The organism is Streptomyces monashensis, assembly GCF_001866665.1.
Classification (GTDB): Bacteria; Actinomycetota; Actinomycetes; order Streptomycetales; family Streptomycetaceae; genus Streptomyces; species Streptomyces monashensis.
This window is the reverse complement of sequence record NZ_MLYO01000027.1, coordinates 1-56,559: the sequence shown is the minus strand read 5'-3', so window position 1 is coordinate 56,559 and position 56,559 is coordinate 1. Positions and strand designations below refer to the sequence as shown.

50 protein-coding genes and 2 pseudogenes are annotated in these 56,559 nt (G+C 72.2%); 29 read left to right on the top strand and 23 right to left on the bottom strand.

Going from position 1 to position 56,559, the window contains the following annotated elements; translation table 11 throughout:
- Positions 1-202: 202 nt before the first annotated feature.
- From BIV23_RS17070 to BIV23_RS17060, 3 genes are read right to left on the bottom strand one after another with little or no spacing between them, the layout of a single operon-like run.
- Positions 203-1,036, bottom strand: a complete 834-nt coding sequence (locus tag BIV23_RS17070) for a carbohydrate ABC transporter permease (RefSeq protein WP_071381723.1) — start codon at positions 1,034-1,036, stop codon at positions 203-205.
- Complete coding sequence (locus BIV23_RS17065) at positions 1,029-1,931, bottom strand: carbohydrate ABC transporter permease (RefSeq protein ID WP_071381722.1); 903 nt, start codon at positions 1,929-1,931, stop codon at positions 1,029-1,031. Before BIV23_RS17065 ends, BIV23_RS17070 begins: the two co-directional genes overlap by 8 nt.
- Complete coding sequence (locus BIV23_RS17060; RefSeq protein ID WP_071381721.1) at positions 1,928-3,181, bottom strand: ABC transporter substrate-binding protein; 1,254 nt, start codon at positions 3,179-3,181, stop codon at positions 1,928-1,930. The genes BIV23_RS17065 and BIV23_RS17060 overlap by 4 nt, the downstream gene beginning before the upstream one ends.
- Positions 3,182-3,414: 233 nt before the next feature.
- Between BIV23_RS17060 and BIV23_RS17055 the strand changes: the two genes are divergently transcribed.
- Positions 3,415-3,969: a DUF4232 domain-containing protein gene (locus tag BIV23_RS17055; RefSeq protein ID WP_071381720.1), complete on the top strand. Its 555-nt coding sequence runs from the start codon at positions 3,415-3,417 to the stop codon at positions 3,967-3,969.
- A gap of 145 nt (positions 3,970-4,114) precedes the next feature.
- On the opposite strand, the gene ppdK is transcribed toward BIV23_RS17055, so the two are convergent.
- The gene (gene ppdK / locus BIV23_RS17050) at positions 4,115-6,835 is read right to left on the bottom strand and encodes a pyruvate, phosphate dikinase (protein ID WP_071381719.1); all 2,721 of its coding nucleotides are present in this window, start codon (positions 6,833-6,835) and stop codon (positions 4,115-4,117) included.
- Positions 6,836-7,288: 453 nt separating this feature from the next.
- The gene (locus BIV23_RS17045; protein WP_177239921.1) at positions 7,289-8,551 is read right to left on the bottom strand and encodes an ROK family protein; all 1,263 of its coding nucleotides are present in this window, start codon (positions 8,549-8,551) and stop codon (positions 7,289-7,291) included.
- 132 nt (positions 8,552-8,683) lie between these two features.
- Between BIV23_RS17045 and BIV23_RS17040 the strand changes: the two genes are divergently transcribed.
- The 3 genes from BIV23_RS17040 (at position 8,684) to BIV23_RS17030 (ending at position 14,077) form a co-directional block, all read left to right on the top strand.
- On the top strand, positions 8,684-10,174 hold the full coding sequence (locus BIV23_RS17040) for an MGH1-like glycoside hydrolase domain-containing protein (RefSeq protein WP_071381717.1): 1,491 nt from the start codon (positions 8,684-8,686) through the stop codon (positions 10,172-10,174).
- The gene (locus BIV23_RS17035) at positions 10,171-12,108 is read left to right on the top strand and encodes an amylo-alpha-1,6-glucosidase (RefSeq protein WP_071381716.1); all 1,938 of its coding nucleotides are present in this window, start codon (positions 10,171-10,173) and stop codon (positions 12,106-12,108) included. The genes BIV23_RS17040 and BIV23_RS17035 overlap by 4 nt, the downstream gene beginning before the upstream one ends.
- Positions 12,109-12,223: 115 nt before the next feature.
- Positions 12,224-14,077, top strand: a complete 1,854-nt coding sequence (locus BIV23_RS17030; RefSeq protein ID WP_245790552.1) for a sulfatase-like hydrolase/transferase — start codon at positions 12,224-12,226, stop codon at positions 14,075-14,077.
- 20 nt (positions 14,078-14,097) lie between these two features.
- Here the strand turns inward: BIV23_RS17030 and dusB are convergent, their stop codons facing one another.
- Both dusB and BIV23_RS17020 read right to left on the bottom strand, forming a co-directional pair.
- A complete protein-coding gene (gene dusB, locus BIV23_RS17025; RefSeq protein WP_071381715.1) occupies positions 14,098-15,231 on the bottom strand; it encodes a tRNA dihydrouridine synthase DusB in 1,134 nt (377 codons plus the stop codon).
- Positions 15,232-15,302: 71 nt separating this feature from the next.
- Complete coding sequence (locus tag BIV23_RS17020) at positions 15,303-16,190, bottom strand: helix-turn-helix transcriptional regulator (RefSeq protein WP_071381714.1); 888 nt, start codon at positions 16,188-16,190, stop codon at positions 15,303-15,305.
- 102 nt (positions 16,191-16,292) lie between these two features.
- On the opposite strand from BIV23_RS17020, the gene BIV23_RS17015 reads away from it, so the two are divergent.
- Together BIV23_RS17015 and BIV23_RS17010 are read left to right on the top strand one after the other, a co-directional pair.
- Complete coding sequence (locus BIV23_RS17015; RefSeq protein ID WP_071381713.1) at positions 16,293-17,717, top strand: MFS transporter; 1,425 nt, start codon at positions 16,293-16,295, stop codon at positions 17,715-17,717.
- A 47-nt stretch (positions 17,718-17,764) separates the two neighbouring features.
- Positions 17,765-19,207 (top strand): MFS transporter, encoded by a 1,443-nt coding sequence (locus BIV23_RS17010; protein WP_071381712.1) that lies wholly within the window; start codon positions 17,765-17,767, stop codon positions 19,205-19,207.
- A 153-nt stretch (positions 19,208-19,360) separates the two neighbouring features.
- Here BIV23_RS17010 and BIV23_RS17005 read toward each other — a convergent pair whose 3' ends face one another.
- On the bottom strand, positions 19,361-20,263 hold the full coding sequence (locus BIV23_RS17005) for a helix-turn-helix transcriptional regulator (RefSeq protein WP_071381711.1): 903 nt from the start codon (positions 20,261-20,263) through the stop codon (positions 19,361-19,363).
- Positions 20,264-20,364: 101 nt separating this feature from the next.
- Here BIV23_RS17005 and BIV23_RS17000 point away from each other — a divergent pair, with 101 nt between their 5' ends.
- The 3 genes from BIV23_RS17000 (at position 20,365) to BIV23_RS16990 (ending at position 22,755) form a co-directional block, all read left to right on the top strand.
- Positions 20,365-21,795: an MFS transporter gene (locus BIV23_RS17000; protein WP_071381710.1), complete on the top strand. Its 1,431-nt coding sequence runs from the start codon at positions 20,365-20,367 to the stop codon at positions 21,793-21,795.
- 97 nt (positions 21,796-21,892) lie between these two features.
- The gene (locus BIV23_RS16995; protein WP_071381709.1) at positions 21,893-22,111 is read left to right on the top strand and encodes a hypothetical protein; all 219 of its coding nucleotides are present in this window, start codon (positions 21,893-21,895) and stop codon (positions 22,109-22,111) included.
- Positions 22,112-22,305: 194 nt separating this feature from the next.
- Entirely contained in the window at positions 22,306-22,755 is a 450-nt protein-coding gene (locus tag BIV23_RS16990) for a hypothetical protein (RefSeq protein ID WP_071381708.1), read from the top strand.
- Here the strand turns inward: BIV23_RS16990 and BIV23_RS16985 are convergent.
- Both BIV23_RS16985 and BIV23_RS16980 read right to left on the bottom strand, forming a co-directional pair.
- Positions 22,736-23,332 (bottom strand): TetR family transcriptional regulator, encoded by a 597-nt coding sequence (locus BIV23_RS16985; RefSeq protein WP_071381707.1) that lies wholly within the window; start codon positions 23,330-23,332, stop codon positions 22,736-22,738. The genes BIV23_RS16990 and BIV23_RS16985 overlap by 20 nt on opposite strands.
- A 40-nt stretch (positions 23,333-23,372) precedes the next feature.
- Positions 23,373-24,383, bottom strand: a complete 1,011-nt coding sequence (locus BIV23_RS16980) for an aldo/keto reductase (RefSeq protein WP_071381789.1) — start codon at positions 24,381-24,383, stop codon at positions 23,373-23,375.
- Between the two features lie 101 nt (positions 24,384-24,484).
- Between BIV23_RS16980 and BIV23_RS51890 the strand changes: the two are divergent.
- Positions 24,485-24,677, top strand: a pseudogene (locus BIV23_RS51890) (chitinase); the annotation flags it as partial.
- 68 nt (positions 24,678-24,745) lie between these two features.
- Here the strand turns inward: BIV23_RS51890 and BIV23_RS16975 are convergent.
- Entirely contained in the window at positions 24,746-26,128 is a 1,383-nt protein-coding gene (locus BIV23_RS16975; protein ID WP_071381706.1) for a glycine--tRNA ligase, read from the bottom strand.
- Positions 26,129-26,291: 163 nt separating this feature from the next.
- Here BIV23_RS16975 and BIV23_RS16970 point away from each other — a divergent pair, with 163 nt between their 5' ends.
- The 4 genes from BIV23_RS16970 to BIV23_RS16955 are packed head-to-tail and all read left to right on the top strand — an operon-like array spanning position 26,292 to position 29,412.
- Positions 26,292-27,251, top strand: a complete 960-nt coding sequence (locus BIV23_RS16970; RefSeq protein ID WP_071381705.1) for a metal ABC transporter substrate-binding protein — start codon at positions 26,292-26,294, stop codon at positions 27,249-27,251.
- A 17-nt stretch (positions 27,252-27,268) separates the two neighbouring features.
- The gene (locus BIV23_RS16965; RefSeq protein WP_071381704.1) at positions 27,269-28,033 is read left to right on the top strand and encodes a metal ABC transporter ATP-binding protein; all 765 of its coding nucleotides are present in this window, start codon (positions 27,269-27,271) and stop codon (positions 28,031-28,033) included.
- On the top strand, positions 28,033-28,935 hold the full coding sequence (locus BIV23_RS16960; protein ID WP_071381703.1) for a metal ABC transporter permease: 903 nt from the start codon (positions 28,033-28,035) through the stop codon (positions 28,933-28,935). The genes BIV23_RS16965 and BIV23_RS16960 overlap by 1 nt, the downstream gene beginning before the upstream one ends.
- A gap of 60 nt (positions 28,936-28,995) precedes the next feature.
- Positions 28,996-29,412 (top strand): Fur family transcriptional regulator, encoded by a 417-nt coding sequence (locus BIV23_RS16955; protein ID WP_071381702.1) that lies wholly within the window; start codon positions 28,996-28,998, stop codon positions 29,410-29,412.
- 6 nt (positions 29,413-29,418) lie between these two features.
- Here the strand turns inward: BIV23_RS16955 and BIV23_RS53930 are convergent.
- From BIV23_RS53930 to recO, 3 genes and pseudogenes are all read right to left on the bottom strand, one after another.
- Positions 29,419-29,770, bottom strand: a pseudogene (locus tag BIV23_RS53930) (histidine-type phosphatase); the annotation flags it as partial.
- A gap of 273 nt (positions 29,771-30,043) precedes the next feature.
- Positions 30,044-30,895 carry an isoprenyl transferase gene (locus tag BIV23_RS16945; protein WP_071381700.1) on the bottom strand — a complete coding sequence of 284 codons (852 nt, stop codon included), beginning with the start codon at positions 30,893-30,895 and terminating at the stop codon, positions 30,044-30,046.
- Between the two features lie 24 nt (positions 30,896-30,919).
- Positions 30,920-31,669, bottom strand: a complete 750-nt coding sequence (recO, locus tag BIV23_RS16940) for a DNA repair protein RecO (protein WP_071381699.1) — start codon at positions 31,667-31,669, stop codon at positions 30,920-30,922.
- Positions 31,670-31,838: 169 nt separating this feature from the next.
- On the opposite strand from recO, the gene BIV23_RS16935 reads away from it, so the two are divergent.
- The 6 genes from BIV23_RS16935 (at position 31,839) to BIV23_RS16910 (ending at position 39,024) form a co-directional block, all read left to right on the top strand.
- The gene (locus BIV23_RS16935; RefSeq protein ID WP_079173204.1) at positions 31,839-32,243 is read left to right on the top strand and encodes a PIN domain-containing protein; all 405 of its coding nucleotides are present in this window, start codon (positions 31,839-31,841) and stop codon (positions 32,241-32,243) included.
- 275 nt (positions 32,244-32,518) lie between these two features.
- Positions 32,519-34,153, top strand: a complete 1,635-nt coding sequence (locus BIV23_RS16930) for an ABC transporter substrate-binding protein (RefSeq protein WP_071381698.1) — start codon at positions 32,519-32,521, stop codon at positions 34,151-34,153.
- Positions 34,154-34,157: 4 nt separating this feature from the next.
- On the top strand, positions 34,158-35,114 hold the full coding sequence (locus tag BIV23_RS16925; RefSeq protein WP_071381697.1) for an ABC transporter permease: 957 nt from the start codon (positions 34,158-34,160) through the stop codon (positions 35,112-35,114).
- Entirely contained in the window at positions 35,114-37,081 is a 1,968-nt protein-coding gene (locus BIV23_RS16920; protein WP_071381696.1) for a dipeptide/oligopeptide/nickel ABC transporter permease/ATP-binding protein, read from the top strand. Before BIV23_RS16925 ends, BIV23_RS16920 begins: the two co-directional genes overlap by 1 nt.
- On the top strand, positions 37,078-38,097 hold the full coding sequence (locus tag BIV23_RS16915) for an oligopeptide/dipeptide ABC transporter ATP-binding protein (RefSeq protein ID WP_245790551.1): 1,020 nt from the start codon (positions 37,078-37,080) through the stop codon (positions 38,095-38,097). The genes BIV23_RS16920 and BIV23_RS16915 overlap by 4 nt, the downstream gene beginning before the upstream one ends.
- Entirely contained in the window at positions 38,098-39,024 is a 927-nt protein-coding gene (locus BIV23_RS16910; protein ID WP_071381695.1) for a dihydrodipicolinate synthase family protein, read from the top strand.
- A 17-nt stretch (positions 39,025-39,041) separates the two neighbouring features.
- Here BIV23_RS16910 and BIV23_RS16905 read toward each other — a convergent pair whose 3' ends face one another.
- The 3 genes from BIV23_RS16905 to BIV23_RS16895 form a co-directional block, all read right to left on the bottom strand.
- A complete protein-coding gene (locus BIV23_RS16905) occupies positions 39,042-39,461 on the bottom strand; it encodes an ATP-binding protein (protein WP_079173203.1) in 420 nt (139 codons plus the stop codon).
- A 99-nt stretch (positions 39,462-39,560) separates the two neighbouring features.
- Complete coding sequence (locus BIV23_RS16900; RefSeq protein ID WP_071381693.1) at positions 39,561-40,346, bottom strand: anti-sigma factor family protein; 786 nt, start codon at positions 40,344-40,346, stop codon at positions 39,561-39,563.
- Between the two features lie 25 nt (positions 40,347-40,371).
- The gene (locus BIV23_RS16895) at positions 40,372-40,896 is read right to left on the bottom strand and encodes a sigma-70 family RNA polymerase sigma factor (RefSeq protein WP_107471187.1); all 525 of its coding nucleotides are present in this window, start codon (positions 40,894-40,896) and stop codon (positions 40,372-40,374) included.
- Positions 40,897-41,097: 201 nt separating this feature from the next.
- On the opposite strand from BIV23_RS16895, the gene BIV23_RS16890 reads away from it, so the two are divergent.
- Positions 41,098-41,571 carry a cupredoxin domain-containing protein gene (locus BIV23_RS16890; protein WP_245790550.1) on the top strand — a complete coding sequence of 158 codons (474 nt, stop codon included), beginning with the start codon at positions 41,098-41,100 and terminating at the stop codon, positions 41,569-41,571.
- Entirely contained in the window at positions 41,568-42,503 is a 936-nt protein-coding gene (locus BIV23_RS16885; protein WP_071381691.1) for a metallophosphoesterase family protein, read from the top strand. Before BIV23_RS16890 ends, BIV23_RS16885 begins: the two co-directional genes overlap by 4 nt.
- Here BIV23_RS16885 and BIV23_RS16880 read toward each other — a convergent pair.
- The 3 genes from BIV23_RS16880 to BIV23_RS16870 are packed head-to-tail and all read right to left on the bottom strand — an operon-like array spanning position 42,481 to position 45,514.
- The gene (locus tag BIV23_RS16880) at positions 42,481-43,674 is read right to left on the bottom strand and encodes a sialidase family protein (protein ID WP_071381690.1); all 1,194 of its coding nucleotides are present in this window, start codon (positions 43,672-43,674) and stop codon (positions 42,481-42,483) included. The two genes, BIV23_RS16885 and BIV23_RS16880, sit on opposite strands and share 23 nt — an antisense overlap.
- A complete protein-coding gene (locus BIV23_RS16875; RefSeq protein WP_071381689.1) occupies positions 43,671-44,408 on the bottom strand; it encodes an ABC transporter ATP-binding protein in 738 nt (245 codons plus the stop codon). Before BIV23_RS16875 ends, BIV23_RS16880 begins: the two co-directional genes overlap by 4 nt.
- Complete coding sequence (locus BIV23_RS16870; RefSeq protein ID WP_071381688.1) at positions 44,405-45,514, bottom strand: ABC transporter permease; 1,110 nt, start codon at positions 45,512-45,514, stop codon at positions 44,405-44,407. The genes BIV23_RS16875 and BIV23_RS16870 overlap by 4 nt, the downstream gene beginning before the upstream one ends.
- Positions 45,515-45,706: 192 nt before the next feature.
- Between BIV23_RS16870 and BIV23_RS16865 the strand changes: the two genes are divergently transcribed.
- Positions 45,707-46,948, top strand: coding sequence for a sensor histidine kinase (locus BIV23_RS16865; protein ID WP_071381687.1), 1,242 nt, complete (start codon positions 45,707-45,709; stop codon positions 46,946-46,948).
- Positions 46,945-47,628, top strand: a complete 684-nt coding sequence (locus BIV23_RS16860) for a response regulator (RefSeq protein WP_071381686.1) — start codon at positions 46,945-46,947, stop codon at positions 47,626-47,628. The genes BIV23_RS16865 and BIV23_RS16860 overlap by 4 nt, the downstream gene beginning before the upstream one ends.
- A 21-nt stretch (positions 47,629-47,649) precedes the next feature.
- Here the strand turns inward: BIV23_RS16860 and BIV23_RS16855 are convergent, their stop codons facing one another.
- Complete coding sequence (locus BIV23_RS16855) at positions 47,650-48,339, bottom strand: tellurite resistance TerB family protein (RefSeq protein ID WP_071381685.1); 690 nt, start codon at positions 48,337-48,339, stop codon at positions 47,650-47,652.
- A 183-nt stretch (positions 48,340-48,522) separates the two neighbouring features.
- Positions 48,523-50,244: a 2-isopropylmalate synthase gene (gene leuA / locus BIV23_RS16850; protein ID WP_071381684.1), complete on the bottom strand. Its 1,722-nt coding sequence runs from the start codon at positions 50,242-50,244 to the stop codon at positions 48,523-48,525.
- Between the two features lie 319 nt (positions 50,245-50,563).
- Here leuA and BIV23_RS16845 point away from each other — a divergent pair, with 319 nt between their 5' ends.
- The 4 genes from BIV23_RS16845 to BIV23_RS16830 are packed head-to-tail and all read left to right on the top strand — an operon-like array spanning position 50,564 to position 54,632.
- On the top strand, positions 50,564-51,631 hold the full coding sequence (locus BIV23_RS16845) for a M4 family metallopeptidase (protein WP_071381683.1): 1,068 nt from the start codon (positions 50,564-50,566) through the stop codon (positions 51,629-51,631).
- 35 nt (positions 51,632-51,666) lie between these two features.
- Positions 51,667-51,933, top strand: coding sequence for a protealysin inhibitor emfourin (locus tag BIV23_RS16840; RefSeq protein WP_071381682.1), 267 nt, complete (start codon positions 51,667-51,669; stop codon positions 51,931-51,933).
- Positions 51,934-51,991: 58 nt separating this feature from the next.
- Positions 51,992-53,320 (top strand): GH1 family beta-glucosidase, encoded by a 1,329-nt coding sequence (locus BIV23_RS16835; RefSeq protein WP_071381681.1) that lies wholly within the window; start codon positions 51,992-51,994, stop codon positions 53,318-53,320.
- A gap of 10 nt (positions 53,321-53,330) precedes the next feature.
- Entirely contained in the window at positions 53,331-54,632 is a 1,302-nt protein-coding gene (locus tag BIV23_RS16830) for an MFS transporter (RefSeq protein ID WP_071381680.1), read from the top strand.
- A 19-nt stretch (positions 54,633-54,651) separates the two neighbouring features.
- Here BIV23_RS16830 and BIV23_RS16825 read toward each other — a convergent pair whose 3' ends face one another.
- Positions 54,652-55,542, bottom strand: a complete 891-nt coding sequence (locus BIV23_RS16825; RefSeq protein WP_071381785.1) for an NAD-dependent epimerase/dehydratase family protein — start codon at positions 55,540-55,542, stop codon at positions 54,652-54,654.
- Positions 55,543-55,671: 129 nt separating this feature from the next.
- Between BIV23_RS16825 and BIV23_RS16820 the strand changes: the two genes are divergently transcribed.
- Positions 55,672-56,526 carry a helix-turn-helix transcriptional regulator gene (locus BIV23_RS16820; RefSeq protein ID WP_071381679.1) on the top strand — a complete coding sequence of 285 codons (855 nt, stop codon included), beginning with the start codon at positions 55,672-55,674 and terminating at the stop codon, positions 56,524-56,526.
- Positions 56,527-56,559: the final 33 nt, after the last annotated feature.

The window sequence follows — 56,559 nt, the reverse complement described above, 5'->3', positions numbered from 1 at the left end:
TCTCCCCCACTCTCGGCTTCTCCCCCACTCTCGGCTTCGCTCGAGCGGGAGGGGCCCCCAGCGCGGGAGGGGCCCCCAGCGCGGGAGGGGCCCCCAGCGCGTCGACTCCCTCCTCCGCCTTGCAGCTGCACGCACCGGAGCCCGCTCGGGTACGGCCGGTCCGCACTGTTCATCACGGCCGGCCTGATCCAAACGACACCCCCTAGTCGATCCCCGAGCGCTCCACCCCCGCCACGATCCACCGCTGGAAGCACAGGAAGACGAGCAGCAGCGGCAGGACGGACACGACGGCGGCGACGAACAGTTCGTGCAGCCGCACGACCTGGGCCGTGGTGAAGGACGACAGCGCGACCTGCACCGTCCAGGCGCGCTGGTCCTGCCCGATGACCAGCGGCCACAGGAAGGAGTTCCACGCGCCGAGGAACACGATCGTCCCGACGGCCGCGAACACCGGCCGCGCGTTGGGCACCACCACCAGCCAGTACGTCCGCCAGTACCCGAGCCCGTCGACCTGCGCCGCGTCCTCCAGCTCCCGTGGGAAGCCGAGGAAGTACTGCCGGAAGACGAAGCAGGCGAACGCCGAGAACAGCGTCGGGACGATCAGTCCGCGGAGCGTGGAGATCCAGCCCAGCGACGACACCAGCACGAAGCTCGGTACGAAGGTGACGGCGGCCGGGACCAGGAGGGTGCCGAGGATGCCGTAGAAGACCTTGTTCGCGTGCCGGTACGGGATACGGGCCAGGCCGTACCCGGCGAGGGAGGCGAGCAGGAGCGTCCCGGCGGTCGTGACCACGGCGATCAGCGCGGAGTTGAGCAGGGACCGGGCGAAGGGCACGGACGGGTCGGTGAACAGCTCCCGGACGTTCCCCCACCTCAACTCCCCCGGGAAGAAGGTCCACCGGGGCGAGGTGATGTCCTGCTCGCTCGCCAGCCCGTTCCGCACGAGCAGATAGAAGGGGATGAGGAAGAGCAGGGCGAGTGCGATCAGCAGCGCCACCCGCAGGGCCCGCCCGGCCCGCACCACGGCGTCATCCATCGGTGTCCGTCCTTCCCAGCCGCAGCCACCGCGCCTGCCCGACCGTGACGACCGCGATGATCAGCGCGAGGATCACGGCTCCCGCGCTGCCGAGCCCGAGGTTCTGCCCCTGCCCGAGCGCGGTGTAGTAGAGGTAGACCAGCGGCGGCCGGGCGTACGGCGGATAGCCACGGGCGTCGGAGAGCAGGTTGTAGAACTCGTCGAAGGCCTGGAAGGCGTTGACGACGAGCAGCAGCAGCACGGCGACCGAGGTGGCCCGCAGCTGCGGCAGGGTGATGTGCCGCAGCACCGTCCAGCCGGGCCGGGCCCCGTCCACGGCGGCCGCCTCGTAGAGCACCGGATCGATCCGCTGCAGCCCGGCCAGGAAGAGGATCATGTAGAAGCCCGCCTGCAGCCACAGCCGTACGGTGACGATGACCAGCCAGTACCAGGGCGGGTCGGTGGTGGACAGCCAGGCCACCGGATCGCCGCCGAGCCACCCGAGCACGGTGTTGGCCAGCCCGAACCGCACCCCGTTGAAGATCGACATCTTCCAGACCAGGGCCGCGACGACGTAGCTGCACGCGGCCGGGAGGAAGAAGACGGACCGGAAGAACGCGCGCGCCCGCCGGACCCGGTTGACCATGAGCGCGAGCGACAGGGACAGCAGGTAGGTGACGGGCACGATGAAGGCGGTGAAGACGAGGAACGTCCTGAGACTGCCGGTGAACGCGTCGTCCCTCAGCATCGCCGTGTAGTTGTCCAGGCCGACGAAGTGCGTGGGCGTGACGGTGTTGTGCGCGTCGAAGAAGCTGAGGCCCACGCTCCACAGCAGCGGGACGTAGGTGAAGAGCGCGAGCCCGGCGGCGAACGGCCCGACGAACACCCAGAACCAGAGGGTCCTGCGCCGCCTCACGACTTCTTCTTCACACGCTGGAGCTCGTCGCTCACCTTTCCCACGACGGCCCGCAGTTCGCCCTGCGGGTCCGCGCCGCTCTTGATGATCCGGCTGAGCGCGTCCTGGTAGGCGGTCTGCGCGGCCGGTGTCCACAGCAGGGGCTGGGCGTACCCGTGCTCGGTGGCGAGGCGGACGGCGTCGGCGGCGGGGCCGTTGTGGAGCCTCGCGGCCTTCTTGGCGAGGGAGATCCGGGCGGGGATGTGGAAGCCGTAGGAGAGGGCGAAGTCCTCCTGGTAGTCGGTCCGTTCGACCCACAGCCACTTCACGTACTCCCTGGCGGCCTCCCGGCGCTTGCTGCGGGCGCTGACGGCGGCGCCGTACGCCCCGACGGGCACGCTGGGCCTGCCCTGCCCACCGTCCGCGGGGAACGGCAACACCCCGAAATCGTCGCCCAGTTGCTGCTTGACCTGGGGCAGCGCCCACAGCCCGCACCACTGCATCGCGGTGAGGCCCTGGAGGAGGGCGGACGGGTCCGACCAGTCCGCGGGCGCGCCGAGGAGGAGGGACTTGTCGGCGTAGAGCCGGCGCAGCTTGCCGAGGGTGCGGGCGGCGGCCGGGTCGTCGAAACCGACCTTGCCGTCCGCGGTGACGAGTTGGAGTCCGGCGGCGTAGAGGGGAGTTCCGCCGAGCACCCCCGCTCCCCCGTCGTTCCCGAGGAAGAGCCCCTTGACCTTGCTGGTGGTGAGCGTGCGGGCGGCGTCCACGAGGGCGTCGAGGGTGGCGGGCGGCGTGACCCCGGCCGCTTTCAGCAGGCTCTTGCGGTAGTAGAGGAGCTGCATGTCGACGACCTGAGGGATGCCGTAGATCCGCCCCTCGTACGTCTTGGGCGTGAGCACGGCGGGATTGAAGTCGTCCTTGACGCCGTCGAGCAGGTCGGTGAGGTCGACGACCTGTCCGCCCTGGATCTGGTCGAGCGTGGGCCCGTTGACCTCGAAGACATCGGGCCCGGAGTCGGTCAGCAGCGCGGCGGCGGTCTGCTGGTCGTAGTTCCCGGGCCGCCACTCCACCGTGACGTGCGCCTTCCGGTACGCGGCGGCGTACCGCTGCACGGCCTGCTGGGTGCCCGGCTCGCCGTACTGGTGGTACCACTGCGACAGCGCCGCCCCCGAACCCCCGCCCCCGCGCCCGGTGTTGGAACCACACGCGGCGAGTACCCCCGCCCCGACCCCGGCCCCCGCGACCAGCAGCGCCCTACGACTCATGGCCATCGTCCGTACCCCCTGACGTATCGGTGTCGGTCATCGATGCACGGCCCAACGATCAACCTTGCGCGATGATTACGAAAGAGGTGTTGCAGCCGTGTGTCACGGTGCGGGGGCACGGCGTCACGGCCTTCGGCCGATTCCCACCGAAATCGCCCGGCCCGACGCACAACTTTTCCGGGCCGCGGCGCATCCAACAAAGTGACCTTCATCCACCCATTCGCCCGATGGAGACGGATATGTCAGTTCAGGGTCCGAACCCTCTGAAGTTCTTCCGGACGTCCCCGCGGCGCGGCGCGGCGGCCGTCCTCACGGCCGCTGTCGTGGGCCTGACGGCGGCGGGAGCGGCCTGGAGCGCGCCGGCAGCGGCACCGTCGGCCGCCAAGGGCCTCCGTACCTGCGCGGCGAGCGACCTGCACCTCTCCATGGGCCGCAAGGAGGGGGCGGCCGGGTCGCTGTACTGGCCGGTGCGGTTCACCAACACGGCTACGGGAAGCTGCGCGCTGCGCGGCTACCCGGGCGTCAGCGTCCTCGACACCGCCCACCACCAGCTCGGCGCCGCGGCCGCCCGCAGCGGCACCCCTTACCGCACGGTCACCCTCGCCCCGGGCCACTCGGCCTCGGCGGTGCTGCGCACCACGAACGGCCCGGTGGGCGGCCCCTGCCTGCGCACCGGCGCCTACCTGCGGATCTACGCCCCGGCGTCCCGCACCCCGGTCCTGATACCGGCGTCGTGGACGACGTGCTCGGGGCTCTTCGAGGTGGGGCCGGTGAACACGGAGGGGGTGATCTGAGGGGCCGAGAAGGCGGGACGGAACGCCGGAGAGGCGACACCCCCGCACAGGGTGTCGCCTCTCCTTCTCGTGCGCCGGGGCCGCCGCCGATCGGTGAGGGTCGGGGACCGGCGGCGGCTCCGGGGATCAGGTGGTCGGCCGGGGCCTACCGATGGTCGCTGCCCGCCGACTGCGTCGCCGCGCGGCCCGCCTCCAGGCGGGCGACCGGGATGCGGAAGGGGGAGCAGGAGACGTAGTCCAGGCCGACCTCGTGGAAGAAGTGGACCGACTCCGGGTCACCGCCGTGCTCGCCGCAGACGCCGAGCTTGAGGTCGGGGCGGGTGCGCCGGCCCGCTTCGGCCGCCAGCTTCACCAGGGACCCCACGCCGTCCTTGTCGATCGTCTCGAAGGGGGAGACGCCGAAGATGCCCTTCTCCAGGTAGGCCGTGAAGAAGGAGGCCTCCACGTCGTCGCGGGAGAAGCCCCACACCGTCTGCGTCAGGTCGTTCGTGCCGAAGGAGAAGAACTCGGCCGCCTCCGCGATCTGGCCGGCGGTGAGCGCGGCGCGCGGCAGCTCGATCATGGTGCCGATCGCGAGCTTCAGCTCGGTGCCCGTCGCCGCCTCGACCTCGGCGATGACCTGGTCGGCCTCCTCGCGGACGATCTCCAGCTCCTGGACCGTGCCGACCAGCGGGATCATGATCTCGGCGCGCGGGTCGCCCTTGGCGCTCTTGCGCTCGGCCGCCGCTTCCGCGATCGCGCGGACCTGCATCGTGAACAGGCCGGGGATGACCAGGCCGAGGCGTACGCCGCGCAGACCCAGCATCGGGTTCTGCTCGTGCAGGCGGTGGACGGCCTGCAGCAGGCGCAGCTCGTTCTCGTGCGGCTCCTGGCGGGACTCGGCCAGGGCCACCCGGACCGACAGCTCGGTGATGTCGGGGAGGAACTCGTGCAGCGGGGGGTCCAGGAGGCGGACCGTCACCGGCAGGCCGTCCATCGCCGAGAAGAGCTCGACGAAGTCCTGCTTCTGGAGGGGGAGAAGGGCCTTCAGGCTCTCCTCGCGCTCGGCCTCCGTGTCGGCCAGGATCAGGCGCTCGACCAGCTCACGGCGGTCGCCGAGGAACATGTGCTCCGTGCGGCACAGGCCGATGCCCTGGGCGCCGAAGCGGCGGGCGCGCAGCGCGTCCTCGGCGTTGTCCGCGTTGGCGCGCACCCGCAGCCGGCGCTTGCGGTCGGCGAAGGCCATGATGCGGTGCACGGCCTCGACCAGCTCGTCGGCGTCGTGGGCGCCCGCGTGCATACGGCCCTCGAAGTACTCCACGACCGGGGACGGGACGACCGGGACCTCACCGAGGTACACCTTGCCGCTCGAACCGTCGATGGAGATGACGTCGCCCTCCTCCACGACCTGCCCGCCCGGCACCGTCATCCGGCGTCGCTTGGTGTCGACCTCCAGCTCCTCGGCGCCGCAGACACAGGTCTTGCCCATGCCACGGGCGACCACGGCCGCGTGGGAGGTCTTGCCGCCGCGGGAGGTCAGGATGCCCTCGGCCGCGATCATGCCGTCGAGGTCGTCGGGGTTGGTCTCCCGGCGGACCAGGATGACCTTCTCGCCCGAGCGCGACCACTTCACGGCGGTGTACGAGTCGAAGACCGCCTTGCCGACCGCCGCACCGGGCGAGGCGGCGATGCCGCGCGCGACCTGGGCGACCTTCGCGTGCTCGTCGAAGCGCGGGAACATCAGCTGCGCCAGCTGGGCACCGGTGACGCGCTGGAGCGCCTCGGTCTCGTCGATCAGGCCCTGGTCCACCAGCTGGGTCGCGATACGGAAGGCGGCGCCCGCCGTACGCTTGCCGACCCGGGTCTGGAGCATCCACAGCTGACCGCGCTCGATCGTGAACTCGATGTCGCAGAGGTCCTTGTAGTGGTTCTCCAGGGTCTCCATGATCTGCATGAGCTGGTCGTACGACTTCTTGTCGATCGACTCCAGCTCCGCGAGCGCGACCGTGTTGCGGATACCCGCGACGACGTCCTCGCCCTGGGCGTTCTGGAGGTAGTCGCCGTAGACGCCCTGGTGGCCGGAGGCGGGGTCACGGGTGAAGGCGACGCCGGTGCCGGAGTCGGGGCCGAGGTTGCCGAAGACCATCGAGCAGACGTTGACGGCCGTGCCGAGGTCGCCGGGGATGCGCTCCTGGCGGCGGTAGAGCTTGGCGCGGTCGGTGTTCCACGAGTTGAAGACCGCCTCGATGGCGAGGTCCATCTGCTCGCGCGGGTCCTGCGGGAAGTCCCGGCCGGCCTCCTTCTTGACGATCTTCTTGAAGGTGGTGACCAGCTTCTTCAGGTCGGCGGCCTCCAGGTCGGTGTCGACCGTGACCTTCTTGGCCTCCTTGGCCGCCTCGAGGGCCTCCTCGAAGAGCTCACCGTCGACACCGAGGACGGTCTTGCCGAACATCTGGATCAGGCGGCGGTAGGAGTCCCACGCGAAGCGGTCGTCGCCGGCCTGCTTGGCCAGGCCCTGCACCGACTTGTCGGACAGGCCGATGTTCAGGACGGTGTCCATCATGCCGGGCATGGAGAACTTGGCGCCCGAGCGGACGGAGACCAGCAGCGGGTTGTCCGGCTGGCCGAGCTTCTTGCCCATGTTCCGCTCGAGGGCGTCGAGGTGCGCACTCACCTCGTCACGCAGTGCCGCGGGCTCCTCGCCGCTCTCCAGGTAGACCTTGCAGGCCTCCGTGGTGATGGTGAAGCCCGGAGGGACCGGCAGACCGAGGTTGGTCATCTCGGCGAGGTTGGCGCCCTTGCCGCCGAGGAGGTCCTTGAGGTCCTTGTTGCCCTCGGTGAAGTCGTAAACGAACTTCGCTACGTGGGGTTCTTTGTTTTCCGACACGGGTCTCGACTCCTTGAGGCCACGGTGGCTGCCCTGACGGCGAGGAACATACCCAGATCGAAGGTTCCTGGGTACGTCTACTTGTGCGTCATGCGCCTGTAACCACCCGTCCGCCACCGGATCGAAAGTCAAAGCTTGGCAAGCCAGCGCGGCCTGATGTGTTCACTTCTTGAACGCAATCACCCCTCAATGCCGGGTTTCCCGCTCAGATGAGCGAGGATCCCGCACGTCTGATTTCGATCGATGAACGATCAAGGGGTGGCACCCAGTGCCACCCCTTGGAGAAGTGCAGTCGCCCATGATTCGCTCATCTGAGCGCAACCCTTATCAAGGGTGGCGAGAATCACGCTGCCACAGCGGCCGGGATTTCACCATGCGGACCCTCTCCCGAGACGCGAAACGCGCCCGGAAACCCCTCGAAACCCCTCGTCACGCCCCCGGTCGGCAGCGGCGTCACACCCCCAGCGCCAGCAGCCGCTCCTCGACCCGCTCCGGCGCGTAGAGGTGTTCCACGACCAGCGCCCCCGCTCCGATGAGCGCGGCCCGGTCGCCGAGCGCCGAGGTGACGACGTCCAGATGGGCGGTGGAGCGGGGCAGGGCGCGCTGGTAGAGCAGCTCGCGCACGCCGGTGAGGAAGGGGGTGCCCGCGAGGTCGCCCGCGATCATCAGCACGCCGGGGTTCAGCAGGGTCACCACCGTCGCCAGCACGTCGCCGACCCGGCGCCCGGCCTCCCGGGCCTGCGCCGCCGCCTCCGGGTGCCCGGCGGCCAGCAGGTCCCGCACGTCCGAGCCGGACGCGGCCGGCACGCCCGACTCCGCCAGCCGCCGCGCCACGGCGCCCCCGCTCGCCACGGCGGCGAGACAGCCGCGGGAGCCGCACCGGCACAGCGCGTCCGCGCCCACCCGGATGTGCCCGATGTCCCCGGCGCCGCCGTCGACGCCCCGGTAGATCGAGCCGTCGACCACGACCCCGGCGCCGATCCCGGTGGACACCTTGACCAGGACGAACGCCCCGCAGTCGGGGTGTCCGGCGCGCTGTTCGCCGTACGCCATGAGGTTGGCGTCGTTGTCGACCAGAACCGGGACGGCGGCCGGAGCGCCGGCACGGCCCGTGCGACCGGTATGGCCGGTGCGGCCGGTGTGCTCCGCGAAGGCGCGCGAGAGGCGGCCGCGTATGTCGTAGCCGTCCCAGCCCGGCATCATCGGCGGCTGCACCACCCGGCCGGTCTCGCTGTCCACCGGACCGGGCACCGCCAGCCCGATGCCGGCGACCTCCGCCGCCGCGTGGCCCGTCTTCTCCAGCAACGCGCCGAACCAGCGGCCGAGTTCACCGAGCACGGCCTCCGGCCCGTCCTCCACCGCCAGCGTGCCCGCGTGCTCGGCGAGCGGCTCGCCGGTCAGGGACAGCACGGCCGCGCGGGCGTGCCGGGTGTCGAGGTCGGCGGCGAGGACGACGGCGTGGGAGCCGTCGAACTCCAGCGTGATGGAAGGGCGCCCGCCGAGCGGCGAGCCGACCGGGCCGCCCGCTCCCTCGCGCAGCCAGCCCGCCCGGAACAGCCGGTCCAGGCGCTGGCCGACCGTGGCCCGGGACAGCCCGGTGACCTGCTGGAGCGCACCCCGCGTCACCGCCCGGCCGCTGCGCACCAGTTCGAGCAGGTCGCCGGCGCCGGCCTGGCCGCCGTTCGTCCTGACGGCTCTTCCCGGACGTCCGGTCATGCGCACCCCCTTGTGTTCCTCAACCCTGCATTACATAGTGGGTTTTGCGTGTTAAGTAGACGTAACCCTACGGTAGCCACAACCGAACCCGGCCGGCCCGGCCGGGCGTTCTTCGTCTTCGGGGAGCCCCGAGTGGATCGCACTGCCCAGCTCACCACCCGTGCCACGGAGCATGCGATCGCATACGATCCCCCGGCCCGCGGCGACGGTCTGCACGTCAGGGCGGCCCGGGTCCTGGCGGCGAACTGGACCGGCAACGCGACGGTCCCCTCCCGGAGCCTGTATCCGCACCAGTGGTCCTGGGACTCGGCGTTCATCGCCATCGGCCTCAGGCACGTCTCGCCGCTGCGGGCCCAGACCGAGCTGGAGACGCTGCTGGCCGCCCAGTGGGGCGACGGGCGCGTACCGCACATCGTCTTCAACCCCTCCGTCCCGCTCGACGCCTATTTCCCGAGCCCCGACTTCTGGCGCTCCGCCACCGCCGGGCGCACCGCGGGCGCCCCGCGCACCGTACAGACCTCCGGGATCGTGCAGCCACCGGTGCACGCGCTCGCGGCCTGGCTGGTGCACCGCGCCGACCCGGTGCTCTCGCGCTCCCGCGGCTTCCTGGCCCGGGTGTACCCGCGCCTGGCCGCCTGGCACCGCTATCTGACGCACCGGCGGGACCGGGGCGGCGGAGGGCTGGTGTCGGTGGTCCACCCCTGGGAGCAGGGCATGGACAACAGCCCCTGCTGGGACGCCCCGCTGGCCCGGATCACGCCGGCCCCGGACCGCTCCTTCCGCCGGGCCGACCTCGACCACGGGGCGGCCGAGGACCGGCCGACGGATCTGGACTACGGGCGGTACGTGCGGCTGGCGGCGGACTACCGGGACGGCCGATATGCCGACGGGGAGGGCGAGTTCGCGGTCGAGGACCCGGCGTTCAACGCCCTGCTCATCGCCTCCGAGTACGCGCTCGCCCGGATCGCCGAGGAGCTGGGCGCGGCCGGCACCGCCCGCCGCGCGCGGGCGCAGCGGCTGACGGCGGCGCTGGTGGAGCGGCTGTGGGATCCGGCGGCCGGCATGTTCCTGTGCCGGGACCTCGGGGGCGGGCAGGGGCTCGTCCGCGAGCGGAGCGTCTCCGGGCTGATCCCGCTCATGCTCCCCGGCCTGCCGCCCGAGATCGCCGCCACCCTCGTCCGCACCCTGCGCGGCCCGCACTTCGGATTCGGGCCCGGGCCCGGCGACCGCACCCGGCTCGTCCCGAGCTACGACCTGCTCGGCGAGGCCTTCGACCCGCACCGGTACTGGCGCGGGCCCGCCTGGTTCAACACCGCCTGGCTGCTGGAGCGGGGCCTGCGCGCGCACGGGGAGCCGCAGTCGGCCGACGCCCTGCGCGGGGCCGTGCTGCACCTCGCCGACGCCACCGGCTTCGCGGAGTACGTCGATCCGTACACCGGCGAGGCCTGCGGCGCGACCGGCTTCGGGTGGACCGCCGCGCTCGCCCTCGACCTCTGCCACGACCTGCGCCGTCAGCCCCACCCACAGCCGTACCAAGAGCTTGTCAAGGGCGCCCGCGAGGGCGTGTCCAGCGCGGCCACCGGCACGTTCGACACGAGTGACGAAGGAGGAGACCGGCGATGACGGACCGGCATCATCTGCTCGTGCACGGGGCGACGTTCGCCGCCGTGGGCGACCGGGGCGACATCAGCGGAGTGCGGGGCAGCGGCCCCCCGGACGGACTGTTCGTACAGGACGCCCGGCACCTCAGCCGCTGGCAGCTCACCGTCGACGGCGCCGTGCCCGAGGTGCTCACCCCGGTCGCCGAGGGGGACGCGGCCCGCTGTGTCCTGGTCCCGCGCGGCGGCCGCCAGGAGCCCCCGGCGCACACCGTCTTCCGGCACCAGGCCGTCGGCGACAGCTCGTTCGTGGAGTCGCTGCGGGTCACCAGCAACCGCCCGGTGCCGACCACGGTCCGGCTCGCCCTCACCGTCGACGCCGACTTCGCCGACCAGTTCGAACTCCGCTCCGACCACCGCACCTACGTCAAGCCCGGCGCCGTACGCTCCCGCGACGTGACCGGCGACGGCATCGAGTTCACCTACCGGCGCGCCGAATGGAGGTCCCGTACGGCGATCACGGCCGACCCGGCCCCGGACGCCGTGGAGGAGACCGGCACCGGCGCCCGCCGCCTGGTGTGGACCCTGGAGCTGCCGGCGCACGGCACGAGCGAGCTGCTGCTGCGCGTGATCGCCCGCCCGCACGGCGAGAAGCGGGCCGTCCGGGTGCCGCGCGACCCCGCCGCCGTGCACGGGCAACGGCAGGCGCGCGAAGCGGAGTTCATGGAGGGCGTGGCCTTCCCGACCGGCTGGCCGGAGCTGGCGGAGGCGTGCGCGCGCGGCCTCGCCGACCTGGCCGCGCTCCAGGTGCCGGCGGGCGGACCGGACGGCGAGGAACTACGCGTCCCGGCCGCCGGCGCCCCCTGGTACCTCACGCTGATCGGCCGGGACGCCCTGCTCACCTCCCTGTTCGCGCTGCCGTACCGGCCGCGGCCGGCCGCCGCCACGCTGCTCGCCCTGGCCACGACCCAGGCGACCGGCTCCGCCGCCCCGTCGCGCGTCGCCCAGCCCGGCAAGATCGTGCACGAGGTGCGGCACGGCGAGCTGGCGCACTTCGGGCAGGTGCCGTTCGGGCGGTACTACGGCTCCGTCGACGCGACCCCGCTGTTCCTGGTCCTGCTCGGCGCGTACGTCGAGCAGACCGGGGACACGGAGCTGGCCCGCGGCCTGGAGCCGCATGCCCGCGCCGCCGTCGGCTGGATGCTGGACCACGGCGGGCTGACCTCGCGTGGCTATCTCGTCTACCGCGCCGACGAGGGCGGCCTCGCCAACCAGAACTGGAAGGACTCCCCCGGCGCGATCTGCTGCGCCGACGGCACCCGGCCCACCGGTGCGGTGATGGCGGCGGGCGCGCAGGGGTACGCGTACGACGCGCTGCGCCGCACGGCGTGGGTGGCGCGGACGGTGTGGGCCGACGAGACGTACGCGGCGCTGCTGGAACAGGCGGCGGCCGATCTGCGGGACCGTTTCCAGCGGGACTTCTGGATGCCGGAGCACTCCTTCCCCGCGCTCGCGCTCGACGGGCGGGGCCGCCGCATCGACGCGCTGGCCTCCGACGCCGGGCATCTGCTGTGGTCGGGGCTGCTGGACAAGGAGTACGGCGAGGCGGTCGGCCGACGGCTGCTGGAGCCGGACTTCTTCTCCGGGTGGGGTGTGCGCACGGTGGCCGCCGGGCAGGCCGCCTACCACCCGCTGTCGTACCACCGGGGCTCCGTGTGGCCGCACGACAACGCGCTGATCACGCTGGGGCTGGCGCGGTACGGGCTGCACGACGAGGCGCGGACCGTGGCGCACGCGCTGGTCGACGCGGCGAGCACCGCCGGACACCGGCTGCCGGAGGTCCTGGCCGGGTACGGGCGGGACACGCATCCGGAGCCGGTCCCGTATCCGCATGCGTGCGTGCGGGAGTCACGGTCGGCCGCGGCACCGCTCGCGCTGCTCACGGCGGTGGGCGTCTAGCCGGGCGCTGGATTTGCCCGGTGTTTGCACAGCGGCCTGAACAGGGGTCGGCGGGGGGCCGTACGAGACGGCGGTACAGGTCTCGCACGGAAGGACCTTCGGGTTGTCTCAGGACATGAGCACGCGCCAGGAAACCGGTACGGACGGGGAGACCGAGGCGCCGGACAGCATCCCCGAGGGAATCAAGGAGACCGAGGGGACCAAGGAGACCGAGGGGACCAAGGGCACTGGGGCGCTCAAGCCGACCCTCGTGTTCCTCCTCAGGTCCCTGTCCCGGCCCCGGGTCGCCGTGCGGGCCCGGACCCGGCGGTTGCGGGCGGCGCATCCGGGCGCCGCGCGGGCGCTGTCCGTCACGGTCACCGTGCTGGCCGCCCTGCTCGTCGTCGCCGCGCTGGTGCTGCCGGGTTCGATGGACGGGCTGACGGACCCCTCGCAGTACGTGCGGATCCCGGCGGAGGCCGTGATCGGGGCGGCCGTGCTGATCGCGCTGCCCCGGCGGCCGCGGATGGCGCTGGCCGCCGTGTCCGGGGTCGCGCTGGCCGCGATGACGGTGCTGAACCTGCTGGACATCGGGTTCAACCAGTACCTCGGCCGCGGCTTCAACGTCGTGCTCGACTGGTCGCTGTTCGCCGACGCGGAGTCGTATCTGGAGGACTCGATCGGCCCGACGACGACGCTCGTCGCCGTGGCCGGGCTGATCGTCGTCGTGCTGCTGCTCTTCGTGGTGCTGGCGCTGTCCGTGGTGCGACTGGGCAATCTGCTGGCCCGGAACTCCGGGCTCGCGACCCGGGGCACGCTGGCCGCCGGTGTCGTCTGGATCACCTGCTCCTCGCTCGGCCTGCAGCTGTCCGGTGTGCCGCTCGCCGCCGACAGCACCGCCAACGCGCTGAAGGACCAGGCCCACCGGCTCTCGGCCACGCTCAGGGACGAGGCGGATTTCCGGAAGGTGGCGAAGGTCGACGCCTTCGGGAACACCCCGGGCAGCCAGCTGGTCCCGGATCTGCGCGGCAAGGACATGATCTTCACGTTCATCGAGAGCTACGGCCGCAGCGCCGTCGAGGACCCGATCATGGCGCCCGGCGTCGACGCGACCCTCGACGCCCGCACCAAGGCGCTGGCCAAGGCGGGCTTCCACGCCAAGAGCGGCTGGCTGACCTCGGCGACGTACGGCGGCAGCAGCTGGCTCGGCCACTCCACGACCATGTCGGGCCTGTGGATCAGCAACCAGCAGCGCTACCGCACGGTCATGGCGAGCGATCACCTGAGCCTGACCGACGCGTTCAAGAAGACGGGCGACTTCGACACGGTCGGTGTCATGCCGGGCGTGGTGAAGGGCTGGCCGGAGCAGAACTGGTACGGCCTGGACAAGGTCTACAACGCCTTCCAACTCGGGTACAAGGGACCGAAGTTCAGCTGGTCGACGATGCCGGACCAGTACACGCTCCAGCAGTTCCAGGACCGGGTACACAGCAAGAAGCCGGCCGACGGCAAGTCGCGGATGTCGTTCCTCATCCTGACGTCCAGCCACACACCCTGGGCGCCGATCCCGAAGATGGTCCCGTGGGACCGGCTGGGCGACGGCTCGGTCTTCGACTCCATCGAGAAGGCGGGCAACCCGTCCTCCTACACCCTCACCGACGACACGCACTCCAAGCAGGAGTACGGCAAGTCCGTCCAGTACACGGTGACGGCCCTGACCCAGTGGCTGGAGCGGTACGGCACCGAGAACACCGTGCTGGTCTTCCTCGGCGACCACCAGCCGAACGCCCATGTCAGCGGCAACCACGCCAGCCGTGACGTGCCGGTCTCGATCGTCGCCAAGGACCCCAAGCTCCTTGACAGGATCGGGAGTTGGAACTGGACCGACGGCCTGCGCCCCGCGCACGACGCCCCGGTGTGGAAGATGAGCGCCTTCCGAGACCGCTTCCTGACGGCGTTCGGCTCGACGCCGCACCCGAAGAAGAACTGACGGAGCCGGCCGAGGGGCCGTCAGCCGCCGGAGGTGTCGAGCTCCGCGTCCTCGCTGATCCCCGCGCAGTCGTACGGGTCCTTCAGCCAGCCGTCCGGCAGCACCACGCGGTTGTTGCCGGACGTACGGCCGCGGGGCCCGTCCGCGCCGGCCGGCCAGGGCTGGTCGAGGTCCAACTCGTCCAGCCCGGCCCGCAGTTCGGCGAGCGACGAGGTGATCGCCAGTCGCCCCCGCATCTCGGAGCCGACCGCGAAGCCCTTCAGGTACCAGGCGACGTGCTTGCGGAAGTCGACCACGCCCTTGGACTCGTCGCCGAGCCACTCGCCCAGCAGCGTCGCGTGCCGGACCATGACGTCGGCCACCTCCCGGAGCACCGGCCGCGCCAGATCGTCGAGGCGCCCCTCGAAGGCGGCCACCAGGTCCGCGAACAGCCACGGCCGCCCCAGGCACCCCCGCCCGACCACGACACCGTCGCAGCCGGTCTCCCGCACCATGCGCAGCGCGTCCTCGGCCGACCAGATGTCGCCGTTGCCGAGCACGGGGATCTCCGGCACGTGCTCCTTGAGCCGGGCGACGGCCTCCCAGTCCGCGGTGCCGCCGTAGTGCTGGGCGGCGGTGCGGCCGTGCAGCGCGATGGCGGTCACCCCCTCCTCGACGGCGATGCGGCCGGCGTCGAGGAAGGTGAGGTGGTCGTCGTCGATGCCCTTGCGCATCTTCATCGTGACGGGCAGGTCACCGGCCCCGCTCACGGCTTCCCGCAGGATCGCCCGCAGCAGGTTCCGCTTGTACGGCAGCGCCGAGCCGCCGCCCTTCCTGGTGACCTTGGGGACCGGGCAGCCGAAGTTCAGGTCGATGTGGTCGGCCAGGCCCTCCTCCGCGATCATGCGGACGGCCTTGCCGACGGTGGCCGGGTCGACGCCGTACAGCTGGATCGAGCGCGGCTGCTCGCTCGCGTCGAACCTGATCAGCTGCATGGTCTTCTCGTTGCGCTCGACCAGCGCCCGGGTCGTGATCATCTCGCTGACGAACAGCCCCTTGCCCCCGCTGAACTCGCGGCACAGGGTCCGGAAGGGCGCGTTCGTGATCCCCGCCATGGGTGCGAGCACGACGGGCGGCGACACGGTGTGCGGGCCGACGGCGAGCGGGTGGGACATCAGACGGCTCCGGGACAGGTCTACGACGCGGACAGCGGCGGGGGGAACACAGGGCAAGGTCCCATTGTCCCTCACGCGGTCCCCTGCTCTCCCGCGAGCTCCGCCAGCCGCTCCAGCCGCTCCTCGCTCTCCTCGTCGGCGGGGACGTACGCGACCACCCGCTGGGCCGGCGCCTGCGGGGCCAGCCACATGGTGCGGTGCTCCAGCCGGATCAGGCCGACCACCGGGTGCCGGTACCGCTTGACGTGCGGCGACATCGGCGCGACCTCGTGCCGCTCCCACAGCTCGCGGAACTCCTCCGACACCGCCAGCAGCCGGTCCAGCCGCTGCTTCCACACCGGCTCGGCCATGTGCTCGGCCATGCCGGCCCGGTACTTCGCGATCAGGTCGCGCAGCATCTCGTCCCGGTCCAGGAAGTCCCGCTGCCAGCGCGCGCTGGTGGTCAGCAGCCACAGGCAGTTCCGGTCGGCCGGGGGCAGCTCGGCGGGGTCGCCGAAGACCTGGGCGAAGGGGCGGTTGGCGTGGAGGATGTCGTAGCGGGCGTTCTGGAGCGAGGCCGGGTAGGGCGCGAGCCGTTCGACGATCTTGACCGCGGACCGGGCGGCGACCGTGCACTCGGCTTCGGTGCGCGGGTCGGCGGCCCGGGCGAGGGCGAAGAGGTGGGCGCGCTCGGCGGGGTCCATGAGCAGCGCGCGGGCGACGGCGTCCAGCACCTGGGCGGAGACATGGGCGGCGCGGGCCTGCTCGATCCACGTGTACCAGGTCACCCCGACCGCGGAGAGCTGGGCGACCTCCTCGCGGCGCAGGCCGGGGGTGCGGCGGCGCGGGCCGCGCGGCAGGCCGACCTGTTCCGGGGTGACGCGCTCGCGGCGGCTGCGCAGGAAGGCGGCCAGCTCCCGGCGCCGCACCTGCTGCTCCCCGCTGTCGTGGACGTCGTGTTCCGGCGCTGCGATGGTCATGGGACCAAGGGTGCCGTGGCCGCGCACCCCGGTGCCAGGTGGTGCCGGTACCCGGATGAGCACCGCCTGGTACCCGGCTGGGCGCGGGCGCAGAGTCGGGTCGTGACCACGACGACCTCTCCCACGACGACCGCGGGGCCCCGGGCGCTGACGCCCCTGGGCCTGTTCACCCTGCTCCTCGGCACCGCGCTGCCGATGATCGACTTCTTCATCGTCAACGTCGCCCTGCCGACGATCGAACGCGATCTGCACGCGCCGCCGGCCACGCTGGAGATGGTGGTGGCCGGGTACGCGGTGGCGTACGCGGTGCTGCTCGTGCTCGGCGGCCGGCTCGGGGACGCCTTCGGCCGGCGGCGGATGTTCCTGTGGGGCGTGGCCGGCTTCGGGCTGACCTCGCTGGCCTGCGGGCTCGCGCCGGGCGCGTGGTGGCTGGTGGCGGCGCGGGTGGCACAGGGGGCGGCGTCGGCGGCGCTGCTGCCCCAGGTGCTGGCGACGCTGCACGCGACGACGTCCGGCGAGCGGCGGGCCCGCGCGGTCGCACTGTACGGCTCGGTCGGCGGGGTGTCCGTCGTGCTCGGGCAGGTGCTGGGCGGGGTGCTGGTGGCGGCCGACCCGGCGGGCACCGGCTGGCGCGCGGTGTTCCTGGTGAACGTGCCGGTGGCGCTGGCCGCCCTGGTCTGCGCGCTGCGGTCGGTGCCCGACAGCCGGGCGGAGCGCCCGGCGCACACGGATCTCGCCGGTACCGCGCTGCTGGCGGCGGCGCTGATCGCGCTGCTGCTGCCGCTGACCGAGGGCCGGGCGACGGGCTGGCCGCTGTGGTCGGTCCTGCTGCTGGTCGCGGCGCCGGTGTTCGCGGCGCTCTTCCACCGCGTGGAGCGGCGCGCCGAGCGGGCCGGCGCCGGCCCCCTGCTGCCGCCGTCGCTCCTCACCTCCCCCGGGGTGCGGCGGGGGCTGCTGCTCGGTGTGCCGGTGTTCGTCGGCTTCGCGGGCTGGATGTTCGTGAGCGCGGTGACGCTCCAGCAGGGCCTGGGGTACGGGGCGTTGACGGCGGGGCTGACGCTGGTGCCGATGGGGGTGACGCAGTTCGCCGCGTCGATGCTGGCGCCGCGTGCGGTACGGCGGCTCGGCGGGCGGGCGGTGACGCTCGCGGCCGTGGTCCACATCATCGGTCTGGCGACGGTGGTGGCGACCGCCCTGCTGGGCCCCTGGCCGCACCTGAGCCCGCTCGCCCTCTCCCCCGGTCTGGCCCTGTGCGGCATCGGGCAGGGCCTCCAGCTCCCGCTCTACTACCGGATCCTGCTGGCCGCGATACCGGCGCGGCTGGCGGGCGCGGGCAGCGGACTGGCGGCCACGCTGCAGCAGTCGTGCCTGGCCGTGGGGGTCGCGACGCTGGGTTCGCTGTTCCTGTCCCTCGTGCCGGGGCTGGGGATGCGGGAGGCGCTGGCGGTGGTGCTGGCGGTGCAGGCGGCGGGGCTGCTGGGGCTGGGGTGGCTCGGCCTGCGGCTGCCCTCGGCAAAGATCATGTAGCAGTCATTAGTTAGACGCACTATTGAAATGAGCGTACAGTGAGGTTCATGCCCGAGCTGAGCCCTCGCCGCCGTCTGCTCGTGCTCGCGATCTGCTGCATGAGCCTGCTCATCGTGAGTCTCGACAACACCGTCCTGAACGTGGCGCTGCCCTCCATGCAGCGCGATCTGCACGCCTCGACCTCCGGTCTCCAGTGGACGATCGACGCCTACACCCTGGTGCTCGCCTCGCTGCTGATGCTCGCGGGCTCGACGGCCGACCGGATCGGCCGCAAGAAGGTCTTCATGACCGGCCTGCTGGTGTTCACCGTCGGCTCCGTGCTCTGCTCGCTCGCGCCGAACCTCTCCCTGCTGATCGTGTTCCGCATGGTGCAGGCGGTCGGCGGCTCCATGCTGAACCCGGTCGCCATGTCGATCATCACCAACACCTTCACCGACGCCCGTGAGCGCGCCCGCGCGATCGGCGTGTGGGGTGCGGTGGTCGGCATATCCATGGCGGCCGGTCCGCTGGTCGGCGGGCTGCTGGTGCAGTCGGTGAGCTGGCGCGCGATCTTCTGGATCAACCTCCCGGTCGGCCTCGTCGCCCTCCTGCTCACGCTCCGCTTCGTCCCCGAGTCCCGCGCCCCGAAGGCCCGCCGCCCCGACCCGGTCGGCCAGCTCCTGGTCATCGCCCTGTTCGGCTCGCTGACGTACGCGATCATCGAGGCGCCGGACTCCACCGCGTCCGTCGTCGCCCCCTTCGCGGCCGTCGCCGTCGTGGCCCTGCTGGCCCTGCTGTGGTACGAGCCCCGCCGCGACGAACCCCTCATCGACCTGCGCTTCTTCCGCTCGGCACCGTTCAGCGGGGCCACCGTGATCGCGATCAGCGCGTTCGCGGCGCTCGGCGGCTTCCTGTTCCTCTCGACGCTGTACCTCCAGAACGTCCGCGGCCTGGACGCCCTGCACGCGGGCCTGTGGATGCTCCCGATGGCGGCGCCCACCTTCCTGTGCGCGCCCCTGTCCGGCCGCCTCGTCGGCAGCCGCGGCCCCCGCCTCCCGCTCCTGATCGCCGGTACGGCGATGACGGCGAGCGGCGTCCTGTTCGCGGCCTTCGACGCGGAGACCTCGAACACCAACCGCCTGTTCTGCTACGCCCTGTTCGGCATCGGCTTCGGCTTCGTGAACGCGCCGATCACCAACACGGCCGTGTCGGGCATGCCGCGCGCCCAGGCCGGGGTCGCCGCCGCCGTCGCCTCCACCAGCAGGCAGCTGGGCCAGACCCTCGGCGTCGCGGTGATCGGCGCCGTCCTGGCCTCCGGCATCGGCTCGTCCTCGCACCCCCAGGCCTTCGTCCCGGCGGCCCGTCCCGGCTGGTGGATCCTCACGGGGTGCGGACTGGCCGTCCTGGTCCTCGGCCTGCTCACCAGCGGCCGGTGGGCCCGCGCGACGGCGACCCGCACGGCTCAGAGCCTCCAGGCACCGGAGATCCGCCAGCCGGTGGGCAGCGCCTGAGCGCTCCGCTGGAGGTGCCGCGATGTGCCGTCGGTCATCCGCGGGTCCGTCGTGGCCGGTCACGCCCACGCGGCGGAGCCGCATGTCGACGGAGCTCCGCGCCCTTCGGGGCGCTGCCGGACCGCCCGGACTTCGCCGGACCCGCTCAGAGGCCTACGGGAGCGGCCCGCCGACGGCCGGCAACGGCTCGCAGGACATCTCGTACAGCCTCTCCAGCCGCCCCCGGGTCTCCTCGTCCTTCGCCGTGTACATCACCATGCGGGCGCCCGCCTCGGGACCCAGCCACAGGTCCGTGTGCACCAGCCTGAGGTGGCCGACGTAGGGGTTGCGGTACTCCTTGGTCTTCGCGCGGGCGCCGACCACCTCGTAACGCTCCCAGTGCTCGCGGAACGCGGGGGACGCCGTCTCCAGGCGCTTGAGGAGCATCTTCCAGGCCGGCTCGCCCAGGTGACCGGCGAGGGAGGCGCGCAGCCGGGCGGCCATCACCCGCTGGGTCTCCTCCAGGTGGACGACCGCCTCCTGCCACTCCTTGTTGGTGTAGACGAGGATCATGCAGTTGCGGTCCTCGGGCGCGATCGCGTCCAGGTCGCCGAGGAGGCGGCCGTAGGGGCGGTTGTAGGCGAGGATGTCGTACCGGCTGTTCTGGATGCAGGCCGGGAGCGGCTCCAGCCGGCGCAGCATCTCGCGCAGGGCCGGGGTGACGCTCGGGCAGCTCGCGGCGGGCGTCGGATCGGTGGCACCGGCCAGCCGGAACAGATGGGCGCGCTCACTGGCGTCCAGCATCAGCGTGCGGGCCAGGGCGTCCAGGACCTGCACGGAGACCTGGATGTTGCGGGCCTGTTCGAGCCACGTGTACCAGGTGACGCCGACCGCGGAGAGGTGCGCGACCTCCTCCCGGCGCAGTCCGGGCGTACGCCGCCGGGCCCCGCGGGGCAGGCCCACCTGCTCGGGGGTGATGCGCTCGCGGCGGTTGCGCAGGAACGCGGCCAGCTCGTGCCGCCGGATCTCCGCGCCCCGGGGGGACCGCGCCGCGCCTTCCTCGGCCATGGTCGTCATGGCTCCAGGGTGCCGCCCGGCCGATCCTGTTGCCAGGTATTTCTTCTACCAGGATGAACACACTCTGGTACCCGTCTGGGCGAGGGCACAGGGTCGAGGGCATGAGCGAAACCGTCGTCTCCACCCGGGCCGTCCACACGACGGCCGCGCCGCCCGCACTCGGCGGACCCGGGCTGTTCACCGTACTGCTGGCCGCGGCACTGCCGCTGATCGACTTCTTCATCGTCAACGTCGCCCTGCCGACCATCCGCACCGATCTCGCCGCGAGCGAGGCGGTGTTGGAGCTGGTCGTCGCCGGGTACGGCGTCGCGTACGCCGTGCTGCTCGTGCTCGGCGGGCGCCTCGGGGACCTGTTCGGCCGGCGGCGGCTGTTCCTCGCCGGGATGGCCGCGTTCGGGCTGACCTCGCTGGCCTGCGGGCTCGCACCGGACGCGTGGAGCCTGGTCGCGGCGCGGGTCGCGCAGGGCGCCGCGGCCGCCGCGATGCTGCCGCAGGTGCTCGCCACCATCCAGGCCACCACGCGCGGCGCACACCGGGCGCGGGCCATGAGCCTGTACGGCGCGACGGCCGGACTGGCCATGGTGGCCGGGCAGATACTCGGCGGGGTGCTCGTCGCCGCCGACATCGCCGGGACCGGCTGGCGGGCCGTGTTCCTCGTCAACGTGCCCGTGGTCGTGGCGGGTCTGCTCCTCGCCGTACGGTTCGTGCCCGAGACCCGCTCGGCGCACCCCGAGCCCGTCGACGGCCCCGGCACCGTCCTGCTCGCGCTGTCCCTGCTGACGCTGCTCGCGCCGCTGACCGAGGGCCGGGCGGCGGGCTGGCCGCTGTGGACGTGGCTGTCGCTGGCCGTGTTCCCGTTCGCCGCCGGTGCGTTCTGGGCCGTGGAGCGGCGGGCCGACCGGGCGGGGCGGACCCCGCTGGTGCCGCCGAGCCTGCTGGCGCTGGCCTCGCTGCGGCGCGGTCTGCTGCTGATCGTGCCGTTCTCGATCGGCTTCAGCGGCTTCATGTTCGTGATCGCGCTGGCGCTGCAGCAGGGCGCCGGGCTCTCCCCGGTGCCGGCCGGGCTCGCGCTCGCGCCGATGGCCGTGGCGTTTCTGCTCACCTCCCTCGCCGGCCCCCGGCTGATCGCCCGCTACGGCACCCGCGTGGTCACCGCCGGTGCGGTCGTCCAGGGCGTGGGCATCCTGCTGCTGATGCTGGCCGCCTGGCGGGACTGGCCGCACGTCGGCCTCGTCGCGATGCTGCCGGGCGCGGCCGTCGCCGGGGCCGGGCAGGCGCTCCAACTCCCCAATGTCATGCGGCTGGTGCTGTCCGAGGTGCCGCCGGCCCGGGCCGGGGTCGGCAGCGGCGTGATGGTCACCACCCAGCAGTCCGCGCTCGCCCTCGGCGTCGCCACGCTGGGCACGCTGTTCCTCACCCTCGTACCGCGCGTGGGCATGCGGGAGGCGCTGGTCGTCGCGTTGCTGGTGCAGTTGGCCGGGATCGTGCTGACAGGCCTGCTCAGCCTGCGGCTGCCGCGCGAGATCGGCTGAGTCCCGGCCACGACTCGCCCAACCGACCGTGAACAACTCCCTGTTGATGTTGATTCTGCTGCACACTCCCTGCGGGCACGCGGAGACGGAGGCAGGGATGGCACGGGACAACACCACGAGCAAGGTCAGCCGCTGGGACCGGCACGGCCGGGAGCACGTCGTGCGTGTGGAGCGCACGGGCGTGCAGCGGCTGATCAGATGCGACACCTGCGGCTGGCGCAGAAGCGCGCAGTTCCTGCCGTGGCTGAAGGCGGAGGAGCACCTGGCCGAGGCCCACCAGGCGACGGTCGACCCGGCGAACAGTCACCAAGGGTAAAAAACAGGTAACGGAGAGGATTGGGAAAACGTTGTCCAACCTGCGGCTTTACGGAAATCAATAGACGTTTCAACGGCTGCCGCGGCCTGCTCGACGTGCCGCCCCGCCGCACTCGGGCGAGCCTGGACTGGCGAGCGGGCCCCGCGAGGCCCGCTCGCGACAGGGGGGAACTCCCTCGAAACCAGGAGACCCACATGAGCTTCACCCGGAGCCGCTGCGCCCGAGCGCTCGCCGCCGGCACTCTCTCCGTCGCCCTGCTGTCGGCCGGTACGGCCGCGGCCTTCGCCGCGAACGAGAAGCCGACCCCCACGCCCACCATGCACATGACCGGCAAGCCGAAGCCCACGGTCAGCCCCATGGCCAAGGCCTCGATCACCCTCACGGCCAACAAGTCGTCGGTGACGGCCGGCCAGTCGGTGAGGCTCGCCGGACGCACCACGGGCCTCAAGGTCGGCAGCCCGCTGGCGCTCCAGCACGAGGTGAACGGCAAGTGGACCAAGCTGACCCCGACCACGGTGGTCAAGAGGAACAACTCCTACGCCATGACCGCCAAACTGCCCAAGGGCACACACACGCTGCGGGTCGTGAGCGCGAACAAGGCCGGCAAGGCCGTCTCCCCGACCGTCACTGTGAAGGTGAGCTGAGTCCCCTCACCAACAGGTCCACCACCGCCGTGAACTCCTCGTCGATTCCGGGGCTGGTCCAGTCCCGGGCGTAACAGGGGTCGTGGAAGCGGCCGGTGGCCTGGAAGACGGCGCGGGCCACAGGGGCCGGGTCGGGTACCGCGAAGGTGCCCGCCTCGGCCCCTGCCTCGATGATCCGGGTCAACTGCCCGGTCAGTTCCTCGATGTGCTCGGCGACCGCCGCGACGTTCTCGTCGGTCAGCACCGTGTACGTCGCGAACAGCTCGGGGTCGTCGCCCGCCTTGTGCCGCTTGGCGTCGAACAGCGCCGCGAGCCAGGCCCGCAGCCGCTCCTCGGGGCTGCCGGCCATGGAGACGATGCCGGCCAGCCGCTGGGACGTGCGGTCCAGCCAGCGCTTGGTGACCGCCTCGCGCAGTGCCGCCTTGGTGCGGAAGTGGCGGTAGACACTGCCGTGGCTGACACCGAGCGCGCGGGCCACGTCGACCACGGTGGCCTTGGCCGGGCCGTGCCGGCGCAGCACCTCCTCGGTCGCTTCGAGGATGCGCTCGGCGGTCAGGGTCCCGGTGGGCGGTGTCATGTCATAGACCGTACGTCATGGGCCTGGTCCGGCCGCCGGGTCAGCGCTCGCTGTCGAGCGTCGTCATCTGCGCGGACGGGTAGCGGTCGCCGGCCGCCGCGTCCGCCGGCACGGCCTCCTCGATCGCCGCCAGGTCGGCCGCGTCCAGGGTGACGTCCAGCGCGCCGAGCGACTCGGTGAGCCGCTCGCGAGTGCGGGCGCCGACCAGCGGGACGATGTCGTCCCCGCGGGAGAGGACCCAGGCGATGGCGGTCTGCGCGACCGTCGCGCCCTTCTGCTCGGCGATCTTGCGCAGTGCCTCGACCAGGTTCAGGTTGTGCTGGAGGTTCTCGCCCTGGAAGCGGGGCGAGTGGGCGCGGAAGTCGGTCGGGGCGAGCTGCCGGTCGCGGCTGAAGTGGCCGGAGATCAGGCCGCGGGACAGCACGCCGTACGCCGTGATCGCGATGCCCAGCTCGCGGACGGTCGGCAGGATCTCCCGCTCGATGCCCCGGCTGATCAGCGAGTACTCGATCTGGAGGTCGGCGATCGGGGCGGTGGCGGCGGCCCGGCGAATGGTCTCGGCGCCGACCTCGCTGAGGCCGATGTGCCGGACGTAGCCCTTCTCGATCAGTTCCGCGATCGCGCCGACGGTCTCCTCGATCGGCACGTCCGGGTCGAGGCGGGCGATCCGGTAGACGTCGATGTGGTCGACGCCGAGGCGCTGGAGGGAGTAGGCCGCGAAGTTCTTCACGGCGGCCGGGCGGCCGTCGTACCCGCTCCAGTTGCCCTCCGGGTCGCGCAGGGCGCCGAACTTCACGCTGGTCAGGGCCTTCGCGCGCAGGGCGGCCGGGGCGGTGCGCAGGGCCTCGCCGATCAGCATCTCGTTGTGCCCCATGGCGTAGAAGTCGCCGGTGTCGAGCAGCGTGACGCCCGCGTCCAGGGCGGCGTGGACGGTCGCGACGGACTCCGCGCGGTCGGCTTCGCCGTAGAGCGCGGACATGCCCATGCAGCCGAGGCCGAGGGCGGAGACGGTCGGGCCGGTGGTTCCGAGGTTTCGGGTTCGCATCGTCATGCCGTCCACTCTGCCATGACGGATGACAGATTTCAATATCTGTCATTCCATCTTCGTCAGTCACCGGGGAGAATGGTCCAGACCTCCCATGCGGAGGCGGACCCCACGACAGGCAGGTCCCGGGCCCGCCCGCGCAGCCCGGCGCGGGCGGCGGCTACCTGGCACCGTCACTCGTCTCCCAGGCCTGACAGCACTACGGCGGCTCGCTCAAGGGCCATGGACCGGTCGATCAACTGGGACGGCTCGAAGAACTGGACGTTCGGGGACAACGTGAAGGCGTCGCAGGGGCGTTGACGCACCCGGGACATGCGAAAGCCGGGCGGGCCGAAGTGATCGGCCCGCCCGGCTTCGCGGTGGTGTGACTAGGCGCCGATGAGACGCTGCGCCAGGTAGCCCTCGATCTGGTCCAGCGACACGCGCTCCTGCTTCATCGAGTCACGCTCACGCACGGTGACGGCGTTGTCCTCGAGGGTGTCGAAGTCGACGGTCACGCAGTACGGCGTGCCGATCTCGTCCTGGCGGCGGTAGCGGCGGCCGATGGCGCCGGCGTCGTCGAACTCGATGTTCCAGTTCTGCCGCAGCGCCTGGGCGAGGCCCTTGGCCTTCGGGGACAGCTCGGGGTTGCGGGAGAGCGGGAGGACGGCCACCTTCACCGGGGCGAGGCGGTGGTCCAGGCGCAGCACCGTGCGCTTCTCCATCTTGCCCTTGGCGTTCGGCGCCTCGTCCTCGACGTAGGCGTCGAGCAGGAAGGCCAGCATGGTGCGGCCGACACCGGCCGCGGGCTCGATGACGTACGGGGTCCAGCGCTCCTGGGCCTCCTGGTCGTAGTAGACCAGGTCCTGGCCGGAGGCCTTGGAGTGGGCGCCGAGGTCGTAGTCGGTGCGGTTGGCGACGCCCTCCAGCTCGCCCCACTCGCTGCCGCCGAACTGGAAGCGGTACTCGATGTCGGCGGTGCGCTTGGAGTAGTGGGAGAGCTTCTCCTTCGGGTGCTCGTACCAGCGCATGTTCTCGGTACGCAGGCCGAGGCCCGTGTACCAGTTCCAGCGCTGCTCCATCCAGTACTCCTGCCACTTCTCGTCCTCGCCCGGCTTGACGAAGAACTCCATCTCCATCTGCTCGAACTCGCGGGTGCGGAAGATGAAGTTGCCGGGCGTGATCTCGTTGCGGAAGGACTTGCCCATCTGGGCGATGCCGAACGGGGGCTTCTTGCGCGAGGCGGTCTGCACTTGGGCGAAGTTGGTGAAGATGCCCTGGGCGGTCTCGGGGCGCAGGTACGCGACCGAGCCGGAGTCCTGGGTGGGACCGAGGTGGGTGGAGAGCAGACCCGAGAACTGCTTGGGCTCGGTGAACTGGCCCTTGTTGCCGCAGTTCGGGCAGTTGATGTCCGCGAGGCCGTTCGCCGGGGCGTGGCCCTTCTTCTCCTCGTACGCCTCTTCCAGGTGGTCGGCGCGGAACCGCTTGTGGCAGGAGGTGCACTCGGTCAGCGGGTCCGTGAAGGTGGCGACGTGGCCGGACGCGACCCAGACCTCGGGGGCCAGGATGACGGACGAGTCGATACCGACCACGTCCTCGCGCGACGTCACCATGTAGCGCCACCACTGGCGCTTGATGTTCTCCTTGAGCTCGACACCCAGCGGTCCGTAGTCCCAGGCGGCGCGCTGTCCGCCGTAGATCTCACTGCACGGGAAAACGAAGCCACGGCGCTTGCTCAGGCTGACGATGGTGTCGATCTTGTCGGCGGCCACGGTGCTCTCTTCATGACGATTACGACGACGGGCGGTGGAGCGAGATGCATCCAGCTTGCTTGCGAATGATTCAGGGTACCGGCGGGGGCTCCCCCTCAATCAAATCGGTACCGCTGACCAGGCTTGTTGACAACGGTTTCCATGTTTGTTGAAAATGACTGTCATGAACGCACGACGACGCCTCATACCCACCGCCGCGCTCACCGCGGTCACCGCCCTCGGTATCGGCACTCTCTCCGCCTGCTCCGGTGACAAGGCGGAGGCGGCGGGCACCGGAAAGTTCGACGTCGTCGCGTCCTTCTATCCCATGGCCTTCCTGGCCGAGCAGATCGGTGGCAAGCATGTGCACGTCACCAGTCTCACCTCCCCCGGCCAGGAACCCCACGACCTGGAGATCAGCCCCAAGCAGATCGCGCTGCTCCAGGACTCCGACGCGGTGCTGTACCTGAAGAACCTCCAGCCCTCCGTCGACGACGCGGTGGCCCAGTCCCCGGTGAAGACCAAGGTCGACGCGGCCGCCCTGACCACGCTGGAGAAGCACGGCAACGAGGTCGGCGGCCACGCGGCCTCCCACGACGCCTCCAAGAACGAGGAGCTGGCCGGCCTCGACCCGCACATCTGGCTCGACCCGGTGCGCTACGCCCAGGTCGCCCAGGGAGTCGGCAAGGCCTTCGAGAAGGCCGACCCGAAGCACGCGGCCGACTACGAGAAGAACACCGCCACGCTGGTCACGAAGCTGACCGGCCTGGACAGGCAGTTCAAGGACGGCCTGGCCGACACGAAGACCAAGGTCTTCATCACCACGCACGCCGCCTTCGGCTACCTCGCCGAGCGCTACGGCCTGACCGAGGAGTCCATCACCGGCCTCGACCCCGACTCCGAGCCCAGCGCCGCGCGCGTGAAGGACCTGGAGCAGATGGCCAGGGCCGACGGCGTCTCCACCGTCTTCTACGAGACGCTCGTCAGCGACAAGACCGCCAAGACGATCGCGGGCGACGCCGGTCTGCGGACCGACGTGCTGGACCCCATCGAGGGCATCACCGCCAAGTCCCGCGGCAAGGACTACTTCTCCGTCCAGGAGGCCAACCTCAAGGCCCTCCAGCAGGCGCTGGGCGCCAAGTGACCGGTACGGGAGACCACATGACCAGTGAGCCCAGCGAGCCCGTCATAGCCCTGCGCGGGGTGACCGCCGAACTCGGCGCCCGTCCCGTGCTGCGCGGCATCGACCTCACCGTCGGCCGCGGCGAGGTCGTCGCCCTGCTCGGCGCGAACGGCTCCGGCAAGTCCACCGCGATCCGCACGGTCATCGGCCAGGTGCCGGCGAGCGGCGGCACGATCGAGCTGTTCGGCACCCCGCGCCGCTCGTTCCGCGCCTGGTCGCGCGTGGGCTACGTACCGCAGCGCACGACGGCCGCAGGCGGCGTCCCCGCCACGGTGACCGAGATCGTCTCCTCCGGGCGGCTCTCCCGCACCCGCTTCGGCGTCTTCCGCCGCGCCGACCGGGAGGCCGTGCAGCGGGCCCTGGCGGCGGTCGGGATGGCCGACCGCGCCAAGGACTCGGTGAACGCCCTCTCCGGCGGCCAGCACCAGCGCGTGCTGATCGCCCGCGCGCTCGTCGCCGAACCCGAGCTGCTGATCATGGACGAGCCGATGGCGGGCGTCGACCTGGCCAGCCAGGAGATCCTCGCCCGCACCCTGAGGGAACAGGTGGCGGCGGGCGCCACGGTCCTCCTCGTGCTGCACGAACTCGGGCCGCTGGAGCCGCTGATCGACCGCGCGGTGGTCCTGCGCGACGGCTGCGTCCTGCACGACGGCCCGCCGCCGCAGGCGGTCGGCCAGCACGCCCTGCCCGGCCACGACCACGTCCACCCCCACGAGTCGATCCACACGGGACTGCTGAGCTGATGGACTTCCTGAACTACGCCTTCATGCAGCGGGCCCTGCTCGCCGCCGTCCTGGTCGGCATCACCGCCCCCGCCGTCGGCATCTACCTGGTCCAGCGCCGCCAGGCCCTGATGGGCGACGGCATCGGCCATGTGGCGATGACGGGAGTGGGACTGGGCTTCCTGCTGTCGACGTCCCCCGTGTGGATGGCGACGGCCGTCTCGGTCCTCGGCGCGGTCCTGATGGAACTGATCCGCTGGTACGGCAGGACGCGCGGCGACATCGCCCTCGCCATGCTCTTCTACGGCGGCATGGCCGGCGGCGTGATGTTCATCAACCTCGCGCCGGGCGGCTCCAACGCGAACCTGACGTCGTACCTGTTCGGCTCGCTGTCCACGGTGTCGCAGTCGGACGTCGTCTCGATCTGCCTGCTGGCCGCGTTCGTGGTGCTGGTCACCCTCGGTCTGCGCCGCCAGCTGTTCGCGGTCAGCCAGGACGAGGAGTTCGCCCGGGTCACCGGCCTGCCGGTGCGCGCGCTCAACCTCCTGACGGCGGTGACGGCCGCGGTGACGGTGACCGTCGCCATGCGCGTGGTCGGACTGCTGCTGGTGTCCGCGCTGATGGTCGTGCCGGTGGCGGCGGCCCAGCAGCTCACCCGCAGTTTCACCGCCACGTTCGTGATCGCCGTCGCGATCGGCATCGCCGTGACCGTCAGCGGCACGATCACCTCCTACTACCAGGACGTCCCGCCCGGTGCGACGATCGTTCTGCTGACCATCGCCGCGTTCGTCGCGCTGACCGCGCTGGCCACCCCGCTGGCCCGGCGACGCGCCCGCGCGGCGGCCCAGGCCGGGCCCGCCGGGGACCCGGCGGAGTGCTCGGTTCCGGCCACGAGAGAGGCCGGGGACGAGGTCGGCGTCTGACTGCCGACAGCCCGGGCTGGCACAATGGCCCGGGCACAGGCGAGACGGAGGAGGCAACCGGTGACGACCGCTGGACCGCCCGTGAAGGGCCGCGCGACCCGACAGCGGGCAGCCGTGTCGGCGGCCCTGAACGAGGTGGACGAGTTCCGCAGCGCGCAGGAACTGCACGACATGCTCAAGCACAAGGGCGACTCGGTCGGGCTGACCACGGTGTACCGCACCCTCCAGTCCCTCGCCGACGCCGGCGAGGTCGACGTCCTGCGCACCTCCGACGGCGAGTCCGTCTACCGCCGCTGCTCGACCGGCGAGCACCACCACCACCTCGTGTGCCGCGCCTGCGGCAAGGCCGTGGAGGTCGAGGGCCCGGCCGTGGAGAAGTGGGCCGAGGCGATCGCGGCGGAGCACGGTTACGTCAACGTGGCGCACACGGTGGAGATCTTCGGCACGTGCGCGGACTGCGCGGGCGGCGCGTCCTAGCCAGTCGCGGCCGAAGCACCGCTGCAGTTCGTCCAGGTCGTAGTAGGCGCTGCCCCTCTCGATCGGCCGGCAGCCGGTCCTGAAGGGCGTCTCCCGCTCGTCGTAGAGCATGCGCACGAGACAGCGGCCGTCCTTCTCGTACACGTCCCACTGGATGTTCGCGCCGAGGGGAGCCACGTCCGCGCCCCGCCAGGGGTTGGTTGTCGGCGTAGGTGTACGGCCGTCCCGGCGTCGCGGGCGTCGCGCTGCCCGGCAGCCGCATCAGCGCGGCCGGCGGGATGATCTCCTCGGCGTGGGTGAAGCGCACTTCGGCGCCGAGGTCGCTGGTGCCGGCCCGCTTCGCCTCGACCTGCCGGAAGACGTTCTCGGTGAAGACCGGCTCGAAGCCGGCCGGGGGCCGCTCGTACGTGTGCGGGTCCTGTTCCGATGGGGATCCCCCCGCGCGAGCGAAGCCGAGCGTGGGGGAGTACGGCGCCTTCGTGCCGTAACTGTCGCGGCTCGCGGGCCCGTCGGCGCCGGCCCGGGCGGACGGCGCAGTGAGCAGCAGGGCGCCGAGGGCGAGGACGGAGAGGACGGGAGTCGTACGTCTCATGAGTCGTCACCCTCGGCAGCCCGGGGGAACCGGCGGTGGCTACGAGGTGGCCGGACCGCCCCGCATCGCGGCTTCCATGGCCAGCAGTTCCTCGTTCGGCACGGCGCCGCCGAAGCGCCGGTCGCGGGAGGCGAACTCCATACAGGCCCGCCACAGGTCGCGCCGGTCGAAGTCCGGCCACAGCACGTCCTGGAAGACCATCTCGGCGTACGCGCTCTGCCAGAGCAGGTAGTTGGAGGTGCGCTGCTCACCGCTCGGGCGCAGGAACAGGTCCACGTCCGGCATGTCGGGGTAGTACAGGTACTTCTGGATGGTCTTCTCGTTGACCTTGCCCGGATCGAGCCGCCCGGCCTTCACGTCCTCGGCCAACGCCTTGGCGGCGTCGGCGAGTTCGGCACGGCCGCCGTAGTTCATGCAGAAGTACAGCGTCAGCAGGTCGTTGTCCTTGGTCTGCTCCTGGGCGACCTGGAGCTCCTTGGCGACCGACTTCCACAGCCTGGGCATCCGGCCCACCCAGCGCACCCGGATGCCGAGCGCGTCGAGCTGGTCGCGGGTCTTGCGGATGAAGTCACGGTTGAAGTTCATCAGGAAGCGGACCTCGTCGGGCGAGCGCTTCCAGTTCTCGGTCGAGAAGGCGTACAGGGAGATGTTGCGCACACCGACCTCGATGGAGCCCTGCAGCACGTCGAGCACCCGCTCGGCGCCGACCTTGTGGCCCTCCGTCCGGGGCAGCCCGCGCTCCTTCGCCCAGCGCCCGTTGCCGTCCATGACGATGGCCACGTGGTTCGGCACCAGCTCGCCGGGGAGCTTCGGCGCGCGGGCCCCCGACGGGTGTGGCTCCGGCGCCTGGTACTCGCGACGCTGACGCCCCAGGATCCCGCGTACGACCATGTGCTTCTCGTCTCCCTACTACCGCTAGGTCTTTTCCACGTACCGCAGCGAGCGCAGCCCGCGCTCCAGATGCCAGTGCAGATAGGCCGACACCAGCCCACTGCCCTCGCGGACGTACCGCGCCTCGCACGTGTCCGCCGTCTCCCAGTCTCCCGTAAGCAGGGCCCCCAGGAGAACCAGGGCCTGCGGCGAGGGTACGACGCTGCCGGGCACCCGGCAGTCGGCGCAGACGGAGCCGCCGGAGGCCACGGAGAAGAACCGGTTGGGTCCGGGCATTCCGCACTTCGCACAGTCGCCGAAGCTGGGCGCGTACCCGTTGACGGCGAGGGAGCGCAGCAGAAAGGCGTCGAGGACGAGATGCGGCGCGTGCTCCCCGCGCGCGAGCGTCCTCAGCGCACCGACGAGCAGCAGGTACTGCTGCACCGCCGGCTCCCCCTCATGATCGGTGAACCGCTCGGCCGTCTCCAGCATGGCCGTCCCGGCAGTGTAGCGGGCGTAGTCGGTCACGATCCCGCCGCCGTACGCCGCGATGGTCTCACTCTGCGTGCACAGCGGCAGCCCGCGCCCGACCAGCTCGCTCCCGCGCGCGAAGAACTGCACGTCGACGTGGGAGAAGGGCTCCAGCCGGGCCCCGAACTTCGACTTCGTCCGCCGCACCCCGCGCGCTACGGCGCGTACCCGACCGTGACCACGCGTGAGCAACGTGATGATCCGGTCCGCCTCACCCAGCTTCTGGGTGCGCAGCACGATGCCGTCGTCGCGGAACAGGCTCATGGGGTCCATTCTCGCGTACGGGGAAGACGCGACCGCCCGCCTGGATGAAAACAGCCGATATGCCTGGCACGCACCCGCTCCGGCCAGTAAGACTCCGGGTATGGGTGGATTCCGTCACAGAAGACGCCCTTCACCCCGCCGACTCGGACCACGCCGGGCGAGGTGCCGCATGAGCACCTTGAAGCCGTTCCTGTACGACGCCGGGGCGCTGATCGCCGCCGAGCGGAACCACGCGGCCTTCTGGCGAGCCCCCCACTCCTACCTGACCGCCGGTGGCGTCCCTCTCGTCCCCGCGCCCGTCGTCTCCCAGGCCTGGCGCGACGGCGCCCGCCACGTGCAGCTCGCCCGCCTTCTCAGCGGATGCGACATTCCGCCGACGGATCACCGGCTCGCGCGTGGCGTCGGCGAACTCGTGGGCCGAGCCGAGGTGCCGGACCCGGTGGACGGCACGGTCGCAGTACTCGCCGCACAGCTCGGGGCCAGGGTGTTCACGTCGGATCCCGACGACATCCAGCACCTCCTCGACCACATGGGCCCGATCGGCAAGCAGGCCAGGATCTGGGCTCTGTCCTGACGCAGACCTCGCCGCGCAGGCGCGGGTGGCAGGGCGGCAGGACAGGCGGCGGGCGCCCATGACCGGCAAATGCCGCCCACTGAGCGCCCGTTGGGCGGCGACCGCTCGACTCCCCGCCCTCACCCGACCCCACTTCGGCCCGGCCACTCGCCGGCTACGCCATTCGCGTGCGCCCCCTTGACCGCCCCTGAAGCCCCTTTTATGGTCACGCTGACCGAACCGGACGTAGGACGTCGTACCTCCTCTCTCACCTCCCCGACCTCGCTGGAGGCTCCGTGCGTGACGACGTGACCCGCGACCTGCCGGCCCCGCGCCGCCGGTCCCTTCTGAAAGGTGCCGGCGCGCTCGGGCTGGCCGCCGCCCTGCCGTCCACGCTCGCCGCCTGCTCGGGCGGGCCGCAGTCCACGAACGACACCGGGGGCGGCGGCAGCGGGAAGGACCGGACGCTGACCGCCGTGATCGGGTACGGCAACGACGGCAGCTGGGATCCGACACAGACGGCGTCGGCCTTCTCGATGGCCGCCAACAACCATGTCTACGAGGGGCTGCTGGACACCGATCCGATCACCCGGGTGCCGTATCCCGCGCTCGGCACCGGGGTGCCCGCGGATCCCGGCGCCACCACCTGGAGGTTCAGCCTGCGAAGAGGGGCCGTCTTCCACGACGGCGAGCCCGTCACCGCCGACGACGTCGTGTTCGTCTTCGACCGGATCCTGGACCCGAAGACCCCGACCCTCGCCAAGGGGTTCTTCGAGAGCTGGCTGGAGGGCGTCCGGAAGGTGGACGACCGCACCGTCGAGCTCGTCCTCAAGTTCCCCTTCCCGGACGGGCTTTCGCGGCTCACCCTCGCCAAGATCATGCCGAGGCACGTGTTCTCCCGGCCCGGCGGATGGGACAAGGCGATCACGGGGCTGGCCGTGGGGTCGGGGCCGTACCGGCAGAGTGCGCACCATCCGAAGTCGAACACGGCGTTCGAGGCGTTCGCCGCGTACAACGGGCCGCGGCCGGCCGCCTTCAAGCGGATGAACTGGCTGACGATCGTCGACGCGGCGCCGCGCGTCGCGAAGATCTCCGGGTCCGACGCCGGCGCGCAGATCGCCGACAACATCCCGTACGCCAACATCGCGCGGCTGCGGCAGGGCGGGCTGACGGTCTCGGGCGGGGCCGGGATGAACAACCTCTTCCTGATGTTCAACACCGCGCACAAGCCGTTCGACGACGTGCGGGTGCGGCAGGCGCTGCACTACGCCATCGACCGGCAGAAGATGGTGCGGGTCGCCCTCCGGGGGCACGGGAAGCCCGCCTCTTCCTTCCTCGACGAGGGCAATCCGGCCTATCGGCGGGCGAAGACCGTCTACGACCACGACCCCGAGAGGGCGAAGGCGCTGCTGAGAGCCGCCGGGGTCAGCGGGCTGAAGATCAACATCCTTGCCGTGAACGTCAGTTGGATCGTGGACTGCCTGCCGACCATCAAGTCCTCCTGGGACGCGGTCGGCGTCGAGACGACACTGGCGCCGCAGGAGACCACGGCCGTGTTCACCAAGATGGACCAGAAGCAGGACTACCAGGTGGTGGCGGCGGCCTCCAATCCCAATCAGTTCGGGCTCGACGCCGACCTGATCATGCATTACAACTACGGGCCGCGGAATCTGTGGATGGGGTATACGCGGTGGGCCGGGAATCCCGTCGCGAAACAGCTCTTCGCCGATATGGACCGGGCGACCAGGGAGTCCGATCCGGCGAAGAAGAAGGCGCTCGTCCAGGACTACCTCGACGTCGTCGCCGAGCAGGCCGTGTTGTATCCCGTCGTCCACAACGAACTGATGACGGCGTGGGATCCGCGCAAGCTCACCGGGATAAGGGCCCAGCCGTATCCCGGGATCAACGTGCTCCGGGCCGCGTGGGTCTGACGGCATGACGGCCGTCGTACGGATCCTGCTCCGCCGTATCGCCCTGCTGGTGCCGCTGCTGCTCGGGATCGTGCTGTTCGTGTTCCTGGTGATGCGGTTCTCCGACGTCGATCCGGCGTCCGCGTTCTTCCAGGGCGCGAACCCGACCCCGCAGCAGCTGCACGACTTCCGGGAGCGCAGCGGTCTGCTGGATCCGCTGCCGGTGCGGTACGTCCACTTCGTCGCCGATCTGCTGCACGGCGACCTCGGCACCAGCGCCCTGACCCGCGCGCCCGTCGTCGACCAGGTCACCACCGCGCTGCCGCTCACGCTCCAGCTGACCTTCCTCGGCCTCGGCATCGCCGTGGTGCTGGCGCTGGCGGGTGGCGTCACGGCCGCCGTCTGGCGGGACCGGGCGCCGGATCAGGTCATCCGGGTCGTCTCGCTCGTCGGGGTCGCCGCGCCCGGGTTCTGGCTGGCGCTGCTGATGATCCAGTACCTGGCGGTGGACCGGGGCTGGTTCCCGACCGGCGGATACGTCAACCCGGCCGATTCGCCGACCGGTTGGCTGAGGACGATGGCGCTGCCCGCCTTCGCGCTCTCGCTGCCGGTCGCCGCCCAGCTCGTCCGGATCGTGCGGACGTCCGTCGTGGAGGAGCTGGACAAGGACTACGTCCGGACGGCGATCGGGAGCGGGCTGCCGCCCCTCGTCGTGGTGGGGCGGAACGTGCTGCGCAACGCCCTCGTCAATCCGCTCACCGTGCTCGGGCTGCGGGTCGGCTATCTGCTCGGCGGTGCCGTCGTCATCGAGACGATCTTCTCGCTGCCCGGCATGGGCAAGCTGATGATCGACGCCGTACAGAACGGGGATCCGGCGGTGGTGCAGGGGGTCGTCCTCACCACGGCCACCGGGTTCGTCGTCGTGAACCTCGTCATCGACATCCTGTATCTGCTGGTCAACCCACGTCTGAGGGCGGTCTGATGAGCACCCGCGCCGGCCTCGTCGAACGGCTCACCCGGCCCGGCGGCGTCCGGCTGCGCGGCTGGCGCCGGCTGCCGCTGCCGTCGAGACTCGCCGTCTGCTTCCTGGCGATCGTGATCCTGGTCGCCGTGTTCGCGCCGCTCCTCGCGCCCGACGACCCGCTCGACCAGCAGGACCCGGTCGGCGGCAGCGGGCATCCGTCGGCCGCGCACTGGCTCGGGCAGGACAGCCTCGGCCGGGACATCCTGAGCCGGCTGATGTACGGCGCCCGCTGGTCGCTGGCGATCGGGCTGGGGGCGACGGGGCTCGCACTGGTCGTCGGTGCCGTCGTCGGGGCGGTCGCGGCCACCTCCCGCAAGGCGGTCGACGAGACGCTGATGCGCTGCCTGGACGTCGTCATGGCGTTCCCCGGCATCGCGCTCGCGGCCGTCCTCGTCGCGGTGTTCGGCGGCGGGATCGGGGTGCTGATCTGCGCGGTCGCGTTCCTCTTCACACCGCCCGTCGCCCGGGTCGTACGCGCCAACGTGCTCGACCAGTACGGGGAGGACTACGTCACCGCCGAGCGGGTCATCGGGGCCCGTACCCCGCACATCGTGCTGCGGCACGTGGCCGTCAACTGTGCCGCGCCCGTCCTCGTCTTCTGCACGGTCCAGGTCGCCGAGGCGATCGTGTTCGAGGCGTCGCTGTCGTTCATCGGGGCGGGTGTGCGGCCGCCGGATCCGTCCTGGGGCAGTGTCATCGCCGACGGCAAGAACATGGTGCTGACCGGCGGCTGGTGGGCGACCGTCTTCCCCGGGCTGCTGATCCTGCTCACCGTGCTGTCGCTGAACATCCTCTCCGAGGGGGTGTCGGACGCGTGGGCCGCGCCGGCCGCCCGTGAAGTGACGGCGTCCGAGGACCAGTTGGAGAGGGCGGTACCTGGTGACGTCCTCCCGCTGCCGGGGCTCTCCCGGGCCGCGCGGCGGCTGCGTGCCCGCGCCCGGCCCCGGCCCGACCGGAGCGGGCAGTCGGTGCTCGCCGTGGAGAACCTCGCCGTCGGCTTCCCGGACCGGCACCGGGGCGTGGACATCGTCGCCGGGGTCGGCTTCGAGGTGTACCCCGGTGAAGCGCTGGGCCTGGTCGGCGAGTCGGGCTGCGGCAAGTCGCTGACCGCGCTCACGGTCATGGGGCTCCAGCCGAGGGAGGCCCGGGTGCGGGGGCACGTCCGCTTCCGGCAGCGCGATCTGCTCGCCGAGCCGATGCGGGTGCGGCGGCGGCTGCTCGGGCACGAGATGGCGATGGTCTACCAGGACGCCCTGTCCTCGCTGAACCCCGCCATGACGATCCGCGCCCAGCTGGGGCAACTGGTGCGGCGCGGGGGCCGTCGCAGCCCGGCCGAGCTGCTGGAGCTGGTCGGACTGGACCCGGAGCGCACCCTGCGCAGCCATCCGCACGAGCTGTCCGGCGGGCAGCGCCAGCGCGTGCTGATCGCCATGGCCCTGTCCCGCGAGCCGGCGCTGATCGTCGCCGACGAGCCGACGACCGCGCTCGACGTCACCGTGCAGGCCCAGGTGATGGAGCTGCTGCTGCGGCTGCGCGAGGAGCTCGGCTTCGCGCTGGTCCTGGTCTCGCACGACCTCGCGCTGGTCGCCGACGTCACCGACCGGGTGGTGGTGATGTACGGCGGTCAGATCGTGGAGAGCGGGGTGACCGCCGACCTGGTGGCGGCGCCGGCCCACCACTACACGCGCGGGCTGCTCGGCAGCGTGCTGTCGCTGGAGTCGGCCGAGGAACGGATGACGCAGATCAAGGGAGTCGTACCCGCCCCCGCCGACTTCCCGGCGGGCTGCCGCTTCGCCGACCGGTGCCCGCGCGCGAGCGAGGTGTGCCACGCGCACGCGCCGGTCCTCGCCGGTACGGCCACGCACACGGCCGCCTGCCATCACCCCGCCGTGCCCGTGGAACCCGTGGAGGAGGCGCTCCAGTGAGGCCGACGATCATCGACGTACGGGACGCCCATGTCGTCCACAGGGCGCGCGGCGGCGGGCTGGTCGCCCGCGCCCGGGTGTACGCCCTGACCGGCGCCGATCTGTCCGTGGCGGCCGGCGAGACGGTCGGGGTGGTCGGCGAGTCGGGGTGCGGGAAGTCGACGCTGGCGAAGGTCCTGGTCGGGGTGGAGCGGCCGACCTCGGGGACGGTGGCGTTCCGGGGGCGGGACCTGTGGGCGATGCCGGCCGGGGAGCGGCGGGCCACGGTCGGCGCGGGCGTCGGCATGATCTTCCAGGACCCGTCGACCGCGCTGAACCGGCGGCTGCCGGTGCGCCGGATCCTGCGCGACCCGCTGGACGTCCACGCGCGCGGCAGCCGGGCCCAACGGGAGGATCGGGTACGGGAGTTGATGGGGCTGGTGGGCCTGCCCCGGGCGCTCGCCGACGCCCTGCCCGGGCAGCTCTCCGGCGGTCAGCGCCAGCGCGTCGCCATCGCCCGCGCGCTCGCCCTGGACCCGGCGCTGGTCGTCGCCGACGAGCCGACCAGCGCGCTCGACGTGTCGGTGCGCGCACAGATCCTCAATCTTCTGCTGGATCTCAGGGAACGGCTCGGGCTCGCGCTGGTGTTCGTCTCGCACGACATCCAGACGGTACGGCGGATGAGCGACCGGGTGATCACCATGTACCTGGGCCGGATCGTGGAGGAGACCCCGGCCGACCGGGTGACCGACGCGGCCCGGCACCCGTACACCCGCGCGCTGTTCTCGGCCACGCCCGGGCTGCTGGATCCCGTGGACCCGATCCCGCTGACCGGGCCGGTGCCGTCGGCCACCCGGCCGCCGAGCGGCTGTCCGTTCCGCACCCGGTGCTGGAAGGCGGACGCGGTGTGCGCGGAGTCGATGCCGGACGTCTCGGCCGCGTCACGGCCCGGACACCGCTACCGCTGCCACCATCCTGTGGAGGAGGACCGGCCGACCAGCGACCTGGCCCGACAGAGCCTGCCACAGGAGCCCTGAATGACGTTCCCCGTCCCGCTCACCGGTGTCGTCCCGCCCGTCTGCACGCCCCTGACACCGGAGCGCGAGGTGGACGTGCCCTCGCTGCTCCGGCTGGTGGACCATCTGGTGGAGGGCGGGGTGCACGGGCTGTTCCTGCTCGGGTCCACCTCCGAGGCGGCCTTTCTGACGGACCGGCAGCGGCGGCAGGTCGTGTCGGCGGTCGTCGGGCACGTGGGCGGCCAACTGCCCGTCATCGCCGGGGCGATCGACATGACCACGCCCCGCGTCCTGGACCACGTCACGGCGGTGACGGCGGCCGGGGCCCAGGCGGTGGTCGTCACCGCGCCCTTCTACACCCGCACCCACCCCGCGGAGATCGTCCACCACTACCGGCGGCTCGCGGCGGTGAGCGCGGTGCCCGTCATCGCGTACGACATCCCGATGGCGGTGCACACCAAGCTGCCCGCCGATCTGGTGCTGGAGCTGGCCGCCGACGGGGTGCTGGCCGGGCTCAAGGACTCCAGCGGGGACCTGGGCGCCTTCCGCGAGGTCGTCACGGGCGCCCGCGCGCACGCCGGGTTCAGCGTCCTGACCGGCTCCGAGCTGATCGTGGACTCCGCGCTGGCGCTCGGCGCCGACGGCTGTGTGCCGGGGCTCGGCAACGTCGACCCGCACGGGTACGTCCGGCTGTACCGGCTGTGCCGGGCGGGCGACTGGGCGGGGGCGCGGGCCGAACAGGAGCGGCTGTGCGCGCTGTTCGGGCTGGTCGGGGTCGGTGACCCGGCCCGGATGGGCGGGGGTTCCTCGGCGCTGGGCGCGTTCAAGGCGGCGCTGCGGCTGCGCGGGATCATCGACTGCCCGGTGACGGCCGAGCCGCAGGTGCCGCTGTCCGGCGAGGAGACGGAGAAGGTCGGCAAGTTCCTGGCGGCGGCGGGGTTGCTCTAGGAGACTCCCGGGGGCGGTCACGCCGGGCAGCGCAGGCAGGCGCGGACCTCCCGGCCGCTGCGTGTCTGGTGGATCTCGGTCGACTGCGCGAGGCACGTGACGATGCCGGTGCCGCGGCCGTGTTCGTCCGGGGCGACGTCGTGCGGAGCGTGCTCCACCGCGGTGCCCGAGTCGCTGACCACGATGGACAGGGCGCCACGGTCGAGGACGAGCACCAACGTCATGCACTCGCGGCCGTACCGGGCGGCGTTGGCGGTGAGTTCGTCGACGATGAGGACGGCGGAGTCGCGCTCGCTCTCGGGCACGCTCCAGCAGTCCAGCAGATCCGCCGTGAAGTGACGCGCGGCGGAGACGTGTGCCTCCCGTGCGGGCAGGGTCAGCGTCGCCCGCTGGGAGCAGGGCCCTGGGCTGGTGCGCCCGGAATCGGTCACAGACATGGTCTTCCGGCTCTTCTGTGTGGGTGCGGAACCTGTGGATGAGCGCTCATCCCGTAATACGCACGGCGAGTGGCATACGGTTCGAGCGATTCACACCTTTTACGCCCGGATCGTGACCAGTTTCCGGCCGTTGCCGGCGACGATCTCGAAGTGCTCGATGGCTCCCGGCGCCATGGGGACCGCTCCCGGGATCTTCGTTCCGGCCGGGTAGGCGCCGGCCCGCCAGGTGGCGGCGTCCGCCCTGGCCCCGCCGGACCCGACCGCCTGCAACCGGCAGATCATGCCGGCCGGCGCGCCGTGGGCCGAGACCTGCAGGACACTGCCCCAGGCCGAGGGGAAGACCTCCACCGAGGCGGTGACTCCGGTGGTGGAGTCGCTTCCGGAGAAGGTGCGCGACGGAGCCGACGCGACAGGCCCGGGCGGGTTGCCCTGGCTCGTCACGGATGCGCCGACCGCCAGCCAGGTGGCGCCGGCCGCCGCCGCGGCGACCAGCACCAGGGAGGCGGCCGCGCCCGCCAGCTGCCACCGCACGGTCCTGCGGCGCCCGGCCGCGGCCCGCTGAAGCATCCCGTCGAGCGGCCCCGCCCCAGGAGCCCGGGGCGCCGGGCCGGACGGCGCCCGCGGCGCGCCCCACGCGCCCTCGGCCGCCCGCCGTACCAGACGGTCGGCCGGCTCCTCGTCGCCCGCGGGCACGGCCGGGCCCGCCGCCTCGGCCGCCGTGACCGTCGCGAGCAGGGCCGGCAGTCCGGCCAGCTGCTCGTACTCCGCCCGGCACGCGTCGCACGTCGCCAGATGGGCGCGCACCTGTTCCGTTTCGGCCGGGGACAGCGCACCCAGGACGTACCCTCCGAGCGCCATCCGCAGAGCGTCGTGGTCCGCGTTCACGACCGGCGCCTCCTCCGTGCCTCGGTCATGGCTCGATGCCCCGTTCCTGCAACGCGAGCCGGAGGGCGTGCAGGGCGTAGTACGTCCGCGACTTGACGGTGCCCAGCGGGACGCCCAGCACCTCCGCCGCCTCCGCCATGGTCCGGCCCCGGTAGTACGTCTCGACCAGTACGGCGCGGTGGTCCGCAGACAGCGTCCGGACGGCGTCGGCCACCGCCCAGCTCTGCAGTGCCTGCTCGATCCGGTCCTCGCCCGCCGTCTGCTCGGCGACCCGGTCCAGGGCGTCGCCGCCGGTCTCCGCCGGCCTGGCCAGCCGGGCCCGGTGGGCGTCGATGACCAGGTGCCGGGCGACCGTGAACAGCCAGGCCCGGGCGGAACCGCGGCGGGGTTCGAACGCGGTGGGGTGCCGCCACGCCCGCAGCAGCGTCTCCTGTACGACATCCTCGGCCCACTGCCGGTCTCCTGACGTCAGGCGCAGCACGTAGTGGAACAGGGGCCCCGCGTGCTCGGCGTACAGAGTGCGGATCAGCTCCTCGTCCGAGGCCGACACGGTCCCTTCACCAGAGACACGGCGCACGGAGCGATCCGTATCGGCTGTCCGGCCACGTTTGCGGGCGCTCCATGGCATAAGCAGATCATTACGCATTTGCCCGCTTTTGTCGCGTATCGACTGAACCGGCCGCCATCACCGCCCGTGAAGTCAGGAAAGAGCGGATACATCCCTCTTCCCGAGAGGTGAGGAGCGAACACCATGCACCCGAACTTCGGTCACCCCGGCCCGCGATCCCTCGTCGCGGCCGGGCTCGCCGCCATGACGGCCGCCGGGCTGGGGTTTCTCAGCGCGTGCGGCCAGTCCCCGCACGCCGCCTCGGTCGGCGCCGTCACGGCCGGCCCCGGTCAGCACCAGGTGGCCGGGATGCCCGGCGCCTCCGCGCCGGACCCGGCGGCGAGCACCGCGGCGAGTACCGTGGCGAGCACCGTGGCGATCAGGAACTTCACGTTCACCCCGGCCGTCCTGAAGATCAAGGCGGGCACGACGGTGACCTGGACCAACCAGGACACCGACCCCCACACCGTCACCAGCGCCACAGCGGGCGGCCCACTGCACTCGCCCGCCCTGGCCGCCCACGCCACCTACAGCCACCGGTTCACCGATCCGGGCACCTACGCCTACCTCTGCACCATCCATCCCTTCATGACGGCCACGGTGGAGGTGACCCGATGACCGGGGAACACGACATGACACGGCGTCAACTCATACGGCACGCCGGGTGGTTCGGCGGAGCCGTCGTGCTGACCGTGGCCGGCGGAGAAGTGGTCAGCCACATCGCCGGCCCCCGGGGCACCGTCGCCGAGGCCGCCGCGCCGACCACCGGCGCCCTGCGGTTCGTACAGGTCTCCGACAGCCACATCGGCTTCCACGGGCCGGCGAACCTGGACGTGGTCGGCTCGTTCACCGAAGCCATCGACCAGGTCAACACGCTCGGCTTCCGGCCCGACTTCGTCATGCACAGCGGCGATCTGACCCACCTGTCCACAGCGGGCCAGTTCGACCAGGTCAGGCAGATGCTCACCCGGCTGCGGACGGACCGCGTCTTCACCGTGCCGGGCGAACACGACTCCATCGGCGACGCGGGCCGCGCCTACCGGCAGACCTTCGGCGCAGGCACGCTCGGCGACGGCTGGTACAGCTTCGACACCCACGGAGTGCATTTCGTCGCCCTGGTCAACACCCTGAGCCTGGAGAAGCTGGGCCACCTCGGGACCGAGCAGATCGACTTCGTGCGCAGGGACCTGGCGGGGCAGTCGTCGGACACCCCGATCGTGGTCTTCAGCCACATCCCGCTGTTCGCCATGTACCCCCGGTGGGGCTGGAGCACGGACGACGCGTTGAAGGTGATCGCGCTGCTGCGCCGGTTCTCCTCGGTGACCTGTCTCAACGGACACGTCCACCAGCTGTTCACCAAGACGGAGGGCAACATCACCTTCCACTCCGCCACCACCACCGCCTACCCGCTGCCGAAGCCGGGACGGGCACCCGCCCCGACTCCCCAGGTCGTACCCGCCCGGCAGCTGAAGGCCGCGCTCGGCATCCGTACCGTGGGGTACCGGCGGGGCGACCGGGAACTGGCGGTCAAGGACCGGAGGCTGGCGTGAGCCAGGACACGTCCAGCCTGCGGAACTCCAGGCTCTCGTAGCCGTGGTCGGCGCCCGTCTCGTACAGGACGCCGGCCGTGGCGGGGCCCAGCTGGACGAGGTCGGAGTAGGCGGCCGGGCGGTCGGAGAGGGTGAGCCGCTTGGTGAAGGTGCGGCCGGCGTCCGCGCTGGACCAGAGGGCGAGCGCCCGGCGGGCGGTCGGCACGGAGGGGGCCGAGAACAGCAACGGGGCGTCCGGGCCGCGGAGTTGGAGGACGCTGCCCTGGACCACGGGGACGTCGGACAGGCTCGGCTGACGGGTGTAGGGGCGGTCGAGGGACCGGCCGCCGTCCCCGGAGTAGGCGTCGAGCCGGTTGCCGGGGGCGCTGCCGTACTGGTCGCGGGCGTTGAAGTAGAGCCTGCCGTCCGGAAGTTGGGCCGCTGTCGTCTCGTTGACGTTGGCCACGCCGTGGGGGGCGTCCGCCACGAAGCCCAGGTGCCAGGTGCGGCCGCCGTCGTCGCTGTAGAGCGCGTGGCCGCCGTCGTGGCCGCGGCCGGAGGAGCCGGCGGACGGGGCGACGGAATGGTTCGCGGGGACGAGGAGGCGGCCTCGGTACGGGCCCCGGGTGAGGGCGACGGCATGGCCGGGACCGGTCGCGTACCAGCGCCAGTCGGACCGCTTCACCTGCGCGGTGATGTCGGCCGGGGGCGAGAAGCGGCGGCCGTCGTCCCCGCTGCGCTGGACGTACACCCGGCGCTCCGCTTCGCCGCTCATGATCTGGCCCTCCGTCGCCTGCCCGCTGTTCCAGCAGGTCACGAGCACGACGGCGCCGGTACGCGGGTCCACGACCGGCGCCGGGTTGCCCCGGGTGTCCCCGTCCCCGGCCGTGACCACGGTCAGCGGACCCCAGGTGCAGCCGCCGTCGGTGGAGCGGCGCAGGACGACGTCGATGGCACCGCTGTCCCCCGCGCCGTCCCGCCGCCCCTCGGCGAAGGCCAGCACCGTGCCGAGCCGGGTACGGACGACCGCCGGGATGCGGTATGTGTGATAGCCGCCCCGGCCCGAGACGTACGGGACGGAGGAGGCGCAGCCGTACGAGGGGTGAGCCGGTGCGGCCTCGGCGGGCGGGACGGCGGCGAGCGGGGTGAGGAGGGCGAGGGCGGTGAGCAGGGTGCGGTACAGCGGGGTCATCCGCTCATCGTCGCCGTCACCCCTCCCTGCGGCCGGTAGCCCACGCTCGTGCCGCTGCCGGACGGCGGGTCGCCGAGGCGGCCGTCGTCGACCTCGACGATCCGGTCGGCGGCGCGCAGGTGGGTGCGGTCGTGGGTGACCAGGACGGTGGCGGTGCCCCGTTCGCGGGTCAGCCGGGTGATCAGGTCGACGACGGCGGCGCCGCGTTCGTGGTCGAGGGCGCTGGTGGGTTCGTCGACCAGGAGGAGGGTCGGCTCGTTCATCAGGGCGCGGGCGATGCCGACCCGCTGGCGCTGGCCGCCGGAGAGCTGGTGGGGGCGCCGGCCGGCCCGGTCGGCCAGGCCCACCGCGGCCAGCAGCTCCAGGGCCCGGCCGCGGGCCCCGGCCGGTGAGCGCCCGTCGATCGAGGCCATGAGCTGGAGCTGCTCGAGCGCCGTGAGCGAGGGCAGCAGATGGGGCTGCTGGAAGACGATGCCGATGGTGCGGCGGCGCAGCCCGGTCAGTTCCGCGCGGCTCAGGCCGGTCGTGGTGACGCCGTCGACGCTCACCGTGCCGGCGTCGGGGGTGACGAGGGTGGCGGCGACGGCGAGGAGGCTGGACTTGCCGGAGCCGGAGGGCCCGGCCACGGCGGTCAGGGTGCCCCTGGGCACGTGCAGGGTGACGTGGTCCAGGGCGGTCAGGCGGTCGTCGCCGTCGGGGTAGGTGAGGGTGACGTCGGACAGGTCGAGGCTCATCGGGCGCTCCCCAGGGCGGTCAGCGGGTCCACCGAGGTGATGCGGCGGACGGACAGGGCGGCCCCGAGCGCGCCGAGCAGGATCATGACGGCGGCGGGGGCGAGGACGGTGGCGGGGGTGAGGAGGAACGGCACCGTGTCCGGTACGACGAGGGCGCCGAGCGCGGCGGCGATGCCGGTGCCGAGGAGCGTGCCGACCACGAGCAGGGCGGCGGCCTGCCCGAGGGCGTCCTTCAGCAGGTGCGCGGTGGAGGCGCCGAGTGCCTTCAGGACGGCGATGTCACCGGCGCGCTGGATGGTCCAGACGGTGAAGAAGGCGCCGACGACGAGCGCGGAGATGGCGAACAGGAAGCCGCGCATCAGCTGGAGGGAGCCGTTCTCGGAGGCGTAGGAGCCGATCGCGGACAGCGAGCCGTCCTTGGTGACGGTCCTGGTGCCGATGGCCCGGTCGGCGGCGGCGACATCGGCGCCGGCGGTCGTGTCCAGGGCGATCACCGTCGCCGTCGCTCCGGCATCGGGTCCCGCGGCGGTTCCGGCGGCGCCGGGAGGTGCCACGCTCGCCCAGGTGCTGAGGGCGGTCCAGATCACGGGGGTGTGGCTGAAGGAGGCGTCGCCCGCCACGGCCGCCACCGTCAGCCTCCGGCCGGCCAGGGCGAAGGTGTCGCCGGGTGCGAGGCCGCCGAGGCCGGCGGCGGCAGCGGCGGACAGCACCGCCGTACGGTCGTGGATCGCGCCGCCGTCGGGGGCCAGGCGGGAGCCGGCGCGGACGCCGAAGGCGGAGACCGGGGCGCTCCGGTCGCCCGCGGTGGCCTTGGTGCTGGTGATCCCGAGCGGTTCGGCGCGCGTGACGCCGGGCACCTCGGCCCACCGCCGCCACTGCCGGGCGGTGACGGTGGAGTCGCCGTAGGACGGACTGCGCCCCGGGCCGGGGGCGGCGAAGGCGATCCGGTCGGCGGGCAGGCCGGTGATCGCGGAGATGTTCTGCCGGGCCAGGCCGGCGCTCAGTGCGGACAGCAGCCCGACCAGCAGGGTGATCAGGGTGATGACGGCTCCCATCAGGGCGAACCGGCCCTTGGCGAACCTCAGGTCTCTCCAGGCGACGAACACGGCTGCGACTGCTCTCTGCGGAGGTGGACGGAGTGTGCCTCCACGGTCGCCGCCCGCGCCCGCCGCGCGCATCCGGCGACGGAGGTCACTTCGCGGATCGAACGGCGGCGCCCGGATTGCAACTTTCGACAGAGGCCGGGCCGTGGCGCGTCTTCGTACCCTGGGGGGACTGTGAACCACGCTGGTAGGACCGTGAACACCACCGCTCCCGCACCGACCCCGACCACCCGGGCCCTGTCCTGGTGCCTGCACCTGCTCGTCGTCGGTCTGCTCGCGCTCGCCGCCGTCCGGGCCGTGACCGACGGACGGCCGCACGCCGCGGCGACCCTCGCCGGGGCCGCCGGGTGCGCTCTGGTGTACGCGGCGGGCCCGCTGCTGCCCCGGATCCACGGCGGCCGGCGGGCCGCCGCCTGGTGGCTGGCGGCCGTCGGCGCGGCGTGGCTGGTGCTGCTGGCGCTCTCCGCCGACGGCGTGTGGGTGGCCTTCCCGCTGTACTTCCTCCAGCTCCATCTGCTGCCGCGCCGCGCCGGCCCGGCCGCCGTAACCGCGACCGCGGGCGCGGCGATCGCCGCGTTCGCCGCGCACCAGGGCGCCTTCAGCGCCGCCATGGCGATCGGCCCGGCGCTCGGGGCCGCCGTCGCGGTCGCGGTGGTGTGGGGATACCAGGCGCTGTACCGGGAGAGCGAACGGCGCCGGCACCTGATCGAGGAACTCACCGCCACCCGCGCCGACCTGGCCGAGGCCCAGCACACCGCGGGAGTGCTGGCCGAGCGCGAGCGGCTGGCCCGCGAGATCCACGACACCCTCGCGCAGGGCCTGTCCAGCATCCAGCTGCTGCTGCGGGCCGCCGAGCGGACCCTGCCCGACGGTGCGCACAGCGCGGCGCGCCACGTCGGCCAGGCCCGCCAGGCCGCGGTGGACAATCTCGCCGAGGCCCGCCGCTTCGTCGCCGCCCTCGCCCCGCCCGCCCTGGAGGGCAGCACCCTGCCGGACGCGCTGGAGCGGCTCTGCGCGACCACCGGCACCCGGCACCGGCTCACCGCCCGCTTCCGCCCGGTCGGTGCGCCGCCCGCCCTGCCGACCGCGCACGAGGTGGCCCTGCTGCGCATCGCCCAGTCCGCGCTCGCCAACACCGTCCGCCACGCGGGCGCGACCGCCGTGGAGGTCACCCTCGGCCGCCTCGACGACGAGGTCGCCCTCACGGTCGTCGACGACGGCGCCGGGTTCGACCCCGGCCGGCTGCCCGCGCCCGACCCGGAGACGGGCGGCTTCGGCCTGGCCGCCATGCACGCCCGCATCCGCGCCCTGGGCGGCACCCTGACCGTCGACTCCGCCCCGGGCCACGGCACCACCCTCACCGCCCGGCTCCCCCTCACGCGGACCCCGGGCGCCGGTGCCGGGACCACCTCCGCCGAGACCGGGGCCCACCCGTGACCGCCCACCCGGACCCCACCGACCGTCCCGGCCCCGTCGACCGCACGGACCGGCCCGTCCGGCTGCTCCTCGCCGACGACCACCCGGTCGTCCGGGCCGGGCTGCGGGCCGTGCTGGAGACCGAGCCGGGGCTCGTGGTCGTGGCGGAGGCGGCCACCGCCGAGGAGGCCGTCGTCCGGGCCGGGGCGGGTGACGTCGACGTCGTGCTGATGGACCTGCGGTTCGGCGGGGGGATGGGCGGGGCGGAGGCCACGGCCGCGATCACCGCCCGGCCGGGCGCCCCGCGGGTCGTCATCGTCACCACCTACGACTCCGACGCCGACACCCTCCCGGCCATCGAGGCCGGTGCCACCGGTTACCTGCTCAAGGACGCCCCTCCGGAGGAGCTGGCCGCGGCCGTGCGCTCGGCCGCCGCCGGCCGTACCGCGCTGGCGCCCGCGGTCGCGGACCGGCTGATGAACCGGCTGCGCGCCCCCGGCACCTCGCTGACCCGGCGCGAGACCGAGGTGCTCGCCCTGGTCGCCGAGGGGCTGTCCAACCAGGCCGTGGGCCGCCGGCTCCACCTCACCGAGGGCACGGTCAAGTCCCATCTGGCCCGTGTCTACGCCAAGTTGGGCGTCGACTCCCGTACCGCGGCCGTCGCCGCGGCCACCGGCCTCGGGCTCATCCGACGGCCGTGAACGTGACCGTGTCCGTGACCGTCAGGACGGGGTCGTCCGCGCCGCCGCCAGCAGGCGGGTGACGTCGGGGCCGCAGATCGTCAGGGCGGCGCCCACCGTGGTGAGGGCGTCGCGCTCGGCCGGGGTGTAGGGGCCGTCGGCCAGCGCGATGCGGGCGGCCTGCAGGAGCAGGGACTCGCGGCCGGCGGGGGCGAGGTGCGGGGTGAGCGGGTCCAGGGCCTCGTGCAGCTCTATCGTCAGGCTCGCGCCGCAGGGCCGCTCGAAGACCCGGCCGGTGTCGGCGGCGAGGGCGTCGACCAGGGCGGCCAGCTGCTCCTCGGTGCAGTCCTCGAAGCCGGCCGCGCGGACCGCGGCGGCGGCGGTCTCCAGGGCCGTACGGGAACCGGTGCCGCCCGCGGCGAGCACGGCGAGGGCGACGGTGTGCACGGCGTCGCGGAGCATCGCGGAGAAGCGGCGGGTGGTGGGATGGTCGAGGACGTCGGTGCCGTAGTGCTCGGCGCACGCCGCGCACTCCACGACCGGTCCGGCCGTCCCGCGCGGCAGCAGCGGCAGCCCGAGCAGGGTGAGCCGGCGGCGGCCGGTGAGGCGCTGGTAGTTGCGGTCGCCCCCGCAGCCCGGGCAGTAGAACTCGCCGTCGCCCACGGGCGTCCATGCGGTGCGCGCGCCGAGCAGGCGCGGGACCCGGCCGTTTCGTCCCCGTACTGGCAGCACGTCGCACCTCCGTAACCGCGCGGCAACATCGCCGTGCTGGCGTGATGTTAGCCACATCACGGAGGCTGAGTCAGTACCCCGGAAGAGACCTTTCTGTTACCTGCCCGCCGCAGTGGCCGAAAACGGCGGCGCCCCGACCGCCGTATACAGCGGTCGGGGCGTCGAAACCCCCGGTCGGAGGGGTCAGCGGGCCGCGCGGTTGACGGCCGAGACGACCGCCTTCAGCGACGCACGCGTCGTGTTCGCGTCGATGCCGATCCCCCACAGGACCTTGCCGTCGATCGCGCATTCGATGTACGAGGCGGCCTGCGCGGAGGCGCCCTCGCTCATCGTGTGCTCCTGGTAGTCCAGCAGGCGTACGTCGATGCCGATGGACTCCAGCGCGTCGAAGAAGGCCGAGATCGGACCGTTGCCGGTACCGGTCAGGACGGTGTCCTCGCCGTCGACCGTGGCCTCGACGGTCAGCGCGTCGACGCCGTCGGTGTCCGTCGTGGACTGGCCGGTCCTGACCTGGATGCGGCCCCACGGGTTGTCCGGGTTCGGCAGGTACTCGTCCCGGAAGGCGGCCCAGATCTCCTTCGGCGTGATCTCGCCGCCCTCGGCGTCCGTCTTCGCCTGGATCAGCTTCGAGAACTCGATCTGCATCCGGCGCGGCAGGTCCAGCTTGTGGTCGTTCTTCAGGACGTAGGAGATACCGCCCTTGCCGGACTGCGAGTTGACCCGGATGACGGCCTCGTAGGAACGGCCGACGTCCTTCGGGTCGATCGGCAGGTAGGGCACCGCCCACTCGATGTCGTCGACCGTGACGCCCTTGGCCTTCGCGTCGGCCTCCATGGCGTCGAAGCCCTTCTTGATGGCGTCCTGGTGGGAGCCGGAGAAGGACGTGTAGACCAGGTCGCCCACGTACGGGTGGCGCGGGTGGACCTCCATCTGGTTGCAGTACTCCCACGTACGACGGATCTCGTCGATGTCGGAGAAGTCGATCTGCGGGTCGACGCCCTGCGAGAACAGGTTCATGCCCAGGGTGACCAGGTCGACGTTGCCGGTGCGCTCGCCCTGTCCGAACAGGCAGCCCTCGACGCGGTCGGCGCCGGCCATCAGCGCCAGCTCGGCGGCCGCGACGGCCGTGCCGCGGTCGTTGTGCGGGTGGACGGAGATGCAGACGTGCTCGCGGCGCGAGATGTTGCGGCTCATCCACTCGAAGCGGTCCGCGTGCGTGGACGGGGTCGAACGCTCCACCGTGGCGGGCAGGTTGAGGATGATCTCGCGGCCGGGGCCGGGCTGCCAGACGTCCATGACCGCCTCGCAGACCTCCAGCGCGAAGTCCAGCTCGGTGTCGGTGAAGATCTCCGGCGAGTACTGGTAGCCGAACTCCGTCTCCGGGCCCAGCAGTTTCTCGGCGTACTCCATCACCAGGCGGGTGCCGTCGACGGCGATCTGCTTGATGTCGTCCTTGGAGCCGCGGAAGACGACCCGGCGGAAGACGGGCGCGGTGGCGTTGTAGAGGTGGACGGTGGCCCGCCTGGCGCCCTTCAGGGACTCCACGGTCCGCTCGATCAGGTCCTCGCGGGCCTGGGTCAGCACGGAGATCGTGACGTCGTCCGGGATCGCGCCCTCTTCCTCGATGATCGAGCGCACGAAGTCGAAGTCGGTCTGGCCGGAGGCGGGGAAGCCTACCTCGATCTCCTTGTAGCCCATCGCGACCAGCTGGTCGAACATCCGGCGCTTGCGCTCGGGCGACATCGGGTCGATCAGGGCCTGGTTGCCGTCGCGCAGGTCGGTGGAGAGCCAGCGGGGGGCGACGGTGATCCGCTGCTGCGGCCAGGTGCGGTCCGGGATGTCGACCTGCTCGTAGCGGCCGTACTTGTGGATCGGCATGGTGCTGGGCTGCTGGCGGTTGACCATGGTGGCGTGGGCTCCTCAGGGTGTCCGGAAGGACGGCCGACGACGCAACGCGAAGCTCCGCGGGGAGGGAGTCGACCTGGACTACAGGCCCTCGCCGCGGCAGCTAAGAAGAAGCAGCCCGAAACGCATGATGCTCCGCAGCCTAGCCGAGCCGCGCCGGGTACGAGGGCCTGTATCAGTATGCGGGACCGCGCGGATAAAAGGGACAAAAAGTGCGCCATACCACTTTCGACTACGGAGGGTGGCCGAGCGTCCCGATATTTCACCAATCACGGTTGCGGGTAGTGACACTGGCGTCACACAGTGCCAGTGTTCTGTCATGACGACCAACGGGGGCTTCCAGCCCGTCTTCTGCACGATCGTGCCGCCGCACATCCTCGACCGGCTCGCCCGGCACGAGGACTCCGCCGTCGCCGAGCGCGCGCAGCGCACCCTGGAGCACGACTCCGCGCTGCGCACCCGCCGCCGCGAGACCGCCGTCCGCACCCAGAGCGCCGTCGTCGGCGCCGCCGCGGCCGACAGCACGCCGAAGCGCACGGTCTACGACGCCGGGCACGGCAGCGACCTGCCCGGCAGCGAGGTCCGCGCCGAGGGCCAGGACCCGGTCCAGGACGCCAGCGTCAACCGCGCCTACGCCGGCCTCGGCGCCACCTTCGAGCTGTACCTGAAGGCGTACCAGCGGGACTCCATCGACGGCCGGGGACTGCCGCTCAACGCGTCCGTGCACTACCAGACGGGCTACGACAACGCCTTCTGGAACGGCGACCAGATGGTGTTCGGGGACGGCGACGGCCAGGTCTTCGGCGACTTCACCAGCTGCATCGACGTCATCGGCCACGAGCTGACCCACGGCGTCACGCAGTACACCGCGAACCTGGAGTACGAGGGCCAGTCCGGCGCCCTCAACGAGTCGGTCTCGGATGTCTTCGGATCCCTCATCAAGCAGTACTCGCTGGGCCAGAGCGCCGACCGGGCCGACTGGCTGATCGGCGAGGGCCTGCTCGCCCCGGGCGTCCACGGCACCGCGCTGCGTTCGATGAAGGCCCCGGGCACCGCGTACGACGACCCCAGGCTCGGCAAGGACCCGCAGCCCGCGACCATGGCGGGCTACGTGCGCACCAGCGACGACAACGGCGGCGTCCACACCAACTCCGGCATCCCGAACCACGCCTTCTACCTGCTCGCCACGGCCATCGGCGGCAACGCCTGGGAGAAGGCCGGGCAGATCTGGTACGACGTGCTCACCGGCGGCGAGCTGCGGTCGAGCGCGCAGTTCGCCGACTTCGCCAGACTGACCGTGAAGGCGGCCCAGGCGCGGTTCGGCGCCGGCGACGAGCTGGAGGCCGTCAAGAAGGCGTGGGAACAGGTCGGAGTGCACACGTCGTAGTGCGGCCGCCGGCGTTCCGTACTAGACACGGACCCATGCGCATCCAGATTCGACGCACGGGCGGCTTCGCGGGGATCGAGCGCCGGGCCGAGGTGGACACCTCGGCCCGGCCCGACGCCGCCGAGTGGCAGGCCCTGGCCGAGCGTGTCCTCGCGTCCGGTCCGGACACCCCGCCCGCCGGCGTCCCGGACGGCTTCCGGTACGAGATCGCCGTGGACGGCCGCACGGTGTACGCGGCCGATCCCCGACTCACCGAGGACCAGCGGGAGTTGGTGACGCGACTGCTGAAGGAAGGGGCGTAGGCGACGGTTGCCGCCGGGGCATTGACTTCTGTTACCGGGGGTAAGGATGATCCCGGCCATGGCGACTGACGCAGGCGATCCGATACCCCGGTTCCCCGACGGCTTCCTGTGGGGCGTGTCGACCTCCGCCCACCAGATCGAGGGCGCGGCCGACGCGCGCGAGCGTTCCGTGTGGGACGTGTTCACGGCCGAGCCCGGCCGGGTGAAGGACGGCTCGACGGCGGCGGTGGCCTGCGACCACTACCACCGCTACCCCGAGGACGTCGCCCTCCTCGCCGGCCTGGGCGTGGGCGCGTACCGCTTCTCGGTCTCCTGGCCGCGGGTGAACTCCCCCGGCGGGCTGGACTTCTACGACCGCCTGACGGACGAGCTGTGCGCGGCGGGCGTCCGGCCCGTGCCCACCCTCTTCCACTGGGACCTGCCCGTCTCCCTGGAGGAGGCCGGCGGCTGGCTGACGCGCGACACGGCGGCCCGGTTCGCCGACCACGTGAGCGTGGTGGCCGAGCGGCTCGGCGACCGGGTGACGAAGTGGATCACCCTCAACGAGCCCGCCGAACACACCCTGCTGGGGCACGCCCTCGGCGCCCACGCCCCCGGCAGGCGGCTCCTGTTCGACGCGCTCCCGGTCGCCCACCACCAGCTCCTCGCCCACGGTCTCGCGGTCCGGGCCCTGCGCGCGGCCGGAGCCGACGACATCGGCATCGCCAACTCCCACGGCCCCACCTGGCCCGCGTCCGGGGAACCGGCCGACCTGGAGGCGGCGGGCTTCTACGACGTCCTCCTCAACCGCCTGTTCGCCGAGCCGGTGATCCTCGGTGAATACCCGGACGGAATGGGCGAGTTGATGCCGGGCGACGACATCCCGGCCGACCTCGAGGTCATCGCGGAGCCCGTCGACTGGTACGGGATCAACTACTACGCGCCGACCCGGGTGGGCGCGCCGGACGGCACGGACAGCGAGTACGGCGGACTCGCCCTCCCCGCCGAACTCCCCTTCTCGGTACGGGAGATCGAGGGCAGGGCGACGACCGACTTCGGCTGGCCGGTCGTCCCTGAGGCCCTGACCGAGCTGCTGACCGGCTTCCGCGACCGCTACGGCGACAAGCTCCCGCCGATCGTCATCACCGAGAACGGCTGCTCGTACGAGGGCCTCGACGACCAGGACCGCATCGCCTACCTGGACGGCCATCTGCGCGCCCTGCACACGGCGTTGGAGGCGGGCGTGGACGTGCGCGGCTACTTCGTGTGGTCGCTGATGGACAATTTCGAGTGGGCAGAGGGCTACGCGCGCCGCTTCGGCCTGGTGCACGTGGACTACACCACCCTGGAGCGCACCCCGAAGGCCTCCTACCACTGGTTCCGGGACATGCTCCGGAACCAGGGCTGACGGCGCCGGGATGACCACGACGCCGGAGCCGGTCCGGCCCCCCGCCGCCCTGGCGGAGCCGTTTGAGCCGGTCGGCCGGGGCTGGACGGCGGCGCTCTCGCTGGCCAACGGGGCCATCTGGGTGGGCTGGTTCGGCCCGCTGCAGATTTTGCTCGCCTCCCAGGCCAGGGACTTCGCACCCGGCTCCGGAATGTCGAAGGAGACGATGCTGGCCTGGGTGACCGGGATCGGCGCGGTGGTGTCGCTCGTCGCGAACCCCTTCTTCGGCGCCCTGTCGGACCGGACGACCGCCCGCCGGGGCCGCCGCACACCGTGGATCGTGGCCGGGGCGACGGGCGGGGCGCTGTCGCTGCTGCTGCTCGCGCGGGCCGACGGGGTGTGGTCGATGGCGGCGGGCTGGTGCCTGGTGCAGCTCACGCTGAACGCGGCGTTCGCGGCGGTCACGGCGGCCGTGCCGGACCGGGTGCCGGGACGCCAACGCGGTTCGGTGGGCGGCTGGTTGGGGGCCGCGCAGATCCTGGGCGTGGTCGGCGGCACGGGCCTCGCGACGGTGGGGGTCCCCCCGCTTGAGCGGATTTCGAGAGTGGGGGAGGGCGGGACCGGCGCCGGGTACGTGGCGTGCGCCGTGTGCACGGTGGCGGGCGTGCTGCCGTACGTCCTGCGGTATCCGGATCTGCGACTGTCCGCGCGGGAGCGCCCGCCGTGGTCCTGGCGCGCGTTCCTGGCCGGATTCTGGCTGAGCCCGCGCCGGTATCCGGACCTGGGCTGGGCGTGGCTGACCCGGTTCCTGATCAACCTCAGCAACTCACTCGTGCTGCTGTACCTCCTCTACTACCTGCGCGACCGCCTGCGCTACCACGACCCCGGCCAGGGGGTGCTGATCCTGACGGCCGTCAACAGCCTGACGCTGGTGGGGACCGTGGTGGCGGGCGGGGTGTGGTCGGACCGGGTGGGCCGGCGCAAGCCGTTCGTCGTCTGGTCCGGCGTACTGATGGCGGTGGCGACGGCGGCGCTGGCCGGGTGGCAGACCTGGCCCGGCGCGATCGTCGCGTCGGCGGTCCTCGGGGTCGGCTTCGGCGTGTTCACCTCGGTCGACTTCGCGCTGATGACGGACGTCCTGCCGACGGCCCTGGACCGGGGCAAGGACCTCGGCGTGATCAACGTGGCCAACGCCCTGCCCCAGGTCGCCGCCCCCGCCCTCGCCGCGCCGATCGTGACGTACCTGGGCGGCTACCGGGTGCTGTACCTGGTGGCGGCGGTGATCGGGCTGGCGGGGGCGGTGCTGGTCGGCCGGATACGCGGGGTGCAGTGAGCGGGATGGAGCGAGCGGGTTACAGGGCGCCGGCGTCGCGGGCGGACCAGACGCTCGGGTAGAGCGGCCGGTAGCCGAGGTCGCGGCGGATCTTCCGGGTGGACATGATCACGAGCCACGGGTCGGGGTCCGTCCGGGTGTCCATGCCCTCGGGCAGTGCGACACCGTTGACCTGGTGCAGGTCGACCGCTGTGACGGGGGTGTCGTCGGCGATGTTGTGGACGGGGCCGTTCACCGCCGGTGCGTACAGCAGGCGGAACAGGCCCTGGGCGACGTCGGCGTGGTGGCCCATGTGCAGCCGCTGGGTCGGCGCCCAGTGCGCGGCCCAGCGCAGCGAGTCGGCGAGGTGCGGGTCGCCCTCGCCGTAGACGAAGGGGAGCCGGCCGATCCGCAGGTCCAGGCCGTCGAGTGCGAGCAGTTCCCGTTCGGCCGCCGCCTTGGACTCGGGATAGGCGCCCCACATGGACCCGCCGGGCCGGCTCTCGTCCTCCTCGACCAGCGGCCTGCCGCGCCCGGTGCCGTACACGAGCCCGGTGCTGACCTGCACGAACCTCCGCGCACCGGCGGCCTGCGCGGCCCGGCCCAGGGCCACGGCCGCGTCCCGGTTGACGGCCCGGGCCTCCTCGTCGGGCACCCCGCGGAAGGCGGCGGCGACGTTCACGACGGCGTCCACGCCCGCGACGGCCTTGCCGAGCACGTCCTCGTCCCGCAGATCGCCGAGCACGACCTCGGCGCCGAGATCGGCGAAGCGGTCCGCGCGGGAGGCGTCCCTGACCAGGACCCGCACCTTCCCCCACTCTCGGCTCCGCTCGAGCGGGGGGACCCCCACCCCGGCCCGGGCCTGCGCCAGCAGCCGGGGCACGAAGCGCCGCCCGACCTGCCCTGTCGTACCGGTCACCAGTGTCAGCATGTTCGTCTCCTCGCTGTTCGCCGTGTTCACCACCACGGTGGGGCGGAGCGGGGGCGGCCGGTAGAGACCTCCCGATCAGGGGATCGACAGTCCCTGGATAAGCCGGGCGGGCTGCCGCACGCTGGAGGGGTGAACCGGAGTGAACTCGCCGACTTCCTGCGCCGCGGCCGCGCCCGTCTGAACCCCGCCGACGTGGGCCTCGCCCCGGGCGCCCGGCGCCGTACGCCCGGCCTGCGCCGGGAGGAGGTGGCGTCGCTGGCGGGCATGTCGGCCGACTACTACACCCGGCTCGAACAGTCCCGGGGGCCGCGTCCGTCCCGCCAGATGCTGACGGCGCTGGCGCGTGCGCTGCGCCTCACGGACGCCGAGCACGACCATCTGTTCCATCTGGCCGGCGAGGAGCCGCCGCGCCGCGAGACGGCGTCGACGCATGTCCGGCCCGGCCTGCTGCTGATCCTGGACCGCCTGTACGACACCCCGGCGCAGCTGGTGAACGACTGCGGAGAGGTCCTGGCGCAGAACGCGATGGCCAAGGCGCTGGTCGGCGACGTGATGTCCCGCCCCCGGCGCGAACGGAACCTGGTGCGCCGCTTCTTCCTGGACCCGGCCGCGCGTTCACTGTTCCCGGCGGAGGACCACGAGCCGCACGCGCGCGCCCAGGTGGCCAACCTGCGCGCGGTGGCCGCCGCCCGCCCCGACGACCCGGAACCGGCCGGCCTGGTCGCCGAACTCCGTTCCGCCAGCGAGGAGTTCGCTCGGCTCTGGGACGAGCACGAGGTGGCTGCGCGCCACCGTGCGACCAAGCGCTTCCAGCACCCGCTGGTCGGCCTGCTGGACCTGGACTGCGAGGTCATGCTCAGCCACGAGCACCACCACCTCCTCGTCGTCCACACGGCCCGCCCGGGAACGGACTCCTACGAACGGCTTCAGCTGCTGCGGGTGGTGGGGTTGCAGGACATGACGCCTCGGGCCACCGCGGGTTAGAACCCGAGCCTGCGCAGCTGCTTCGGGTCGCGC

Coding starts and splice junctions, on each gene's coding strand:
- BIV23_RS16995 (WP_071381709.1), top strand. CDS start 21,893: ATGGCACGGGACAACACCACGAGCAAGGTCAGCCGCTGGGACCGGCAC.
- BIV23_RS16990 (WP_071381708.1), top strand. CDS start 22,306: ATGAGCTTCACCCGGAGCCGCTGCGCCCGAGCGCTCGCCGCCGGCACT.
- BIV23_RS16970 (WP_071381705.1), top strand. CDS start 26,292: ATGAACGCACGACGACGCCTCATACCCACCGCCGCGCTCACCGCGGTC.
- BIV23_RS16845 (WP_071381683.1), top strand. CDS start 50,564: ATGACGACCAACGGGGGCTTCCAGCCCGTCTTCTGCACGATCGTGCCG.
- leuA (WP_071381684.1), bottom strand. CDS start 50,244: ATGGTCAACCGCCAGCAGCCCAGCACCATGCCGATCCACAAGTACGGC.
- BIV23_RS17035 (WP_071381716.1), top strand. CDS start 10,171: ATGACGGACCGGCATCATCTGCTCGTGCACGGGGCGACGTTCGCCGCC.
- BIV23_RS17020 (WP_071381714.1), bottom strand. CDS start 16,190: ATGACCATCGCAGCGCCGGAACACGACGTCCACGACAGCGGGGAGCAG.
- BIV23_RS16880 (WP_071381690.1), bottom strand. CDS start 43,674: ATGACCCCGCTGTACCGCACCCTGCTCACCGCCCTCGCCCTCCTCACC.
- BIV23_RS16905 (WP_079173203.1), bottom strand. CDS start 39,461: ATGTCTGTGACCGATTCCGGGCGCACCAGCCCAGGGCCCTGCTCCCAG.
- BIV23_RS16890 (WP_245790550.1), top strand. CDS start 41,098: ATGCACCCGAACTTCGGTCACCCCGGCCCGCGATCCCTCGTCGCGGCC.
- BIV23_RS17010 (WP_071381712.1), top strand. CDS start 17,765: ATGCCCGAGCTGAGCCCTCGCCGCCGTCTGCTCGTGCTCGCGATCTGC.
- BIV23_RS17005 (WP_071381711.1), bottom strand. CDS start 20,263: ATGACGACCATGGCCGAGGAAGGCGCGGCGCGGTCCCCCCGGGGCGCG.
- recO (WP_071381699.1), bottom strand. CDS start 31,669: ATGAGCCTGTTCCGCGACGACGGCATCGTGCTGCGCACCCAGAAGCTG.
- BIV23_RS16835 (WP_071381681.1), top strand. CDS start 51,992: ATGGCGACTGACGCAGGCGATCCGATACCCCGGTTCCCCGACGGCTTC.
- BIV23_RS16875 (WP_071381689.1), bottom strand. CDS start 44,408: ATGAGCCTCGACCTGTCCGACGTCACCCTCACCTACCCCGACGGCGAC.
- BIV23_RS16985 (WP_071381707.1), bottom strand. CDS start 23,332: ATGACACCGCCCACCGGGACCCTGACCGCCGAGCGCATCCTCGAAGCG.
- BIV23_RS16920 (WP_071381696.1), top strand. CDS start 35,114: ATGAGCACCCGCGCCGGCCTCGTCGAACGGCTCACCCGGCCCGGCGGC.
- BIV23_RS17060 (WP_071381721.1), bottom strand. CDS start 3,181: ATGGCCATGAGTCGTAGGGCGCTGCTGGTCGCGGGGGCCGGGGTCGGG.
- dusB (WP_071381715.1), bottom strand. CDS start 15,231: ATGTCCCACCCGCTCGCCGTCGGCCCGCACACCGTGTCGCCGCCCGTC.
- BIV23_RS17000 (WP_071381710.1), top strand. CDS start 20,365: ATGAGCGAAACCGTCGTCTCCACCCGGGCCGTCCACACGACGGCCGCG.
- BIV23_RS16825 (WP_071381785.1), bottom strand. CDS start 55,542: ATGCTGACACTGGTGACCGGTACGACAGGGCAGGTCGGGCGGCGCTTC.
- BIV23_RS16925 (WP_071381697.1), top strand. CDS start 34,158: ATGACGGCCGTCGTACGGATCCTGCTCCGCCGTATCGCCCTGCTGGTG.
- BIV23_RS16960 (WP_071381703.1), top strand. CDS start 28,033: ATGGACTTCCTGAACTACGCCTTCATGCAGCGGGCCCTGCTCGCCGCC.
- BIV23_RS16945 (WP_071381700.1), bottom strand. CDS start 30,895: ATGGTCGTACGCGGGATCCTGGGGCGTCAGCGTCGCGAGTACCAGGCG.
- BIV23_RS17055 (WP_071381720.1), top strand. CDS start 3,415: ATGTCAGTTCAGGGTCCGAACCCTCTGAAGTTCTTCCGGACGTCCCCG.
- BIV23_RS16910 (WP_071381695.1), top strand. CDS start 38,098: ATGACGTTCCCCGTCCCGCTCACCGGTGTCGTCCCGCCCGTCTGCACG.
- BIV23_RS16885 (WP_071381691.1), top strand. CDS start 41,568: ATGACCGGGGAACACGACATGACACGGCGTCAACTCATACGGCACGCC.
- BIV23_RS16935 (WP_079173204.1), top strand. CDS start 31,839: ATGAGCACCTTGAAGCCGTTCCTGTACGACGCCGGGGCGCTGATCGCC.
- BIV23_RS16840 (WP_071381682.1), top strand. CDS start 51,667: ATGCGCATCCAGATTCGACGCACGGGCGGCTTCGCGGGGATCGAGCGC.
- BIV23_RS16965 (WP_071381704.1), top strand. CDS start 27,269: ATGACCAGTGAGCCCAGCGAGCCCGTCATAGCCCTGCGCGGGGTGACC.
- BIV23_RS17070 (WP_071381723.1), bottom strand. CDS start 1,036: ATGGATGACGCCGTGGTGCGGGCCGGGCGGGCCCTGCGGGTGGCGCTG.
- BIV23_RS16830 (WP_071381680.1), top strand. CDS start 53,331: ATGACCACGACGCCGGAGCCGGTCCGGCCCCCCGCCGCCCTGGCGGAG.
- BIV23_RS16980 (WP_071381789.1), bottom strand. CDS start 24,383: ATGACGATGCGAACCCGAAACCTCGGAACCACCGGCCCGACCGTCTCC.
- BIV23_RS17045 (WP_177239921.1), bottom strand. CDS start 8,551: ATGACCGGACGTCCGGGAAGAGCCGTCAGGACGAACGGCGGCCAGGCC.
- BIV23_RS17030 (WP_245790552.1), top strand. CDS start 12,224: ATGAGCACGCGCCAGGAAACCGGTACGGACGGGGAGACCGAGGCGCCG.